Genomic DNA, 57,671 nt, shown 5'->3' on the forward strand with positions numbered 1-57,671 from the left:
ATAAGAGACAGGGGTGGGCGTTGGCAGCGAAGGTGTACCGTCTTGATCTCTGGCGTTGATTCGAACTTTAAATTGCCCTAACTTTAGATTCCCGGCATTGGTTCTTCGCAAGTTGATGACATAGTTGCCATTATCTTCTGCCCCCCAACTGCCGCCAGGAGCCTGAATGCGATAGAAGGCGATCGTGCGTCCTACCACCCGGTTGAGCTTCGATGCAACTAACTGAGCCACCTGCCGATATCCATCGGGACCAGTGACAATAACCTTGCTTGCGGGCAATTGGGTGCGTTTTGCTGTAATCCCGTCATACACGAGGCGGAAGCGCTTGGTCGCACCTCCCCATGCTGTGATATTGCTTATGAATAAATTGGGTGTTGGGTTTTCACCGACCTGCATTCCTTTGATAATCTGAGCGATCGCCCCCTTATTGTTCTGAGCGCTTTTGCTCACCGGAGCAGGTGAACGTTTAACCAATTGCCCAACTGATTGACGCACGTTAGAACCCTCAATTTGACTAATTGAAATTACTGTTTGCAGGACAGAATTATTTCTAGAGGAGGTAACCATGAACCTTGCGAAAAACTGCCAACACCGCCAACTTATTCTGCGGCACTCAACGCCATGAACCGATACGACGAGACTCGATACAATCACCTGAAACAGGTTTTGTCTTTGCCTCAAGCCGCCTGAGCAATTGTCTGGCGCATCGTTATGGTGTTGCTCCTGAACCAAACTCCGTAGTTTCCGCAAACAAAGTGTTTGATTTAGTCACATCATCACAGCCTTGGCCAGTCAAACCTCGCTGAAAAATAGTACAGCCTGTATGATTGGCGGCACGAACCTCAAAACAGGCTGAAGTTGTTTTAGAGTTGCTGTCAGGGCAGCACCAATTTCAGGCCAAAACTGGCTTAATTGTTACCCTATTGGGCGATCGCAAAAGAGATAGCTGTTTATTTAAGGTTTAGACTACGCAAGTTCACTTAACTCAACACATCTGCTGTGTCATACCGTAACTAACGTGTACGAGTTTTTGCTAGCGGTTGAGCTGTATATTTATTTACTCTTTATCGAAATGTTGCTTCGCTTCCGTTTCTTTGAAGTGCAAGTAAAGAAAAAAGAAGCAATTCCGAGAAATTGCTGCTATGCTGCACCCGTCTCAACAAACGGTAGGATTAGTTCTATGGTGCGATCGCACTGAATATAACTGACTCAATTTCCAATTGTGTTGAGCTGCCACCATGTCACCCTCTTCTAAATCACTCGCGCCAACATTGGCTCAAGGCATGTTGCGTCGCGTACACCACATTGCCCTTAACGTACATAACCTGGACGCATCGCGTCATTTCTACGGCATCATTCTGGGATTACGGGAGTTGACGAGTGACGAAGTTCCCACAACGCTGAAGGATCTGTTCGACAGTGGTAAAGTAGCCAACTTTATCACCCCAGACGGCACGATCCTCGATCTGTTTTGGCGACCCGATCTGCTGCCACCCGATCGCAACCCAACCCCCGCTTGTACAGGGGCAGGTCATCTTGCCTTCGATATCGAGCCAGCCTTGTTTGATCAGGCGGTTGATGTGCTCCAGCAGCAGCACATCACAATTGACCACGGCCCTGTCACGCGACCCACCGGACGGGGTGTCTATTTCTACGATCCGGATGGCTTTCTCGTCGAAATCCGCTGCGATCCAGCAGAACCATAACGTCTGCTCATCTTCAGCAATTATTTTAAGCATGGGGCAGTCAATCAGCAGTTTGATCCGTGAGTTGAACCTGACGAACCACGACAACCGCGCACCATTCAAACGGGGTTAAAGCTTACCGTTTGTAGAAACATGAATATGTGTCAGTTTTGCCAAGTGGCTTTGGCAAATAGCTTTGCCAAATAGCCATTGTTCAGGTTTATATGCTGTTACTTACTGATTCACTATTGCAGGCTGCACTTAACACAAATTCAATCGGCAAATTGTGGCTCAATGGCCTGCAAAAACTGGCTTTCATGACTCATTTGAGTGCCGTAAACTCAGGAGAATCATTGAAAAGTAAACTTTGGTTTCGTTCAGTTGATCCATATTGCAGAATCGCTATAGTGGGAATTGAAGCTACCAAGCTTCCCTGGCAGATTTAACAGCCAAGTTCACGTTCACTTAATGAGGTAAAAGAGCTGTTCCACGAAAATCTGTCTCGTCTAACCCTAACAGCACTCAAGCAACGGCTGACACTTCCTCACCTATCAAACAGGGAGCTATGTGGTTGAATTTATTCTTAGTTTTCTAAGGATTTAATCAGCACAACTCTGTATAAAATGACTGAATGGAGGAGAGTCACTCAGCAAGTTAGTTTGGGTGTTGTTGTCGTTTTAAAGCATGGGAGGCCGGTAGAAAACGGGTATGGCAATCATTGCACTCAAGGCTTGGTATCTTCAAGAATATGAACCGCTACGAGATCTGGAAAAACGTCCTCATGACCTGCGCCTCAGTAAAAACAGTCTATTGAAATCAGCTCTTCGGGCTGATTTTTTAGAAGATAGTGAGGATGTCAAAAAGTCGGCTTGGTTCCAACGCTACATTGAGGGTGAAGGGGTCGAGTTTTACATAGAAGGAAGCGGTGGCTACGCCATTTCAAACATCGACCTGATTAGCCACGAAATTTACTTCACCAAACGGGATGTCATGGCGCATTTAGATCCAACGATCTTTTTGTGCTACCAAACCGACTATCCCGAATCCAGCGAACTGCTACGGGGAGAAATCCAAACCTTTCTCGACAAATTTAATGGCCGATCGCGCATTGAACTCACCCTGGAAGAATCCCATCGGCTAACGGACGCACCGATCCGCCTCAACAGTACGCTGATGCGGAAAATTCGTAGAAGCTTACTGTTTATTGCAGACGGCACTCCCCTGCTGCAACTAGAAGGAACCCCACCCCAACTCGTTCCCAGTCCCAAAGTCTGTGTGGAGCTTGGCTATGCGTTACAGTGCAAACGCACAGAGCAAATTCTGCTGGCGCAAATGGAACGCTCTGACTTACCCGGACAGTTTCCATTTGATGTCCACAGCCGCAGTCGGCTCTTGTTTAGCAATAAGACCGAGCTAAGGAAAGCCCTGGCGCAATCGCTCGAGGCTCAATTGCAGCCTTTTAACCTGCACCGCAAACCTGCAAGCTAAAACATCAAACCCCAATGCTGCGTGACTTTAAGTCAATTTAGCCATAGGGGCAACGTTATGGAATTGAAACGAGGTGTGCTTAACTAATCAGAGCCGACTTTTCTCGAAAATGCATAGTTTTGCTGCATCGATGGGCAGAGTTAGAGTATCTAGATCTGCTCACCCGATGAGTGCGACGTTGTAATGTGACATCGCTATCGGCTAAAGATTTAGAGGATGGTTTAAAAGTGATAACTGTAACTCGAACCGCCCCCAGATACCCCAATTCTGGCTTCGACGTGAGCGCTCAGCCGAACGACAACCTTGGAACAGAACGGGATCGGGAGTCCTCCAATCCTTGAGGAACTTAGGGGTGAATGCAGTACATTTGCTACTTTTAAAGCATCCTCTTAGACGGTGGGCACCATCCAGACCCGATGATGCCAGATCAACAAGGATGAACCAATATGAGTCAAGCTATGGTTGAAGATTCTGCAAACCCCAAACGCAGCCGCTACGCCCGGACTCCTAGCGAATATGCCGTACACATCATGATCGAGGGTGGGCATCGTGAAGAGGTGCGCTTTCCTACGATTCAAGAGTTCCAAAAATGGTACAGCGGCGAGTTAGTGCCAAAATCAGCCTCCGATGACTTTATTAGTGTTCCAATCAAAAATATTCAGGGCGAGTATATGGTGGTTCGGCCTTCGCGAGTCATTGCCCTGCGGGTGGAACCAATCTTCGCCAGCAGCGTCGAGCGCTTTTAGCTTTTAGGATTGATGCAGTTATGGTAAAGGCGATCGCCGCATTTGCTTTCAGTTTAGGCGCGGTTGCTAGCGTTGCGGTTTTATCCCTGCCAACGTCTGATGCTACGGCTCATCAGCATCAGACCGTTCCTGCTGCCTATACGCCAGAAACGCAACCTCCAAGGCCGTTGCTGGCCTCGAACCACCTGCCGTTGCAGCCAGTTAGTTGGGCAGATCTTGAAGCCAGCACTCCATTTGCGTCGTTGCTGGGGATAGAAGATCAGTTTTGGGACAGAAACGCCCCGACTGCCGCCGCATCCCACGATCGTCAAATGTTGCTCACCGCGATCGATCACTCTTTGCGCTATCTGCGTACCTCTGCTGCTGCTAGTGCTTATCGGCAATATCCCGTTCCGGGCGTGACGCTTAACCGAGTTCGCCGCAGCCTGGAACGGTTTCGTCAGCTTGTCCTCACGGCGCAATCCCCAACGGAATTGCGCTCGGCAGTCATACAAGAATTTGATGTGTACCAATCGGTGGGGCGAGATGGACAGGGTACGGTCGCATTCACTGGTTATTTCGAGCCGACCTATGCAGCCAGTCGTACCCCCACCCCAGAGTACCGCTACCCGCTTTATCGCGTTCCGGCCAATTTGAACCGCTGGCCCCGTCCCCATCCCACTCGTGCCCAGTTGGAAGGTATTGATGGACTTCAAGGTTCACAAAACCAGTTGCGCGGTTTAGAACTTGTGTGGTTGCGCGATCGCTTTGAAGCCTTTTTAGTCCAGGTGCAGGGTTCGGCTCGGCTGCAACTCACGGATGGCAGCACCATGACCGTTGGGGTGGCAGGGCATACCGACTATCCCTATGTTGGGGTTGGTCGAGAATTAGTCAACGCCGGAAAATTTCGCCTAGAAGACCTGAGTTTGCCTGTCCTGATTCAATACTTTCAAGACAACCCAGCCGATCTGAATGCCTATCTGCCACGGAACAACCGCTTTGTGTTCTTTCGAGAAACAGCAGGTGCCCCGGCTACTGGCAGTTTGGGGCTACCTGTGACGGCTGAACGCTCGATCGCAACTGACAAATCGTTGATGCCGCCCGGTGCCCTTGCCCTGATTCAAACTCAAATTCCCTATGCCAATGCTCAGGGGCAACTAGAATCGCGGCTGGTGAGCCGATATGTTTTGGATCAAGATACGGGCGGTGCCATTCGTGGAGCCGGAAGGGTAGATCTGTTCATGGGCACCGGAGCGCTAGCGGGCGATCGCGCTGGCCTAATTAATGCCACAGGACAGCTATACTATTTGCTGCTCCGGAACTAACGATAGCGCCAGGGTTAACCCGCTATCGCTAATCTGCTAATATGGCTTCCTGTTCTGATGCTTCTAATGCGATCGCGCTGGCAAGCTTGATCCCGACCAGCAAAAACAAGGATTCTAGCAAGGTGATATGCTTGACGAACCGTTGCATTGGCTAAAATGCCTATAAAGCACTATAAATATTTATTTGACGACCGTTGTTTCTCTCAACTACGGGATGGATTGTCACCTCAGCCACCTTGCAATGCCTCTCTTTAGTGTCCCACCGCCGGGATGGCGCACCAGAGCAGATGTGACATCAAGTAGTTTTACCTGGGGCAGCCTCAGCGAAATTTATGGACGCACCCCTTGAGATCACGCTGCAAATGGTTTTGACCATCCTTGCAGGCATTAGTGCACAAGTGCTGGCAGACTATCTTAGAGTCCCCAGCATTGTCTTTTTGCTACTGTTCGGCATTGTGTTGGGGGCTGACGGCATTGGAGTGCTGCATCCTTACATGCTGGGGCCTGGGCTGGAAGTGATCGTGTCGCTGTCGGTAGCGCTGATCCTGTTTGAAGGGGGGCTGAATTTAGAATTACGGGATTTGGGCAGGGTTTCCGGCAGTTTGCGAAACCTGGTCACTTTTGGGACGCTGATTACGCTGATTGGTGGCGGCATGGCGGCTCACTGGCTGGGAGAGTTTCCGTGGGCGATCGCCTTTCTCTATGCTTCCCTGGTCGTCGTCACAGGCCCAACGGTCATCAGTCCTCTGCTGAAACAGGTAAAGGTCGATCGGGAAGTCGCGGCCTTACTGGAAGGCGAAGGGGTTCTGATCGATCCCGTGGGCGCAATTCTAGCGGTGGTGGTGCTCGACATCATTTTGAACGGCGATGCTGACCCGCTGTTGGTCGTCAGCGGTCTGTTGCTGCGGCTAGGAATTGGGGGTGCCATTGGGGCGATCGGTGGTTGGCTGCTGGGATTTATCCTCAAAAAAGCAGATTTTCTGTCAGAAGATCTGAAGAATTTGGTGGTCTTAGCGGGATTATGGGGACTGTTTGGGCTGGCACAGCTCATCCGTAGCGAGGCGGGGCTGATGTCGGCTGTGGTGGCTGGTATTGTGTTGCGCGGCTCGTCAATTCCAGAAGAGCGGTTGCTGCGCCGATTCAAGGGGCAGTTAACCATCCTGGCGGTTTCTGTGCTGTTTATCATGCTCTCAGCCGATTTGTCGATCGCCAGTATCTTTGCCCTGGGGCTTGGCTCCGTCCTAACGGTTGCTGTTCTCATGTTTGTGGTTCGTCCTATCAACATTTGGCTCTGCACCTGGAACAGCGGCATGAACTGGCGACAGAAGCTATTCCTCTGCTGGGTGGCTCCCAAAGGAATTGTGTCTGCCTCCGTTGCTTCTCTGTTTGCCATTTTGTTGACGGAACGAGGCATTAATGGTGGCGATTCTATTAAAGCACTCGTCTTTCTGACGATCATCTCTACGGTTGTGCTGCAAGGTTTAACGGCTCGCTGGGTGGCTCAGTTGTTAAGAGTAAATTCCACGCTGGTGACGGGCGCGGTAATTGTGGGGTGTAATCCCCTGAGCCGTTTGCTAGCCAAGCTATTCCAGGAACGGGGCGAATCAGTTGTTTTGATTGATACTGACGCTGAAGCCTGTAGCGAAGCCGAACGGCAAGGGTTCAAAGTCTTTGCCAGCAGTGCCTTGGACGATAAAGTGCTGGAACAGGCTGGACTGGGAACAGCAGGCACCTTTCTAGCCATGACCAACAACGGTGAAGTGAACCTGGTGATGGCGCAGCGGGCGATCGAAGAGTTTCAACCGCCCAGGGTATTAGCGGTGTTTCCCAACGAGGCTCAGGCTGGAACAGCCAATAATAGCAGCAAAATTCAGTCTGCTTTTATGCCGGAAATGTCGATCAAAACCTGGAACCGCTATATCAGCGACGGTGCTGTAAAACTCGGCGAGACGACGCTGCGAGACGACGGCATTTTGTTTCAACAAGCGCACCTGAGAGCCTTGATTCGCTCGGGTGAACTGATTCCGGTTTTGATGGAACGCGACGATCGCTTCCAGGTCGCTATTGCGTCAGAAGAGTGGCAACCGGGCGATCGCATCATTTATTTGTTGCACGATCCAAGACCCAAGCTTCTCAGACAGTTGGCTGGTGGAACGAACCAATCACGTCTGTCGATCGAGCGGCTCCAGGAAGTAGAAGAGATCCCAATGCCGTCTCAAATGGTGGAACCCCCTCTACCAGAATTGCAGTCTAGCTAAATCGATCTGGATACCTTCTCTGTGACCCGCGAGGATGTTTGAGAAGAGCTAACTCTGTCTTAAAGTTCCTCAGTTCCGGGAGATTTAGGAGGCGAATGCAGATTATTGAACCGTCTCAGGCATTCTTTAAAAAGCGGTTTGCACCGGATGAAGGGTTTCTGGAGCGTCACATTCGGCAGACCGATGAATGACGTAGACTCAGACGGATTGCCCGTAGCGTGCCTGCCCCAGGGTATGCCACGCTCCTGCAACTGTCGGGTGACAAATTAGACGGTTGAAACATTCTGTAAAATTGGACGCTGTAACCAATTAATCGATCGCCGCGATCGCCGATGCTTGCGAACCAAACTTCGTTCAAACTGCTGCAAACGGCTCCGATCGTGTTAGCTCTGCCCACCCTCAGCGTATTTATCTCCATTGATTGAGGACAGCATAGAAGGCAGTCAGTAAAATCGTTTCATCCTGCTGGAATCCAGTTGTAACCGTTAATTTTGTTACTCAATATCCATCAAGCTTGACCGATACTAAAGTATCCGTTAACCATAGCTGTTAATCGATGAACGGTTGAGCTAAAGGAGTAGAGATTCAGGCTGTTCAGCATGGCTACTCATAGCATGGCTTTACTTTCTCACTGTTGTTGAAAAACCAGTTTTCTACCCGTTCGTTGAGTAGTTCAACGCCATCAGTTGTGAATCACTTGTGAATCCAGTTCCGCAGAACTCAAGAGGGCAATACCGCTGTTCTCAAGAGCGATGCCTTGAGGTGATGCAAGTTAACTGAAGGGCCTTACACACGAGTAGGAGTATCTATGGACTACACCTTTGAAATGGTTGGTATATCATCCGTTTTATCCTTCTTTAACCATCAGCATGAAAGCTGGCAACAACGGCAGCAGCGCGGAGCAGAATATTTAGGCTCCTATCAATGTACTTTAGATTCATTTATTGCTTCGGTTGAAATGGTGCCTCCTAAGCGGGGATGGCATCTCGATCGCGTTGTGGATGCGGTAATTGGTTTCTGGTTGAACAATGCTGAACAAGTATCACACTGGAAACAACGGCTAGAAGATGCCGGTTCCGAGCACTTGTTAGTGGCGCGCGTGGCTGATTTGAGCGCCCTACGGGTAGAGTTTGAGTGGTTAATGGAGAGCGATCGCTAAATTTGGCAACGAGACGTAAACTGTCCCATTCCCCGGGGGCTTTAGTTGTCAACTCAGCCGAGAGCCTTCTATCATCGTGATATTCTAGTCTTACCCAAATTTGAAAGGGTTGATAAGATGGTTTACACCTGTATCAACCTTGAAAAGTTGCAGGGTTCTCCGTATTCCTGGGTACTATAGCCTAGTCGGTAGCGCATCTGCCCCGCCTGCCACAGAAGTCTATGCGCCAATCTTGGCGTACAGAGTTAGGCGGTGGCGGCAGTGTACCAATTCCTACCATAAGCACCTTCATGCAGACCGCCGCTTTTAGTGAGCTTTTCCCGTTATTTAATGCCGCCAGCCCAGAAACAATCGAGTGGCTGCTATCCATTGCCGTCGAGCATGAGTATCCGGCAGATCGGGCCGTTTTAATGGAAGATGCTTGGGGCAATGCTGTTTACTTTGTTGAGTCTGGTTGGGTTAAGGTTCGCCGCCACGTTGGTGAAGACGTGGTCACGCTTGCCATTTTGGGGCAGGGTGATTTCTTTGGCGAAATGGCGATTTTGGATGAATCCCCTCGCTCCACCGACGTAATTGCCCTCTCTCCTGTGAAACTGCTGAGCATTTCAGCGCAACGCTTTATTCAAACCCTGTTCAAAGACTCGCAACTCCACCATCGCATGTTACAACTCATGGTGAGACGGTTGCGCCAGACCAACTTTCGCTTTCAGTTACGGCAGCAGCCTCCGGCCATTAAACTGGCGAATACGCTGATCTCGTTGGGGGAGAACTATGGCCGCCCCTCAGAACTGGGTACCGAAATCTTTAATATCCCGCTGAAGGATCTGGCTGATGTATCCGACATTACGCTGGATGAAGCGACCAAGATTATGGAAAAGCTGCATAGCAAAGGGTGGATCAAGATTGACCCCTATAAGCAGGCCATTCATCTAATTAACCTGAGGCAGCTAACGCATTTGGCCGGGCGGATCTAGCTGGCTGCTGCCTTCGTTAACTATCCGCTTGAACGGAACGAGCCGTATTGAGTTCAACTGGTTTGTCCATTGGCATGAATCGAGCCAGCCCAATGGCTTGTGTGGTTTGAGAGATAATAGCAACTGGAGTGGTCGATCCTGACATTGACAATTGGGTTGTTGAGCGATTGATGTTCTGGTCGGCACCCGCTGTTGAAGAGAATGGTTTGTGCTGATTGTTGCTCGAACCGCCCCCTTTTCTGGCTTGCCGTAGAGGGGGAAGGCAGCACATTTGATACGTTTAAAGCAACCTCTAAGATTTCATCCCACACAGGACACAAGCTGTAATCTGTAATGACTGAAGCTACCAAAACTCGCCCCTCTTCCACCACCGAAACGAACCTGGAGATTCACTACCGGGTGGCGATGCCGCAACCGGAATCTCATTTGTTTGAAGTCACGTTACAAGTTGCGGGCTGGCAGGCAGACGTTTTAGACCTGAAGATGCCCGTTTGGACACCGGGTTCCTATTTGATCCGGGAATACGCCAGACACCTACAAGACTTTTCAGCCACAGCGAACCAATCCCTTAATTGGAAGAAGTGCAGCAAACATCATTGGCAGGTTGAAACAGCCGGACAGTCGGAGTTAACAATTCGTTACCGGATATTTGCTAATGAGTTAACGGTGCGAACCAATCATTTAGATGCAACGCACGGTTACTTCAATGGGGCAGCGTTGTTTTTCTATTTGCCTGGGTTTGAACACCTGCCCGTTCGAGTGACGATCGCGCCACCCCAACCCGACTGGCAAATTTCAACGGCCTTACCTGCTGTCCCCGATCAGGCACACACTTTTACTGCTGCTGATTTCGATACGCTGGTGGATAGCCCGTTTGAGGTGGGTATTCATCAGCGTTACGACTTTGAGGTGCTGGGGAAGCCTCATCAATTTGGCATTTGGGGTCGGGGCAATGCGGTTCCTGAGCAAATCATTAACGACACCTGCCGCATTATTGAAGCGGAAGCGCAGATGTTTGGCGGGTTACCCTACGATCGCTATCTGTTTCTGCTACACCTGAGTTCTCAGGGCTTTGGTGGGTTGGAGCACAAAAATTCCTGCACATTGAACTACTCTCGTTTGGGGTTTCGATCGCAGGAAAAGTATCACCGCTTTATGCAGTTAGTTGCCCATGAGTTCTTTCACCTGTGGAATGTCAAGCGCATTCGACCCAAGGCGCTGGAAGTGTTTGACTATGAACAGGAGAACTACACGCCGTCGCTCTGGTTTAGTGAAGGAACCACCAGTTATTACGACATCCTGTTTCCCCTACGGGCTGGCATTTACGATGTCCAGACGGTTCTCAGGGCAATGGGGAAAGAAATTTCTCGCTTCTTAACGACACCGGGACGGCGAATTCAACCGTTGAGCGAGTCGAGCTTTGATGCCTGGATTAAGCTATATCGCCGAGATGCCAACAGCGACAACTCTCAGATGTCGTATTACCTGAAAGGTGAAATGGTTTCTCTACTGCTCGATTTGCTGATTCGCGCACGTCACCATAACGCGCGATCGCTCGACGATGTCATGCGCCAGATGTGGGAGCAATTTGGCCACAATGAAGTTGGCTTTACGCCAGAGCAGTTACAGCAGGTGATTGAAACCGTTGCCGAGACAGACTTAACCGACTTTTTCCATCGCTACTTAGATACCGTTGAAGACCTGCCGTTCAATCAGTATTTGGAACCCTTTGGGTTACAGTTGCAGGCTCATCAGAGGGAAGACCTTCCTCCGTTTATTGGTATCAATGTCAAGAGGGAACAGGGACGAGAGCTAATTAAGTTTGTTGAATATGCTTCCCCAGCACAGCACGCTGGAATTGACGCAGGGGATGAACTGTTGGCTATTGATGGCTTACGGGTTACGGCAGAGCAGTTGAGCGATCGCCTCAAGGACTTTCAGGTAGGTGAGACCGTTCAACTGACGGTTTTTCATCAGGATGAGCTAAAGACCTGCTCTGTAATGCTGGCGGAACCTCAATCTACCTCCTACCACCTGATCAGCGTAGCGAATCCGTCAGCGGTGCAGCAGCAAAACTTTGAAGGATGGCTAGGTGTACCGCTGGCAGCGCTAGAGTCTCGCTAGCTCCAGGGTTCAACCAAACCAACTGGACGGAGCCATGTTTGAATCCGGTGGAGTGTGGCGATCGCTCCACTGAGATTCTGCATTCATCAACTCTTGAATACCCTGATGAATGAGTGAGTCAATTTGTTGTCGCTGTTCAGCAGCATGGCAAAGGGTTCCAACATTCACGGAAAGGAGTTCTGCTTCATCCAGCACAGTGTATATTCCGGGAATTCGACACAAGACATACGACAGCAACTTTTGACGCAAATTGGGAACTGAGAACGAGGCTGGATGGGAGGAATAACTGTGTAAAATCTCCTCTATCTCGGCGTTAACTACAGGTAAGGTTAAATTGACGATGGTTTTGGGCATCTTTCAACTCCAAACTACTTTTTGTCCAGTTCGGTTAAAGAAGAGACACAACGCTTTACCGCCTATCACGCCTAACACCTCATGTGAAGCAGACTCAGCACTGCTGTGCAACTCAGAATGTCACGTCAACTTCAATCAAATTATGTGCCGCCGCAAGAATTCTTGATAAAAAATTATTCAAAATTTATCAATTGTTTTCGTTATTTTACAATTTTAGTTGAATGGGTTTAGCTGTCGAAGTGAGCCATAGCTGTAGAGGATGTTTGAAGCGTATCAGACGTGCTGATTTGCCCGAAATCACCCAATTCTGGCTTCGACGTGAGCGCTCAGCCGAACGGGGACTTTGAAACAGCATCGGCCTCGAAAGTCTTCCAATGCTGGGGGCTTAGCCTACGGCAATCCAGAAAAGGGGGCGGTTCGAGCAGGCAATTAACCCTTCTAAACCATCGTCTGAGAGGGTGTTTGAAACGTATCTTTTACGTCTCGGTAGGGGCGAAGCATACTCTGCGAGAAGCAAGCTTGTATCTACGAATCAGGATGGCTGGAACAACCGAGACATTGTCTACCGAATGCTTCGCCCCTACACCTATCGGGCAACTAATCAAACTTTTAAAGTATCGTCTGAAGGTTTGTACTAAGAGTTGCTGTTCAAACGATGACAAAATTCTGAGAACTCAGTGTATTAACAGAGGTATTCTGCAATACAGCCAGCGTTTGCCAGACGGCTCCGCTGCCGTTGCCGTCAGAATCAATTTTAAGTTCAACTGCTGTTCCGGTCTGCACCAGTTGCACAAACTGCTTGTATCGAGAAAAAGGACTTACCCCACCAAACTCTGGTTTGGCAAAAATGGCTCGTAGGTCAATTAGATCATCATTGGGCTTGAAGTTAACGATTCTGTCTACGCCTTCAGTGACTTGCTTGAAGACAAACATATCTTTACCCTCACCCCCATTGAGTTTGTCACTACCGGAACCACCAATCAGAATGTCATCTCCTTTCCCACCAATGAGGGTATCGTCTCCAGCCTGACCTAGCAGTTTATCTCTGCCTGAGCCGCTATTGAGATAATCGTTGCCTTTTCCACCATAAATAATGTCTCTACCAAACCCAAACCGGAGGCGACCTCCATACAGTCGATCGTTTCCATCCAGACCGCGAAGTAAGTTTTGTTGATAAGTTCCCCTAAGCAAATCAGTGCCAGTTGTGCCAGTTGCTCGATAAATAGCTTGTGAACCTTTGAAAACAACTGGTTTGGTCGCTGTTCCCATCAAGCCTTCTTCTGCACTAACAACCAACGAAAACTGGGTGCTGGCCGATAAGCCTCCTGCATCGGTTGCTGTCACCTTCAGATTCAATGTGCCAACATTGCTGGTGGCGGGAATTCCGCTAAAGGTTCCTGTTGTCGCATTAAAACTCAGCCAGGCAGGAAGTGAACTACCATCCGCCAGGTTGGCGGTTAACGTCAGCGTCTCTCCTGCATCTGGATCGGTAAAGGTAGTCGTAGCTAATGTAGACGTAAACGCCGTGTTAACTGTGGCAACCTGGTCGGCAACTGTAGCCGCAGAGGGTGCTTCGTTGACGTTAATAGTGGTGATGGTAAAAGATTGGCTAAAACTTTGAGATGGTTTTCCATTATCAGTTGCTGTAACGGTTAGCACTAAGCTAGGGATAGCTTCAAAGTCCAGACTTTGCCCACTTTTTAACTGTAACTGACTTGCAACTATTTCAAATCGATCGTCACTTACACTGAATGTGTGGTTGTTGCCTATATCTGGATCGGTGACTCCAACTGTACCGATCGCCGCTCCAGGGGCATTTTCCGCCACCGTATTACTGGATAACGTAATGGCAGTGGGGGTTTCATTGAGGTTGTTGACGGCGATCGCCAACTCTTGTTCGGTAAAGAGTCCCTCGGCATCAGTTACACGAACCCGGATGCTGTAAGAAGACTGAGCTTCAAAGTCAGGAGAAGCGATGATCTGAAGTGCGTTGTTGGCGATCGCAAAGGCTCCATTATCGCTATCGCCTGTGCCAGTAACCAAACTGTAGATAAAGGTATCTCCTTGATCTGGGTCAGCGGCATTGAAGAAACCGACTACACTACCAGCAGCAACATTCTCGTCAATGCTAGCTTGGCTCAAGGCGATCGCACTTGGTGCTTCGTTCACATCGGTGAGGTTGAGTGTGAAGAGAACAGAGTTATCTGGGTTGGTTCCTACTGCAGGATCATCTACAGCGATCGTGACGCTGTAAATAGATTTAGTTTCAAAATCGAGTATTGTCCCTGCTTTTAGGTAGAGTTCACTACCAATAATTTCAAAGAATGCGGTATCGGTGCCTGTCAAGCTCAGGGTGTTGGTTCCCAACGCATCATCTGTGACAGCGATATCAGCGACTTTAATTGCACTACCCGTATCACTATTTTCGGCTAGTGTTGTTGTTGTATTAGTAAGACCAACCGTTGGCGCTTCATTTACATCTGTGAGCGTGAGAGTGAAAGTATTGCTGGCATCTGGACTGCCTCCCACAGATGTATCGTCAACATTTACAGTGACGCTGTAGCTAGATTTAGTTTCAAAATCGAGTACTGTTCCTGCTTTCAGGTAGAGTGCGGTGCCGATGATTTCAAAGAATGCGGCATCAGTACCTGTCAAGCTCAGGGTGTTGGTTCCCAGCGCATCATCTGTGACAGCGATATCAGCGACTTTAATTGCACTACCCGTATCACTATTTTCGGCTAGTGTTGTTGTTGTATTAGTAAGACCAACCGTTGGCGCTTCATTTACATCTGTGAGCGTGAGGGTGAAAGTGTTGCTGGCATCTGGACTGCCTCCCACAGATGTATCGTCAACATTTACAGTGACGCTGTAGCTAGATTTAGTTTCAAAATCGAGTACTGTTCCTGCTTTCAGGTAGAGTTCAGTGCCAATGATTTCAAAGAATGCGGCATCGGTACCTGTCAAACTCAGGGTGTTGGTTCCCAACGCATCATCTGTGACAGCGATATCAGCGACTCTATTTGCACTGCTCGTATTACTATTTTCGGCTAGTGTAGGGATGGTGTTGGCGAAGTTAAGGGCAGTGGGTGCTTCATTGATGTCGGTCAGCGTGAGGGTGAAGGTGTTGCTGGCATCTGGACTGCCTCCCACAGATGTATCGTCAACATTTACAGTGACGCTGTAGCTAGTTTTAGTTTCAAAATCGAGTACTGTATCTGCTTTCAGGTAGAGTGCAGTGCCGATGATTTCAAAGAATGCGGCATCAGTACCTGTCAAGCTCAGGGTGTTGGTTCCCAGCGCATCATCTGTGACAGCGATATCAGCGACTCTATTTGCACTGCTCGTATTACTATTTTCGGCTAGTGTAGGGATGGTGTTGGCGAAGTTAAGGGCAGTGGGTGCTTCATTGATGTCGGTCAGCGTGAGGGTGAAGGTGTTGCTGACATCTGGACTGCCTCCCACAGATGTATCGTCAACATTTACAGTGACGCTGTAGCTACTCTTCGTTTCAAAATCGAGTACTGTATCTGCTTTCAGGTAGAGTGCAGTGCCGATGATTTCAAAGAATGCGGCATCAGTACCTGTCAAGCTCAGGGTGTTGGTTCCCAACGCATCATCTGTGACAGCGATATCAGCGACTCTATTTGCACTACTCGTATTACTATTTTCGGCTAGTGTAGGGATGGTGTTGGCGAAGTTAAGGGCAGTAGGTGCTTCATTGATGTCGTTGATTGTAATGATGAACTCTTTTTCATAAAACAATCCGCCCTGGTCAGTTGTGCGAATACGAATGCTGTAGGAATTTTGAGCTTCAAAGTTAGGCGAGAAGCTAGTCCGCAATTGATTGCCAACGATGTTGAAGGATGCATTGTTCGTAGAGCCAGAACCCGCTACCAGACTGTAGGTTAATGTGTCATATGGCAGATCTGAGTCGAGGGTCGTGAATGCGCCAATTACAGTATTGATCGATACATTTTCATTGACATTCGTAGCGCTTAGCACTAAATCGGTAGGAGCGTCGTTCAAAACAAACGAGCGGACAAAGATATCGAAATCACCACCTGAATTCTGATTGCTAGTCCAGGCAACGGCAAAATCGCCATTGGCTCGCATGGACACCGATGGTTCAAACTGATTTCCGGTAGTGGTTTGGTTAACCCGAATTTCTGCCCCATCAGCCGTGACACTGGTGGCTGTGCTAGTAAAACGACGGACATAAACTCCATTCGTGCCGTTGTTTTCCAGAGCACTGTCTTGCCATGCCACAACAAAGCTGCCATCCGTAGGATGCATGGCGATCGAAGCAGCACTTTGATTACCCACTGCTGAAGAAGAAACTAGAAATTCGGCGGTAATGGGAACTCCAGCACTGTTGAATTTCCGCCCAATCAGGTCTATTGTGCCGCCCGCACTACTTTCCCAAACAACGACAAAATTTCCAGAGTTGTCGATCGCCACCTTTGGCAGATTCTGAGCGCTAGTGGTCGTTGTATTTACCTGAGTCGGGACTGAGCCGATCGCCGTACCAGAACTGTCATATAGGCGAACAAACACCTCATCGTTACCAGAAATTTGTTGCATCCAGGCAATGGCAAACATACCACTGGCATTAACAGCCAAAGCTGGTTGACTGTCGAAATTGTTGTTCGCGGCATTGACTAACGTTTCTCCAGTGAGTACCCCACCAGAACTATTAAATCGCTGGAAATAGATGTCGTTCGTGTCTGCACCAGGGCCATCGCCTCGCCAGACCACCACATAATTACCGAGACTATCTACCCCAACTACAGGATCGCGTTGGCTACCCGCAGTAGTGGTGTTAATGAGGGTTTCTCCTCCGGTTGTCCCTCCAACGTTGTTAAAACGTTGACCATACACTCCATAGGAGTTGTTATCACCAGGTTGGAAAAAACTGTCCCAAACAACAATAAATTCGCCTGTTCCCAAAATGGATACAGAGGAATGTTGCTGGTCATCATCTTGATAAGTATTAACTTGGAACTGAGCGCCTAACTTGTTGCCTGCAAAGCTAAAACGTTGCCCATAGACCCCAAAGTATAGCTCTTCTTCTATTACTTCATCTTGGCTATCCCAAACCACTACAAAATTTCCGCTGGAGTCAATGGCAAGGGATGGACTCCATTGCGTATACTCCTCAACAGTATTGACTAAAATTTCGTTGGTGATCGCGAAGATGGATGGCATGGGATAGCACTATTGGTAGAGATCAGTAATATTAGGGTTCCCATCTCTGTCAAAATTGCTACCTTTGGCAACGAAAACTTAGTATCTTCCCAGTCGCTTGGGCTGAGCGAGTATTACAACTGCACAGTTAGGTATTTAAGCGTAGTTACTTTTTAGGATCAGCTTTGAGGGTTGTTAAAAATGGCAAAATATCGGTCAGGCCACCAGAACGGTGCTACTGGTTCAATATTCCATAATACAGACGAGCAATCCGTAATGTATCAATTGCATCGGCCAGTAACAATTTATATTTTTTCTCTTGTTTGAAGTTTTAGTTAAATTTATCTAGCTTCTATAGTTTGCTAGTTAAATTGTTACTACATGAGAGGTTATTTGAAATGAAAATAGTTCGGGAAGCCCCAGCTTATAGATCTTGAGTGGCTAATGCAGACCGTTTGCTACATTTCAAACTCTCTAACCAGTTGCAGTTAACTCTACCCATTGTCACTACTGATCACCACAAGGGGTGCAACGTTGTCGAGCTATTGGACAGCGTTTTAACCTGGTTGACCGACAAATCTCTACCTCGATGCTGGCATCGATTGGTTTATTGTTAGCGCAAGCCAACAAAAGCTGTATGGGTATTGGGTTGTACAGTGTTTAACCCACTTTACAAAAGATTTATCAGTCAATCAGGCGCTTTAACAGACGCTAGATACTTTCAGTTTTTGCAAAGAAGTATCGATCGCGTCACAAGAATCTAACACCCTTCTTAAGTGGAAAGAATTCATGAATAAGACTTGGACTCGTCGGCAAGCTCTCTGGTTGATGGCTGGAGCAACGGGTAGTGTGGGTTTACACGCTTGTGTTCCTTCCGGTACAACCTCTCTGGATTCAACCTCACGCTCGTCCAATTTAGTACCTGCTACATTTGGGATTAATCCCTGGATCGGTCAGGCTCCATTGCATATCGCCAAGGCAAAGGGGTTTTTCCAAGAAGCAGGACTCGATTTAAGCATCAGAGCCTTTGCTACTAACCTGGAGAGCGTCCCTGCTTTTTTGGTTGGACGGCTGGAAGGATGTACCGCAATGCCCTCTTCAGAAGTGGTGACGATGGCCTCCCAGGGCGGAAACTTTCGAATTGTGGGAGTGATGGATCTCTCATCGGGAGGGGACGCAATTCTGGCGCGAAATAGTATCAGTGATATTCAATCGTTCAAGGGGAAGCAAGTTGCTGTACAAAAAGGGGGATTGGGTCACTTCTTTCTACTTCAGGTTCTAGAAGAGGTGGGCTTGGGTGAATCTGATATCAGCATTCTTGATTCCGATCCTGAAGTGGCCGCTCGCGCCTATGAAGCCGGAAATGTTGAAATTGCCTACACGTATTCGCCCTTTTTAGAAAAGGCAAATGCCTCTCAGTCGGACGGTCGCATCATTTATGATACGTCCCAAAAGCCGACAGCAATTATTGATCTAAACCTGGTTACTACTGAGTTTGCCGAAACCTATCCTGAGGCCGTACAAGCATTTAGCAAGGGTATCTTTAAGGCACAAGAGTTTCTTAAAACCAATCCAGATGAAGCGTATGCGATCGTTGCTGAGCCGTTAGGACTTCAGCCCAACGAAGTGGGAGAGCAACTAAAGGGCGTGCTGCTACCCGATTTAGAAACCCACTCAGAGATGCTGAACAATCCCCAAAGTGACCTTTACTTGCTTGATGCGCTATCGGCAATGGCGGAGTTCCAGAAAACTCAAGGTCAAATTGATACGGTTCCTGACTTAGCCAGCTTTATTGATCCTCAATTTCTGGATATCACATGATCCTCAATTTCTAGATATCACAGGCTGATTAGTGGAATGTAGGCGTTGTTGAATCACGGTATGACGGTCGCCCTCAACGTTCTGGGTATCGTCCATACCTTCAAAGATTCCGTTTGGCTTAAGTACCCATGTTGCAGCCAGGAAGTAGAGAATCCGGGGGCGAAGAGAGACATCAACTCTCGACCATTCAACCTTCGGTTCAGCAACGTCATTCGTTCGCCCGGTGTGATACAAGAAGGGTATGCAACCAGGCAACTGTTTGATAGCCCTATCGATGAGTGGACGATCGGTGAATTATTTGGCTCATTTATATTTAGCAAACAATAACTCAGGTTTGCTGATTGGCAGTATTTTAGGTGATTTTGTCAAAGGATCGATTTCCACCCTGTACACGCCCGAAATTCGAGCCGGGATCGACCTGCATCGCAAAGTGGACAGCTATACCGATAGCCATCAAGTGGTTCATGCTAGCAAGCGCATCGTTGCTCCTTCAAGGCGACGATTTGCCGGAATTATGGTCGATTTGTTTTACGATCACTTTCTTGCTAAAAACTGGCACCACTATTCCACCGTTTCGCTCTACGACTTTTCGCACCATGTGTACACTGTTTTAGCTGAACATCAGGCGATTCTTCCCGATGCTTTAAAGCAGATTCTTCCCCACATGATCGAGCAAAATTGGTTGATGTCGTATCGAGAGATCAACCATGTTAATAGAGCCTTGAACGGCATCTCGCGTCGGTTCAAACGCCAAAATAATTTGTTTAATTCGGCAGAAGAGTTGGAATGGAATTATGCATCGTTTGAGCAAGACTTTCAGCTCTTTTTTCCTGATCTGATTCACTTCGTTGAACACTACAAGCGATCGCTGATATTGGCATAAAAAGAGCAATAAGCCGCAAAGAGCAACCGAGGAGCGATCGCTGCTTCCATCACAGGTTAGGAAGAATGTTCGATTTCTTGAGTGGGTTGAAGCTATAGTCTGGCAAGGGGCGGTAGTCATTCGCGTTGATGTGCTTGATCCGCTCGGCAAACACCTCGTGAAACTGTTCTAGATAGGAACAGAGCCACGGATAGTATTCTGTCCATCGCTCTTGGTCGGTTGGGTCAACGTCTGGTAGAACCCGGTAGATCGAACAATCGTTGGCATCCGTTTGATTGTCCCATTCCAGTTCAATTCCCATCTCGGCTTCGATCGCCTCCCGTTCCTCCTCCAGCAAATGAAAATGAGGTTTGGCATCTTCACCCGACAACAATAGTTCTACCGTGAGGCAGTGGTCTTCGGAATCAGCCCTGGCATACAGCCGGAAGCCCGCTCGCCCAATGGCAAACCCCATATAGCTCTTGGTCGATGGATCGCCGGGTTTCACAATACTGCCCCGTCGGTCTAGCTGTTTGCACAGCCCGCTCCAAAACTCTAGATTATGCCGTTGGGTGGTGGTCAACTCTTCATCGCTGGCAATAGCGACCGTGCGTGTCCAGCCGTTGGGTTGAGAGACGACATTAAATTTAGGAGCCAGAGCCGATTTCCCAATCCGCCATAGCTCAATTTCTAGCCCAAAGAAGTGAAACTGCTCCTGGGAAATTTGGTTGAGCCAGTCTAATGCGGCTCGGTGTTCGGGTGTAAAGCTGCTGGCAATCCAAATGACGGTGACGGTTTGCAGTCCGGCGGCACATGTGAGGAGCTGCCCCAGATGATGATGGTTCGTTGGTTCTAGCTGATTCTCAATTAGCACCCAGCGATCGGTTGCCGTATCTCGGCATAGAATATCGGCCCGGAACGAGCCAACGGTTTGCTCCTGAGACACCACCTCTAGTTCCATACCAGTGGCATCCCCTAACAGCTTGATGTTGTCTTCCTGCGCCAGCCAGGGGGTAAATTCGGCATTTTCTTCACGCCAGTACGTTCGTAAATCAACTTTTTCCAATCGTCCCAGGGTTAGCTTTTTGGATGGCTCGGATGGCATCGGGTCGGCGGCTCCAGTGTCTCTCTAGATTCTATGCTGCCAGAAAAGGAGCCAATCGACTCTGGATTTTATGCGGTTGGGCAGAAAGCCGTGTTTTTGCCAGGTTACTTGGCTAAGGGGGGTGGAAAAAACGCGATCGCCCACCGTAACAGATTTTGCAACCGTCTCTAATGATTACACGGAGATGGTTAATCTGAGAGAATCGTGGTTTACATTTCTATTCTCGGTGTTTTAGATTATGGTTCGCTATAGTTCCCACCCTAAGAAAAATCAACAATCCCGGCGGTTTTGGTCGCTTGCATTGATGAGTGCCGTACTGCTAAGCGCATCTAGATCAGCAGCATTGGAGCCACAACCCTCCACATCGCTTATGGCTCAACGGAACCCATCCCAGCAGGTTGTTAAAACTCGTCTCCCTCAAGCGGTGCGGCGACAGGTGCGGCGCGATCTGGCCAACCGTCTCAATGTGCCACGGCGCGACCTGAGGGTGACTGGCTTTAGCCAGGAAACCTGGCCCGATAGCTGTTTGGGGTTGGCTGCTCCTAATGAACGGTGTGCAATGGCGCTCGTGGAAGGCTGGCGGGTTGAAGTTAGTAATGGCCAACAAAGCTGGTTTTACCGCACCGATCAGACCGCTCAAGTGATCAAGCCAGAAACAATGGACAATGCCGACTTACCGCCAGATGTGATCGATCGCCTGCTGCAAACGGTGGCACAGGAAGCCGATGTACCCGCTTCAAGCTTGAGAATTACCGAAACACAACCGCGGATTTGGGATGGCTGTATGGGCATTTACGTCCCCGATCAGGCTTGCACTCGAATTGCCATTTCTGGCTGGCAGGTGATTGTGGCTGGTGATAACCAAAGCTGGGTTTATCACATCAGCGAAGACGGTTCGCGCATCGTGCAAAATGCTACTGCCAGCGGCAGCAGTGACGACCTGGTTCCCTCATTCATCCCAACCGATGGACAGCCATCTGAGCCTGTTGATCAAACAATAGTTTTCCGTTCTACTGTCTCTGGTGGACTGGCTGGCAACGTGTTTGAGATTGTTTTAATGAATGACGGTACGCTTTATCGTCAAGACCGACGGTTCAATGACTCTCAATCCGGGAGTCCAGTGGTGGAAAAACGCCTGTCTGCACAAGAAGTGCAGCAGTTTCAACAGCTACTACAGGATCAACGATTTCCTAATTTAGACGGGTTGCGATACATCACTGATGCTGCCTTGGCGGATTATCCAACGACCTCTCTGTACGCGATGGGCAGTACGGTGCAGTACATTGACCTCGAAGCAGACAATTTACCCCCGGCGTTGCAAGCGGTTCTTCAGGCATGGGGAGCGTTGTAGGTGCCATGCTCTCGCTGGCGGTATTGATGCTAAATCTGTTTTGAGATGATGCGATCGCTATAACTCAATACACCCACATCACCAGATGGTTAAGGGATAGGGGCGATCGCTCCTATCCCTTAACCGTGGTTTGAAACGTACCCAATGAGCTATCCTCGCCCCCTGAATCTCCCAGAATCGGGAAAGTCAGGGGGCAATTTGAGTGGCATCGCACTGTTAAAACATCCTCTTACAGCCATTTTTATTTGCATTCACCACACTCCAAGCCCTACACCCTACACCCATCTTGGCGAGACTGTGGCTAACTCGATTGAGAACTGCTGTAAGCTATTAGCCCTGTTTACCCATGATTGAGAATTGAGTGATAGCGTAAAAAGCTGAGAATACTACTGACGCTGAGCATTGAGAGAATACTGCCTGCACTCAAGACGCTCAAGATACTGCCTGCACTGGCAATGCTGAGAATACTGGCTGTGCTGCCAATACTCAAAATGCTCCCAGCGCTGCCAATGCTGAGAATACTGGCTGTGCTGCCAATACTCAAAATGCTGCGATAACTGACTTTACTGAGAATGCCCTGCTGGGGAATCAGCCAACGTTCAATGGTCATTGGGTTAATGGCTAAACGCGATCGATTAAGTAACTGTCATTGTCTTCCCGGTATTGTAGCCTTCCCATTAAGGCATCGGGTTAAACGTTCCACACAACGCCTCATACAACACCTCATACAACACCAGTGTTAATGAAGGCAAGCGATTGGATTAGAATTCAAACATCTCAACTGTAAGCTCTGCCTCGCACTCGCATGGTGGAGAAAGAATCGTTGGGAGGGCAGGTATAGCCTTAATTTTCTACTGTAGTGTTGTTAGGTTACTATCATGGCATGGTCTGAGTTCACCGTTTTCTTGATTGCGGTCGCGGTTATTACAATTACTCCTGGCCCCGATACCCTCTATGTTTTGGGGCGTAGCTTGGGGCAAGGTCGATCGGCTGGTGTATTGTCAGCCGTGGGGATTTTTGTTGGCAATTTAGGACACACGCTGGCAGCCGCGATCGGCCTGTCTGCCATTTTGATGACTTCAGCCACGGCTTACATGGCAATTAAATATCTGGGTGCAGTGTACCTGATTTACATTGGTGTACGAACCATCATCAGCCGCACTCATTCCCCAATGCTGGCTTCTCTGCCGCGATCGAGTCGAGTTAAGGTATTTTATCAAGCCATTTTTACTAATTTATTAAACCCTAAAGCGGCTCTATTCTTTCTGGCGTTTGTGCCGCAGTTTGTTTCACCCGACCAGGGAAATGTGCCGCTTCAGTTTTTAGGACTGGGCACAATCATTGCGGCATCTTCTTCCCTTTGGCTGATGCTGGTTGCTGTGTTGGTCAGTTCTATTGGCGATCGGTTGCGTCATCACGCCAGCTTTTCCTCTTTTTTAAGTTGGCTAACGGGAAGCCTATTCATATTGCTTGGCTTACGGCTTGCCGTTCCAGAGCGCAGCTAAAAAGCGGTTTGAACCATAGCCAATGGGCTGTATTTGCCCCCGTTTCCAATATGGGCAACGGGCTTCAAGCCTTTGCTGTTGCAAATTCCTGACCCAATCCATGACGGCGAAGTCTCGCTGGTCATGAGCAACGGGCTTCAAGCCTTTGCTGTTGCAAATTCCCGTCGAAACGATTGCCTAAATCCTTCAAGATCTACCTTAAAGCATAATCCTTGAGCCACCGTTTCCCTTACAACAAAGTGAGGTTAACCAGATACAGATGTAAATGATTTCAGAGAAGCCGGATCAAGAGCGAGGTGAGGAAGATGTCTTTATTTTTCCAGCCTCGTTTGCTCAACAGCGTTTGTGGTTTGTTGAACAACTGCTGCCTGGAGACTCTCTCTATGTTATTCCACTGGTTTTCCGGCTCACAGGTTCGCTACAGCGATCGCCCCTGCATCAAAGTATGCAAGCGATCGTTGGCCGTCACGAAAGCCTCCGTACTACGTTTGATCTGGTGGATGGGCAGTTGGTGCAGGCGATCGCACCAGAGCTACCCGTATCCCTCCAGTTCACCGATTTACGGACATCGCCCGCTCATAGCCGCGAAGATGCTGCTCTGGAGCAAATTTGGCAGGAGATTCAGCAACCGTTTCACTTAAATCAAGGCCCGCTGTTTCGAGTCCGCCTCTGGCAATTGCAGGACACGGAACATTGGTTACTGATGGCACTGCATCACATCATTTTTGATGAGTGGTCAAGCGGGGTTTTGATCCGCGAGTTAGGCGAACTGTATGCGGCATTAGTGGAAGATAAACCGGCTGCGTTACCAGAATTACCGATTCAATATGCCGATTTTGCCCACTGGCAGTGGCAGGGGTTGCAGGGTGAGGTACTAAATACCCAGTTACGTTACTGGAAACAGCAGTTAAAGGATCTTGCGGTTCTCCAGTTGCCCGGTGCAGCGCCTCGTCCGTTAGTGCAAGGGCATCAGGGTGCCAGTCAATTACTGGAATTGCCGCAGCGGTTGTTAGATGCGTTAGAGGCGTTAAGCCAGCAGACGGGGGTAACGCTGTTTATGACGCTGCTGGCAGCCTTTCAAACGTTATTGCATCGCTACACCGGGCAGACCGATATTGCGATCGGCTCTCCCATTGCCAATCGTCATCGCAGCGAACTGGAGGGGTTAATCGGATTTCTGGTCAACAGCCTGGTGTTGCGAACCAATTTGGAGGGTGATCCCACCTTTCATGAGTTGTTGAACCGGGTGCGGGACGTAACCTTAGCGGCCTATGCTCATCAAGATCTGCCATTTGAGAAACTGGTGGTGGAGCTACAGCCGGTTCGTAGCCTGGGTCAAAATCCGCTTTTTCAAGTGGTTTTTGCGCTACAAAACACACCCATGCAACAACTGGTATTACCCGGCTTAGTTCTCAGCCCGGTAGAGTTGGAAACCAAGACTTCACGCTTTGACCTGGAGCTATATCTCTGGAAGTGCGCGGATAATTTTAGGAACCTGTGGGGCAAGGGCTGGCAGAACTCGGACGGGTTGCGCGGTGTCGTCGTTTATAACACCGATTTATTTGACGAAACGATTATTACATCCCTGCGGCATCAGTTTGAGACGTTGTTGGAAGGAATTGTAGCAACGCCAGAAACGCCTGTTTCGGCACTGCCATTACTAACCGTTGCAGAACAGCGAGAGGTATTACAGCAGTGGCAGGGTCAGCAATCTAACTATCCGTCACAGGTTTGTATTCATCAACTGTTTGAAGCACAGGTCAGGCAAAGACCGGGGGCGATCGCCCTCAAGTTTGGCGCTCAATCATTTACCTACGAGGCGTTAAATCAAGGCAGCAATCAACTGGCACGGTATTTGCAACGGTTGGGAATTGGTGCTGAAATGCCCGTTGGCATCTGCCTGGAACGAGGAGTCGAACCGATCGCCGCCATGCTAGCTGTTCTTAAAACAGGTGGCGCTTACGTGCCGATTGATCCCAACTCCCCCCCAGAACGGCTGCACTTCATGCTGGAGGATGCGGGCATTACGGTGGTTTTAACACAGGCAGGCTGGCTCGATGCCCTGCAAGGTTGCAAAACAACGGTGGTTTGCCTGGAACAAGAATGGAACGCGATCGCCCAGGAATCAACCGAGAACCTGGCTGCTGCTGGCACTGCTGCTCAGCTTGCCTATGTGATTTATACCTCCGGCTCAACCGGAACGCCCAAAGGAGTGATGGTGCCGCACCGAGCCGTCAATCGACTGGTGTGCGAAACGAACTATGTCTCCATCGAACCGGGCGATCGCATCGCGCAGGTGGCAAACCTGGCGTTTGATGCGGCAACCTTTGAAGTTTGGGGTGCATTGCTGAATGGTGCTCAACTCATTGGCATTGAGCGGGAAACAACGCTATCACCCGCTGCTTTTGTCAGCGAGTTGCGACAGCAGCAGATCAGCATCCTGTTTCTCACAACGGCGTTGTTTAACCAGACCGTGAGCCAGGTTCCTGATGCCTTTCGATCGCTCAACTATGTGCTGTTTGGGGGCGAAACGGTGAATGTCGATCGGGTGCTATCCGTTATGCAACACGGCAAGCCCCACCATCTGCTGCATGTATATGGCCCTACCGAAAACACCACATTTTCCACCTGGTATGAAGTACAGACTCTTCCAGAGAACGCCACGACGGTTCCCATTGGTCAGGCCATTGCCAATACTCAGGTTTATCTGTTGGATGCCTATCTGCGTCCAGTTCCAGCAGGCGTGAGTGGCGAAATTTATTTGGGTGGAGATGGGCTGGCACACGGCTATTTAAACCAACCTGAGTTGACAGCAGAGCGATTTGTCTCTAATCCATTTCACCCTTCTGCCTCACGCCTTTACAAGACAGGCGATCGCGCCCTTTACCGTTCGGATGGCAACCTTGAGTTTTTGGGACGCACAGACCATCAAATTAAGCTGCGCGGGTTTCGGGTGGAGTTGGGCGACATTGAAACGGCGATCGCTCAACATCCAGCGATTCAAGCGGCAGCAGTGGTGGTGCGGGAGGTGGATACCAACTGGGGGACGGTACCAGGGGAGCAGCAGTTGATTGCCTATATTGTCCCCACCGCCTCAGTGGTGCCAACCGAGCGAGAATTGCGATCGTTCCTCAAACTCAAACTGCCAATCTACATGCTGCCTGCTGCCTTTGTTGGGTTGGATGCGCTTCCGCTCACGGCCAACGGCAAAGTGGATCAAAAGGCACTGCCGCCGCCCACCGTGGCCGTTGTGCCAGAAAGCCGTCCCACCGTTGCCCCGACCACTCTGGAATCATCTTTGGTAGACCTTTGGAGCAAATTGTTGGGGCGAACAGTAGGCATTCACGATAATTTCTTTGAACTGGGTGGACATTCCCTGTTGGCGACGCAGCTCGTTTCACGCATCCGCGATCGGTTTCAGGTGGAATTACCGCTACGCAGCGTGTTTGAAACGCCAACGATCGCAGAACTGGCGCAACAGATTGAACCGCTAACTGGCGCAACCCAGACCGACTCCAACCGCTTGATGCATCGCTGGCAGGCATCATCGCAACGACGTGAGGAAATAGAATTATGACAAACAGGTCGATCGCTGAGTTCGTTGTCCACCTCAAACGGCTGGATGTCCAGGTGTTTGTTGAGGGTGAAGAGGCTTCTTTGGACGAAATCCGATTGCGCTGTACCGCGCCAGAAGGAACGCTAACAGCAGAATTGCGACAGGAGTTAGTCGAGCGTAAAGCCGAACTGGTTTCGTACTTGCAATCTCAGTCGATTCAACCCGCTTCGACCTTGCAACCCACTGCACAGGAAACGGTGTTTCCCCTATCCTTTGCTCAGCAGCGGCTGTGGTTTTTGTATCAACTCACGCCAGATAACCCTTTCTACAATGTGCCGGCTGCGATTCGGTTGACCGGAAAACTCGACCAAACGGCATTACGGCGATCGTTTGATGAAATTCTGCGCCGTCATGCGGCTCTTCGTACCCAATTTACAACCCTTGATGGGCAGCCCGTTCAAGTGGTTAAACCTGAGGTCGCTCTGGAGTGGTCGGTGGTGCATCTGCCAGCGATTGCGGCCAGCGATGCTGTGTCATTGGATCGCTTCGCAACTCGCGATCGCATTTGCCACCAGTTAGCTACAGCTGAAGCCCAACGTCCGTTTAACCTGACGACCGATCCGCTGCTGCGAGTCACGCTGCTGCAATTTGACTCAACCGCAGCGATTTTGCTGTTAACGATGCATCATATTGTGGCCGATGGTTGGTCACTTGGCGTGTTGATCCGCGAATTGGCGGTTTTCTACGCTGCGTTTGTTGAAGGGCGATCGCCCGGATTACCACCCTTACCGATTCAATACACCGATTTTGCCAGTTGGCAGCGCCACTGGTTGCAGGGAGAGGTGTTAGAAAAGCAACTGGCTTACTGGCAACGACAACTACAAGCGTTGCCTGTGCTGCAACTGCCCAGCGATCGGCCTCGCCCTGCCGTTCAAACCTATCGGGGCGCAACCTGCCTGCTGCACCTTCCCCCAACACTAACCCAGGCGTTAGAAACCCTCAGCCAGCAAGCAGGAAACTCGCTGTTTATGACGCTGCTGGCAGCCTTTCAAACCCTACTTTATCGTTACACCGGGCAGGAAGACATCGCCGTCGGTTCTCCGATTGCTAACCGTCATCGGAGTGAGCTGGAAGGGCTAATCGGCTTTTTTGTGAACAGTCTGGTGATGCGATCGAACCTATCGGGTAATCCTACCTTTCGCGAGTTGCTGGAGCGGGTTCGGCATGTTGCCCTGGAAGCCTATGAGCATCAAGATTTACCGTTCGAGAAGTTAGTAGAAGCATTAGATCCAGATCGCGATCTCAGCCGCAATCCGCTGTTTCAGGTTGCCCTGGCGCTACAAAATGCTCCTATGCCGTCGTTAGAACTACCCGAATTGATGCTGGAACCGATGCCATTGGAGTCCGGCAGTACCCGGTTTGATCTGGAGGTTCACCTGTGGGAACCCACTCATGGACTGCGAAGCCTCTGGCAATCTCAGGAAGGCTTAAGCGGCTTCATTTCCTACAGTACCGATTTGTTCGATCGCGACAGAATTAACCGCCTGGTTCTACATTTCCAGACCTTACTGGAGGGCATTGTTGCCAATCCTGATGCTCGCCTGTCAGAGCTGCCCCTGCTCACACCCGCAGAGCAGCAGCAGCTTGTGGTTGAGTGGAACCAGACCCATACAGAAAACAGAACCGAGCGGTGTTTCCATCACATCGTTGAAGCACAGGTGCAACTGGCTCCAGAGGCGATCGCCATTGTGTCGGAACAGGGAGCGCTCACGTATGAAGAACTCAACCAGCGAGCCGATGAGCTGGCGCAAGTTTTGAGGCAAATGGGAGTCCAACCCGACTCGCTGGTTGGGTTGTGTGTCGATCGCTCTGCCGACATGATGGTTGGGATTTTAGGCATTCTCAAAGCCGGAGGAGCCTATGTGCCCCTCGACCCCAGCTATCCGAGCGATCGGCTTCACTTTATGTTGAGCGATACGCAGGTTTCAATTCTGCTAACGCAGTCCTGGTTAGTTGAAGCTCTACCAGCATCGCCAGCGACGCTACTTTGCCTGGATCAACCATTACCGCCGCAATTGAAATCGCATGAGTTAGCGCCCACTGCCCAAACTAAAAGCAATACGGTCACTCCCGAGCATCTTGCCTATGTCATTTACACCTCTGGTTCCACAGGCACACCTAAAGGCGTTTTGCTAACTCATCGCGGTTTGTGCAATGTCGTTGAGGCACAGCAGCGTCTCTTTCAGCCGTCTTGCCACAGTCGAATTCTTCAATTCAGTTCTCTCAGTTTTGATGCCTCGGTCTTTGAGATGGCGCTGGCGTTCGGCTCTGGGGGCACGTTGTATATTCCACCCCGCTCGGCTCAGCTACCGGGAACGGCACTGGTGCAATTTCTCAATGATCACGCCATTACCCATGCTTTGCTCACCCCGGCAGTGCTGGCTGTCCTTCCGTCTGCGGAACTACCTGCCCTGCGGGTACTGGTGACGGGTGGAGAAGCCTGCTCCAGTCAAGTGGTCGATCGCTGGGCAGCAAATCGTCACTTCTTTAACGCCTATGGCCCCACAGAAGCTACCATTTGGGCAACCGTTGCTGAACTCCATCCCGGCGATCCTCCACTCACGATCGGTCGTCCCATCCAAAATACTCAGGTGTATATTCTGGATGCCAGCCTAAATCCTGTTCCGGTTGGTATTCCAGGCGAGTTGTACATTGGTGGTGCAGGATTAGCCCGTGGCTATCTCAATCAACCTGAGTTAACAGCAGAGCGGTTTATTGCACATCCCTTTTTAGAAGATAGGGCAGAATTACCAACGCCCATTGTTCCGGTTCTGGCTCCCTTGCTCTACAAGACAGGCGATCGCGCCCATTACCGCAACGATGGCACCATTGAGTTTCTTGGTCGAGTCGATCACCAGATTAAAATTCGGGGATTTCGCGTAGAGTTAGGCGAAATTGAAGCAACGCTACAACGCCATCCAGCCATTGAAGCAGCGGTTGTAATGGCCTCTGAACAGCCATTGAGCGAGATGTGCCTGATCGCTTACTTTAGTCTCGATTCTCCTGCAAAGATGTTACGCGATCGCCAACCGTTTCAGCAAACGGTGCTGCAACCGCTTCAAACCCAACAACTTCAACACTGGCAAACTCTTTATAACCAAACATATCAAGCTCCACCCCCCAATCCTCAATTCAACATTACAGGCTGGAACAGCAGCTACACGGGGGAACCCATCCCGTTAGAGCAAATGCAAGACTGGGTGAGCGATCGCGTCCAGCAAATTCTCGCGCTTCAGCCTAAACGAGTGCTGGAAATTGGCTGCGGCACTGGATTGTTACTCTTTCAAATTGCGCCCCATTGTCAAACCTATGTGGGAACAGACTTCTCAACGATTCCTTTAGAATCGATTCAGACTCAATTAGAGACGCTCGATCTGCCTCACGTTACACTGCTGCACCGCATGGCAACTGATTTTGAGGGCATTGATGCCAGCTCGTTTGATGTGGTGATTTTGAATTCGATCGTGCAATATTTTCCCAGCCAGGATTATTTAATGCAGGTGTTGGAGAAAGCCGTGCAGGCTGTCGCGCCGGGGGGCGTTCTGTTCCTTGGCGATGTGCGAAGTCTGCCGTTGCTGACCGCTTTTCATACCTGGGTGCAATTGGGTCAGGCGGATGGCAGTATGGAACGCACCCAGCTTCAGCACCTGGTGGAGCGTTCCCAGTTCGAAGAACCCGAACTGGCGATCGCTCCAGCCTTCTTTGATGCCCTGCGCGATCGCTTCCCCCAACTGCAACAGATACAAATTCGTCTCTCACGGGGACATGGTCAAAACGAAATGACGCAGTTTCGCTACAACGTTTTGCTGCATATCAAAGATAAACGGACAGAAGCGAACCATGCTGTATCACACTCATCTTATTCAATTCCGCAACATCATTGGAAACGCCAGCCAATTACAGTCGAGGAGATTCAAACCTATCTCATTGAGGCTAAACCAGAGATAGTCCTGATTACGAATGTGACCAACCGACGAGTCAATGCTGCGATCAAAACGGCAAACTGGTTGTACAGCAAAGATGCGCCCAAAACGGTTGGACGACTGCGAGAGCGGTTGCAGAACGACACAGAACTCGCGATCGACCCACAGAATTGGTGGGATTTGGAGACGACTTTGCCCTACAGCGTAGACATTACCTGGTCAACCCCAACCGAGACAGGGGACTATGATGTGCTGTTGATTCGGCAGGGAGTTGATGTAACCGTTGATTGGTCGGTTCATCAACCCTGTTCAGCCCAAAATCATTACACTAATGATCCGTTACAGTCTCAATTTGCTCGTCACCTCATTCCTGAACTGCGCCACTGCTTGAAACAAACCTTACCAGACTATATGGTGCCATCCGCCTTTGTGCCCCTGGCAACGCTTCCTTTAACGGCCAATGGTAAAGTCGATCGCCACGCTCTTCCAGCTCTAGGTGAAGATTTCAGCCGCTCTTCCGGCACACCGATCGCACCTGCCACGCAAACCGAATCTACTCTCATTGATATTTGGCAAGACCTCCTGCGGCTCAAGCCAGTGAACGTTCATGATAACTTTTTTGAGCTAGGTGGGCATTCCCTGTTAGCCACGCAAATGGCATCCCGAATACGCGATGCCCTTGGTCTGGAACTACCGTTGCAACGTGTGTTTGCCGCACCCACGATCGCCCAACTGGCTCCCATTCTGGAAACCCTGCGCGCTGCCCCTTCAACCCCAAATCTCCCTCCACTGGTTCGGTTAGAGCGATCGGCTCACCGTCGCCCACGATCGACGCTGGCTAACGTTAACGATCAAGCCAACGTTAATCCTCAAGCTGATCCATCCACTTCCAAGCCAGCGGCTATAGACTCGCGATCGCCCCTGGTTCCGTTAACGCTGGGTAAAAGCAAGCAACCTTTCTTCTGTGTGCATCCTATGTTTGGAGTCGTGTTTCCCTACCTGGAACTGGCGCACCATTTAGATTGCGATCGCAGTTTCTATGGACTTCAACCCCTGGGATTGGACGGCAAACATGCGCCCTTAACCCAGATAGAAGCGATCGCCGCCTACTATATTCGAGCCATTCAAACCATCCAGCCCCACGGCCCCTACTTCTTGGGAGGATGGTCGTTTGGTGGGTTAGTGGCCTTCGAGATGGCACAGCAACTAACCCAGGTAGGGCAGTCCGTTGGTTTTCTGGCCATTCTTGATACCCCCGCACCCTGCAACACACCGTCTTTGGGACAAAGCCTCAAGTTTCTTCTGGGAACCGCTCTCTGGTCTACGCTACCGTTTTTGTTGGACTATGGAGCGATCGCGTCGAATCGAGTTCGTTCCTTAACCTGGCTGTCTCGCTGGCAGTGGTCTACCATTGTGCGGCGGCTTCCCGAAGAGACGCGCTTACAGCTATTAGATGAATCTGCGATCGCCCCTCTGCTACGCATTGTCTATGCCAACAGTCAGGCGGCCTATCGATATATGCCGCACCCTTATCCCAATCGCATCACATTGTTTAAGGCCGCTGAAAAAGCTGCTGCCATTGGACATGACTCAACCTTGGGCTGGAGTACGTTGGCTGATGACATTGAGCTACATCAGGTGTCGGGCAATCATCTCTCTTTGCTAAAACAACCTCATGTCCAAACTCTGGCGCAACAGCTTCGCCCCTACCTGTTGTAAATGAAGTCAAGAGTTGCATTCAGCTTTAACTACAAACAACGTTGGGCATAGATTGGCTATGCCCAACGTTTTGGAGATGGGGGCAATCTGCTTCAGTTTCACCTGTTCCAGGCTGGCCTACTTCATCAGACGTTCACGGTCATAATGAGAGGTGAGGTGCTGCGTCGCGATCGCTTCCTATCCATAGGTCGGCTTTTGAGGCCAACCTGGAGGAGAATCTTCAAAGTCTTCTTGCCGTCCGTAGGGAGTCATATCGAGAAGGCTGTAGGCATCAGTGAGCGATTCAACGCCACGAGCATATGCCGAGTAGATGTGGAAAACATCGTCGCCAATGCGGAAGAAAACGCTGAGTCCGTGGCTCTCACCCTGCATCATGTTGGGGCCGTTGCGTTTCTCTAACTCAGCTTTGTCTCGATAGTTGTACTCAATGGGCGCAATGGTTTCGTCTAACGTGACATGAAAGTCGTAATTGAAATCGCTGCCAAAGGAGGAATACCAGGGAACAGTCCATCCTTTGAGTGTTTTGTAGGCTTCAAGCTTGGGCAATGGGGCACGGGAAACCAGTACAAAGGTAGTGTCGCGATCGCTCAGCATTGATAGGTCGCCTAGAGCATCAACATAGCCTGTACACCCCATACAGCCCTTCTCCCATTCTGGATCAAACATGAAGTGGTAGACGATCAGTTGAGTCCGTCCCGCAAACAGGTCAATGAGTTTAGCCGAACCATTTGACCCGTCAAAGGTATAGTCCTTTTCAAGTTTGATCATGGGTAGCCTGCGTCGTTCGGCGTTGAGGCGATCGCGGTGCCTGGTGTATTCTTTCTCATGTTCAAGCAGTGTTTTACGAGCAGTGAGCCACTCCTTTGAGTCAACAATTTCTGGATGTGCCATTTCGTTCTTAATCATTGTGCATCTCCTTTAATTAGTTGCCTGTGCTGGGTTAATTAATTGCCTGTGCTGGGTTCCATGTAGATCAGTTCCCAAATGTGACCATCCAAATCTTGAAACCCATGTGCATACATGAACCCGTGGTCTTGGGGTTCGCTGTACGTTGTGCCACCTGCTGCGATCGCCTTACGAACCAGTTCATCCACTTCTTCTCGGCTTTCAGTTGATAAACACGTCAGCACTTCGGTACTTTTTGTGGCATCACAGATGGCGTTTGGTGTGAATGTTTTGAACTTCTCATGGGTCAAGAGCATCACGAAGATGGTCTCGGAGACAATCATGCAGGTGGCCGTTTCATCCGTGAATTGGGGGTTGAACTGAAAGCCGAGTTGCGTAAAGAACTCAATCGATTGCTGAAGATTGTTAACGGGAAGATTGACAAAGATTTGAGTACTCATGGATTCTCCTGGTGTGATGTGTTGCCGATGTATCAGTAGCAAAGTTGAGGAGGTTAAAGGGTGATTGAAAAGGCTCAGACCACCTGTTCGCAGTTGACCATCCACGGTATCCCGAACTGATCGATCAACATGCCAAAGCGAACAGACCAGAAGGTTGGTTCTATCGGCATTTTTACCGTGCCGTTTTCTGCTAAGGCATGAAAAATCCGTTCTGCTTCGGCTGGTTCAGCAACGCTAATCTGCACATAGAAGCCCTGGGGAGTCTCAAAATATCCAGGTGGACTGTCCGACCCCATCAGAAGGTGATTCTCTGAGGAAGCGGCTCCGCCAACGCTCAGCTCAAGACAGGCGTGCATCATTTTGTCCTGCCACTCTGGGGGAATGTGTTCTGCTGAAGGTGCCTCTTTGTGCGTCATCATCATGGTGATCTTGCCGCCAAGACACTGCTCATAGAACTTGAATGCTGCTTCACAATTGCCATTGAACATGAGGTAAGAATTAATTTGCATGATGCCCTCCTGTTGTTCATTCCGCAGATTGCATTACGGATTCAGGGTTAAAGACCGCTTGAGATGTTGCTGGATCGAAGGGCACAGAGATGTGCTCATGTAAAATCTGCCAATCGTCCTGATTCTTCTGGCAAACAGCGGTAGCGCGCATCCACATTTGCATTGCAGGATGGTCTTGCTCTCCCTTAAAGCGAAACAGCCAGTGAGCCGTCGCCAGGTTCTCATTTACGGTTATCGTGAGATCGCGGGTTTCCATCTCGAAAGCGTCTGGAAAGTGAGGCAAAGCATCTTTCCACACTTGCCGAACCGCGTCTTTGCCCCTGGTTTGGAACGGAGGTTTGACATCAAAGAGAATGACCTCATTGGCATAGCGAGACATGATTTGATCCACGTCTTTGGTACAAATGGCTCGCTGTTGAGCGCGAATCAGTTGACGAATGTGAGCGTCGTTATTAGAAACATGAGAAACGGATAGTGGGAACTGGTCTACGACTTGCTGCACATCCTCAGGGAAATCTTCGAATTCTTGCACTTGCCGGATTTCGATCGTTTCATTGGCTGAAGCCGGACAACGGGATGCCCATTCAATCGCTTCCTGCTTCGAGTTCACCTGAATCATCCAGTAGCCACCCAGCACCTCTTTCACATCGGGAAAAATCCCTTCGGTTACGTTTGGCTTTCCCTCATTGAATGTCACTCGCGCACCCATTGAGGGAGGGTGAAGCCCATCCAATGTAATGAGTACGCCCGCTTGTTGAAGTGATTCGTTGTATTGCATCATGGCTTCAACGGCTTTGGCATCCGGCATTGCGCCTGGGTCTGCGTTCTCGTAGCCTTTGGGAATCATGAGTAACATAAATCGCATTGCAGTCTCTCCTTGGGGTTAAGGTTGTGAGGTAACGGATCTGAACTGTTGGACGGGAACAATTGGCACAATGAGCTGAGCTAAAACGAGCACCCCTAACGCTCGGGTAAACTCGCCACTTCAATCACAGGACGAATTTCAACTGTCCCGGCTCGTGCCCCTGGAATTTGGGCGGCGATCGCGATCGCTTCATCGAGATCCTGAGCATCAATTAGAAAAAAGCCACCCAGTTGTTCGCGCGTTTCGGCAAACGGGCCATCAGTCACCAGCGATTTGCCCTCACGCACCCGAACACTGGTTGCTGTTGCAACGGGGTGCAGTGGCGCGGTGGCGAGATATTGCCCTTTTGCGTTGAGTTCTTGTGCGAGTTGGGCAGATTCTACATAGCAATGCTCTCGCTCGGTTTCGCTCAGGGCATTTTCGTCCATGTAAATCAGCAGCATGTATTTCATCTGGTTGCCTCTATTCTTGGTCTTTGCCAATGAGTCGAATGACGCTGACTCAAATCGACACCTCGCCAATTTTTTTAACCATTCGTTACGATCGAGCCTGGACTGCTTGGCAGGTGAGCCGAACGGCAATGGCTCAAATCGACATCTCTAAAAAACCCGATCATTTAGTACAATTGTTCTTTATTGCCCCTATCCTCTTGGGTTCTTTGTAAGTGAGTCGAACGGCAATGGCTCAAATCGACATCTCGCCAAACATTTTTTATGTCAGGTATGGTAAACACACAACCGGATGTTGCTCAGGCGATCGCCTCTGTATATCGGGCTGATTGGGGGCGCATTGTCGCCATCCTGATTCGGCTGATGGGAGATTTCGACATCGCTGAAGAAGCCGCACAGGAGGCGTTTGCGGCGGCTGTGAATCAGTGGCAAACCAATGGTATTCCTGCTCTGCCCCGCGCCTGGATTATTCGAACCGCCCGCTATAAAGCGATCGATCGGCTGCGACGGCGAACGCGACTCACCGAGAAACTGGAATGGTATGCCGCGTCAGGGTTGATTCCGTCGAGTGAGGAGCCGACTTACGACAGTGATGAAATTCCAGATGACCGACTGCGCCTAATCTTTACCTGCTGCCACCCGGCATTGGCGATCGAGGCACAGGTCGCTCTGACGCTGCGAATGTTGGGCGGACTGGAAACCGACGAAATTGCCCGCGCCTTTCTCGTACCGACCGCAACCATGGCACAACGGCTCGTGCGTGCCAAGCGCAAGATTCGGGATGCCGGAATTCCCTACAAAGTGCCAGATGTAACCGCCCTCGCTTCTCGAATAGATGCGGTGCTGACGGTGATCTATCTCATTTTCAATGAAGGCTATGCGGCGACCAAAGGCGAGACAATGGTGAGAGCAAACCTTTGCACCGAAGCCATTCGGCTGGGGCAATTGGTGAGGCAGTTGATGGCTCCCACCCCTCCTTCTGAAGCCACGGCACTGGTGGCGCTGATGCTGCTGCACGACTCACGGCGCGATGCCCGTCTGGATGAGGCAGGCGATCTAATTCTCTTGGAAGACCAGGATCGTAGTCGTTGGAACCACCAACAGATTGCGGAGGCGTTGCCGTTGGTAGAAGAAGCCTTGCGCGGTGGAACAGGTACATTTGCGCTGCAAGCGGCGATCGCGGCACTCCATTGTCAGGCAGCACGTGCTGAAGAAACAGATTGGGCACAAATCGTGCAGCTCTATGATGTGCTGGAACGCTTGCAACCGTCGCCGATTGTGTCGCTCAATCGAGCAGTGGCGATCGCAATGGCAGACCGTCCTCAAGCAGCACTGGGACTCATTGATGGACTGGCTACTGAACTCGACAATTATCATTTGTTTCATGCCAGTCGTGCGGATCTACTGCGGCGGGTTGGAGCATTCAAGGAAGCAACCCAGAGCTATAGGCGGGCATTGGAATTGGTGACCAATGAGAGTGAACGTCGCTTTTTGGAGCGTAAATTGCGCGACGTTCAGCCCTAAGGGGATGATTCAAACATGCAGGTTGTCACTCGAAAGGCGCTAACTCTGCGTTTTGGGAGACTTTGAAACAGAATCGGCTCGGAAGTCCTCAAGGTTAGGGGATTTAGGGGCGAATGCAGCACCGTTGATACGTTTAAAGCAACCTTTAACGGATGCGATTTCAATGTATTTCAACTGATGGAGATTCAAATATTGGCTTGATCGCTATCAGTAAAGGCCATCCACGTTGCAAAAGCAGCGTGAGGTCTGTCAGTAGAGCGATTCCATCAGCAAGGGGTTCGGTCAAGCTAAAGAAACTGGAGCAAAATGGGTCGTTCCAGGTTTAGCCGGGTTTTAGTAGATGAAGGAATTTAATTACTCGCTCGATTTTAAGGCGATCGACTTTCGCCAGCATCCAGAGCTATACCGGATTGGCCGAGGCGAACAGGGTGTTTTAATGGTTGAACCGTACAAGAGCGAAATTTTACCCTACTGGAAGTTCAAAACCCCAGACATTGCCCGTCAATCTGCTGACAAAATCTACAGTCTATTTCTTCAGTACACAGCAGAAGGCGACTTTGTTGGAATGGACATGGCACGAAAGTTTTTGCAGATGGGTTACACCCGATCGCGTCGTTATGCCAATCATAAGTCGGGGCGGAAATATGCAGCAGGTTCTAAAACGGTTCTGCCCCGTGAAGAAGATCCGATCAAAGCTCAATCGGCCAAGATTTTCTACGAGAAGTGGCAATTGGCTAAGTCTAATCCAGAGTATGTGCGGTTAAGCGATCGCCATCGCAACCAGTACGAAGGCTCTGAAACCACTGCTGCCAAATGTTCAGGTTCGTAATGGAGAGTAACAGTGGGATAGGCGACTGACTCGTTTCAAGTCCATTGAAGTCATTCGCCACTATCAGTACTGGACAGTATTGATAGTGGCGGCAGTCTGACTGCAAGGTTCACTGGCAGCGGAGTCAGGGGAAGGCACTCTACAACAGAGACGGTCTGCCCATGCGGATGGCGGGTCATGATAGTGGCATTCACCGATCGCAAGCAGAAGCATTGCAGCAACAGGAATGATCTGGATCGGCAAGGTGCCAGCAGACCGACCCAGTTATGTGAGGGAACAAAGTCCTGAGCTGGCGTTCACACTCCAACGAAATTGAGTCCCAGCGCCAGCAGGCTGACTAATCCAATTAAGCCGAGCGATCGACGGAAGTAGTTCACTCCAGTAAAAAGTTCCTCCCATGCCCAAGCGAACAGTGTGCCAAACCCGACTAAACCTAGCGTTGTTTGAATGGTGCCACTTGGAAGTACGAATTGCAGGAAGGTTGCTGTTACCCCAACCATAACCAGCAGATTGGGCATTTGGGCAATAACAATGTTGCCTTCACTATCTCGAAAGGTGCGATCGAACAGTGTCGTTTGCTTTATCTCTTTTTCTACGTCACGGTCTAATTGCGATGCCATTGCCTTACCCAAACTACAACTAACGTTAATATTAATGCCACTTCACACAACAGCACATATACCCAATGTTGTTAAACCAGGGTTGTACGCTGCACCGAGCCATCGCACAACCCTGCCTGATAGATCTAGGAACAGCTATTTAATAAAGAGAGATGGCGGCAAACAAGCCGCGTTACAAAATTTGCTGCAAAATGGTTGGGTCCTGAATCTCTTTGTCTCGCGCTAACAATAACACCTTTGAGATAACTTCAGCCGTTTTGGGATCGGGATCAACGAACGGCAAAAACAGCCTGCCGCGATGCTGAGAATGAACGGGCACAATGCAGAGTGCGCCACCCGGTTGCCGATGCACGATCGCGCTGCCCAAATGCACCGAGTAGCTGCCCAATTGTCCTTCAATTAAGGCGTGGTTACCTTGCAGTTGCACGTTAGGCAACTTCAGCAGGCGACAGGTTTCACGTACCAATGCCGATCGCATCTCAACCGTTGAAGCCGTGGCCTCCGGATCGACTCCTCCCTGATGCGCCACACTGACCACCAGATCCAGATCGCGCATGACTTCGCTAAAGAGGCGAGGTGGCACTTCATTCAGCGGTATCGATTTCCACTGATCGCGCGGGTGGAATTGCACTCCAGCAATGGTTAGCCCTTCTAGCTCAAGGGGAGTATAAAACCCGTCTAAAAAATGAACCTCTGCAATCAGACCTTCGGCATGAAACGTGCGACGAACGCCTTCTTCGGGAGCCGCGATCCAGCCCCGCTGACCCCACAGTGCCAACGCCTGTTTGGGATTAACCTGATGCCCTTCGTAGCGGCGGGAAACGGTTGCTGAGTGTTCAGCTCCAGTTACTACGTACAGTTCACGGAAGATTTGCTTGAAGGGTTGAACCCGATCGCCCATAAAACAATCCTGCTGCCACAGATGCCATTCCTGCGTCATCAACAGATCGTGGGGATGGGCAATTCGCAGTTCATCTGAGGCGATCGGCGTGATCACCTGACTGTGGTTTTGCAAAGCCGTGCCATTTTCCACCAGATAGCCGCTTTCGGTATCGCTCATCAGCACTAACTGACTCAACATCGGAAACAGGACGGGATGTTTTGCCAGTTGCACTAATTCGGCAGGGGTGAAGCGATCGCCCCGACACATCGCCTGTTCTAGCGAAATCCGAATCCGGGAGGCTTGCTGGGTAATGTCCTGCTTCCGCACCGTCAGGGCTTTGATTTCAGGTTGCTTCTTCAGCTTGGCGGGAATGGCTTTCAGCGGTTTCCCTTGTTTGGTGACGGTGACTTCTGGCTCTCCCTCTGCCGTGATGGCCAGACTAACGCTCACCTGATCGATGGTGACGGTTTGCGCCTGTTCAGTTAAATCGGCGATCGCTTCTGCTTCCATTGCCCATTGAAGACGCTGCGGATCGATAAAGCCAGCGGTGCGTGCCAGGTTTTCCATGCCAATCGAAACGGCTAATTTCTCGCTGGCCTGTCGCTGGGAGCCAAACTTTTTACTGGTGCGAAGAAATTCTTGCAGCGCTTGATATCGTGCCAGAATTTCCGGGTCGCGCTTCTTGCCTTTGGGAAGGGGCAGCAGTCCCAGGGCGCGAACGGCATCTTGATAGCGTTTTTGGGTGATGCGATCGCGCAAACTTTCTGCGTCCAGATTACCCAACATGGCATCGGCAAACAGTTTGGCGCGTTGATGTCCGGCTCCGCTAGACGCATATTGCGCCGCTTCGTAGAGTTGATTCCAGCGATCGGCTTGCAGCAGTTTGTAGAGGCGATGAAACCAGTCCACATCAACGGCACCATCTACCAGGCTTTCAGCAGAAAGGGGCGTTCGTTCGCTGATTTGTGCCACCCAGGTTTCGCGCACGTCTCGCTCGACACTCCAGCCATTATCTTTGGTGTGGGCATGAAACCACCAGACCGCTTCGGCAAACCCCGTCCACCCAAGCGCCTGCTCAATGTAGCTGACCCATTGCGGCGCATAAAAGGCAAACTGGATCAGGTTTTCGGGTTTAATCTGAGCCGATTGGACACGCTGAGAAAATTCGGCGGGGGTGTCTTCGGCGGCAGGAAAACTGATTCGCATCAGATGGCTGAAAACAGCGGCTTTGCTGAGATTGTTGTAGGTGTAGTGGCGCACCAACTTGTTGCGATCGAACGCCTGAATCAATTGAATCACCGTGGACATGCCGACAATTGATTTGAGCGCCCGGGCAGCATTGGTAGCGGCTGTGGGCAGGTCGCCCCGTTGCAGTTCGATCGCCAGAATGCGTTGACGGGCACGATCGGTCAGTTCCAGCAAAGCGGGATACGCAGCGTAAGATTCCGGCGGGTTGCGGCGCGTCAGTTGCGACAGGTCAGGAAAAGCGGTTCTGAGGTTGGCCTTCGCTTCTGCGGCATTGCCTGACGGTTGGGTGGTTCCCTCTGGACGCGCTTCCGCACCCAACAGGTAAAACATCACATCCGCCTCGGTTGCGCCCCCCAGTTGATAGGCGTTGTAGACATCCCAAAGCGTGGTTGCTGCTCGGTGGTTTGGCAAATGGCGATCGACCCAGCGCACCAACTGCCACCAGCGAATGCGCTGATCGGAATTGGCAGCCGCTAGATAAAATCGTGCGTGACCGATCCAATAGCTGATGAAATCGCTCACCTGCCTGTTTGCGCCCCAATGACTGAGGCTGCTCCATTGCGGATCGGTCTTCAATTCAGCCGTTGGAATTGTGTGGAGCAGTGTGGCGATCGCATCCAAAAAATAATCAAAGACTTGATCGGGCGGATGCAGATAAAGCAACCAGCGAATGATGTTGTCAATTTGATGCGGATAGCGTAGCGACGATGGCGTTTGTCCGGTGTGGGCTTGCAGGTCGGTTAAAACGCGATCGACCAGACTGGAGGAGTTGGTAGCAACCTGTTCTGTATCAAATGGGTCGGGACGGAAATTAAAGCGAGGCACAAGCGCCCGTATCAATTCCAGACCATCTACATCGCGCAGAGCAGCGTCGCGATCGCGCCACCAGTTGAGCCACACATCACTCAGCGGCAGGTGTTCTAGATTTTCCGCTGGCGATCGTTTTGGATCAACGTGAGGAAACTTCCACTTCAGATTGCCCAGCAATTCCTCCTCTTCGCCGTTCCAGATAATTTTGACCGGGGTTTGGCGATGCTGATGAATCAATTCATCCAGCGCCAGCAAACAATTCACAGCAGGAGTCGTTACGATCTGGGTTGCCGTTATGACTTGCGGCGGGGCGATCGGCGTTAACGCTGCAACCTGAACTAACCCCAATGCATCCGTTAATGTGGCTTCGGTTTCAGACTGCAAAATGCCTGTGAGCAGTTGAGTTTCGGTGGTGGTGAGTTTCGATCGGGTCTGATAGTCAGTTGCCAGTTGGTGAGCGCGATCGATCTGGCGATTTTGCTGCACCAGTTCTCGCACCAGTTCCAGCCCTGCCTGACGTTGGGGCGCTTTTTTCGCCACCAGTAAACGTTCTGCTGAGGCGATCGCGGCCTCATCGGGTTGGCTCAGCAGCAAGCCTAAAATTCCGCGCCGCAAATCGCTGGCAGTGCGAGTCAGCAGTTGTTCGAGCTGGATACTTTCTGCTGGGGCAATTTCGCAGTGCTGCAACAGCCGGATCACCCGTTCTCGCACCCAACTGCTGGCATCCGACAATAACTGAAACAGAGTGGCGCGAATCTCGGCATCCCACGGCTTGATCTCGCTCAGCAACGTTGCAGCCGAACTGCGTCCATAGGAATCGAGCAGCGATAGATAGGGAATTAATCGCTTGGGCGATCGCTGACCCAAATTTGACAACAGCGCTGAAGCAACCAGCGTCTGGCTCGGTTCGAGCTTAACCCATTCCCAGACCAGCGATCGAGTTTGCGGTTTGGCGGGAAAGTGCGGTAACACCTGCTCCAATCGCTCAAACAGGTCAGAATCGAGCAGTGCGGAGTCGCCTGTCCGCGCCAGTGCTTGCACCGCAGCCGTGACGACAGCCAAATCGCGATCGCCGAGTGCAGACAGCAGCATGAATCGAGCCGGGGTGATCTCTAGCTGAGCCAGGAAGTGAACGGCAACAAATTGATGCGTCGCGTTTGCATGGTCGAGTAAGGGCACCACCAGATTGATCGCGGCGATCGCATCGACAAATCCGGCTGCCCACAATGCCAGATAAACGAGTTGAGGGTCTTCACTGGTAAGTGCCGCCGCTTGAGCATCGGGATGTTCTAGCAGTTCCAGGACTTGACTGATCAACGATCTGGCGGTTTTTTCATCCAGTGATTCCAGCCCAAACCCAAACCAGACATCCACTGCCCGAATTGTGGCGCTAAAGCGGGTCAGTTTTTGCTCCAGAATCAGGCGGAGCATTCGCTGAAAGGCGATGGGATGGGCTTCGTCAATCGTCTCTAAAATGGTTTGCCGCAAGCCTTCCTGCCGTTGTGCTGCCAGTAATAAACGCTCGACAAATTCCCAGCCATCAGGACGATTGGCCACCAGCAAGGCGCGGGTAATGTGCCGTCCCATTGCGCCAATTTCGTGATTGCCGCTGGCTGAAGCCGTCAAGACCTCGAACAGCGTTTGTCCTAACTCATCGTTTTGATTGATGGCAGCGGCAAACAAAATGCCCAACACATCGGCGGCATAGTAGCTCAGGTAAGGAGTCCAGGCCGCAAACCACTCTAAGTCCTGATCGTAGCCTTCTGTCACGCCGATCAACTTTTGCAGCCACTGGTGTCGCCTGGTGGCACTTAACTCAGGACAGGTAGGAGCGCGAAACGATCGCCGACTGTATCCAGATTGATAGGGCAATTGCGTCAAAAGCTGCCATGCGGCTTCTACCGTGGCGGCAAATTTGGGAAAGAGAACGCTGAAAATCTGGAGGCGATCGTCGAGTGCAAGCTGGTCTAACTGCTGAAGCGAGTCTTCTTGCACCTGATACGATGCAGAACTATCTAAGCGTTGCCCAGCCGCATCGCGACCTAAAATTCCATAGCCAAAGGTTCGCAACCTTTCAGGCAGATGGCTCAATTGTTCAATTCGCTGCGATTGCCAATCTGCTGAGTAGAGCTTTTGTAACTGAGCCTGTGCAACTTCGCGACTTAGCATATTTATCCACCCACCAGAGGAACCAACCGCAAAAACAGCAGTTGTGAATCGGGCTGCAACGTCACAATGTCATCTAAATGTTCTTGTTGCTGTTCGTCCAGAAATACAAAATACAGACCATCGGTAAATGCTTGCAGTGCGGCGGCGATCGCCTCATCAACATCAACCTCTTGCTGCAAATCATTACCTCCCAGGTCTACTTTTCCCTGCTCAACGCCTAAATTGATCTGGGCAGGTGTAAGAACCTGAAGCAAACGGTGCTGCCGCTGGCGATCTGCAAAGTTGGCAACTTCGCTACGAACAATTTGCGTGAGCAGGTTTCGTAGGGTAACTGCGGTTTCAATGTCCAGCAAGAGTTGCCAGTTGGTGAAGATGGGTTGAGTTTTACCCATCACTTTCCCCGAAACGGTGAGAGTGGAAGCCATACTGCTGTGTGCTAACTTGTACAAAGGTACTACAAGATAGCTCTGTGGCATCCCCTAAAGCACAAAGTTTGCAAAACCTTTAAACTCTACCTGCTAAACGGGGGTGCGGTTCGTATCACTCGAACCGCACCCCTGTTCTGGCTGGCCGCAGACGCTAAGCTCTCAACCTCTGAAAGAACTTTTACCTTGGCAAGTTGGTTAATCCCTCCCCTGTAGTCATTGCATGATTGTGGCGTTCCTGAATCAAACTCATATCAATATTTTGCAGATTAACCAGCGGAATGGGGGATGGAGCCAGCATCACCTGCGCCGCCTTCTCAGTCAATGTAGTCCCGAAGCATATCCGGGGGTTCTGGGTTATCTGATGTGATCGGGCGATCGCCATCCACGGGGAGCGTTTTGCGAATTTGAGCTTTATCCGTTTCAATGGGTCGTCTGCCGTCGTCGTAGACCACTTCTTTTACATTTAGATGATTTGGAGTAATGGGGCGATCGCCGTCAATTCCCAGGGTTTCGTTAAACTCCAATGAACTGGCTGCAATTGGACGACTGCCATCTACTTCGAGCGTATCGCGTACGTCAACGCTATCAGCGACGACCGGACGCTTGCCATCAATTGGCAAAATCTCTTGTACCTGAAGATCGCTCTCATCAATAGGACGCTTGCCATCTACCTCAAGCATCTTGGCTTCTTGCTGATCTTCCCCTGAAGGAGTCAGAGCGCTATTATCCGAATGCTCCTGCTGCGTACTCACAGTTCAAACTCCTGATCTTATATAGCAACTGCTTCTACTTTTGACGATTTGGTGTTGCCAAACAACTGCCTAATGGTCGGTTCTGAAGCAATACTTTTGTCTCGTCACCCGTTTAAAGCCCTGCTGTATATACACCGTTTGAGCTAACTTCCCTCCCCAAAAGAAAGACTCGAACTGTTGTTTTCCAGTACATGTAACAAATCTGGAGGATGCTGTCTCGGCTCGGAGTCTGACTCCATCCGTCGCCCACCTACTTCCAGGTCACGGGTGTACTTCTCCAGGGAATAGTCCATCATCACCCCGATCTCTCAACATTCCCCTCTAACCGGGTTGTTAGACTGCAAGGGCTGTTAAAGTTCTATTGCCCACGTCCTGGCTTGCAGTCCGCAAAGCCTAATACCTCTGGATCGGGGAAACTTGCGATCGCCATCTTAATCACTGCCTCGATTGGATAACTAGCAGCCTGTCGTTGTTCGACTTCAACGCGGTGTTTGGCTACTATTCTTCACCTTTAAGTAACCCCCACGCAAATGTATCAAACACACCGCTTCGAGTCTTTGTATGTTGTCTTAAACATCCTTCCAGCTTAAATCCATTCTTCTCTAAAATTCTTGCTGATGCTATGTTGAAATCTAGTGTATGAGCAGTAAGACGGGTTACTTCAAGATGATCGAATGCATACCTAACAAAAACACGTAGCGCATCACTTGCTAAACTCTGACCTTGATAGGCTCTGGCTAACCAATATCCGATTTCTGCTTTATGTGTTTTCCCTATTCTGAAATCATCTGCCCCAACTGAACCGATCAAATAACCTTCGGAATTGCGAAGCGCAAACGAAATTTCCTTTCCATTCTCGCTTAACAGTTCAAGGCGATGTTGTATCCACCAGTCAGCCGTAGCTTCTGTGTAGGGATAAGGAAGAACAGGAATTGCATCCGAAACACTCTTGTCGTTGAGATGTTCTAAATAAGCAGACTTGTCCTTGGGATGGACACTGGTTAGGTAGAAACCGTCACGAACATCAAGTTCCATCATTATCCTCGAAACATCGCCCTGCGGAAAACTCTACGGCAGCTCGCTCTTTGACACCAATAGATAGCTTTTCTGTACTGTCCCTACCGGGGAGTAAAGCAGCCTAACAATATCATTAGAGTGATTTTCTCAACCTCATACCTTTGTCAGACGCAAACAGAGTACAAAAATTACGCTATTTGAGCAATTTGGATATTAGGTTGATAGGACTACTTGCTCAGCCAATTGGATAAACTACACAGTAATTGTGCTACTTCTTTAAGAGGATGTTTGAAAAGTATCTTTTACGTCTCGGTAGGGGCGAAGCATTCGAATCAAGATAGCTGGAACAACCGAGAAATTGTCTGCCGAATGCTTCGCCCCTACACCTATCGGGTAACTAATCAGATTTTTAAAACATCCTCTAACATGGTTTTTAACCTCAATGTACTCATACCTTGATTAAATTAATTGATGTTGAATGAATCTCGCTCAAAGAAGTTGCCAGACTAGGTGCGAGGTATCATCCGCATCAAGCATTCTTCCTAGCGTACCGTCGCTTCTATCGATTGGATGTGCCGAACCAGGGATGATGCTACCGGCAGCCTAACGACTCACGTGTATCGACTCCAGTAATCGAATTGGTGCCGCTGGCCGATTCGCAAAGGCGTACTACCTGATCGCGATCGAGCAGTGCAAAGCTAAAATCAGCTCCCGTCACGGTTGCATTTTTAAAGCTGGACTTGAGCATCATGGCTGAGGTGAAAATCGCGTCGCTTAAGTCGGTGTTGGAAAAGTCGCTGAGGTAAGCGATGCCGTCGCTAAAATCTGCCCCATGAAAATTGGCATTGGTCAATACAGAACCATTAAAAACCGCACCTCGGAGGTCAGTTTGGCTAAAATTGGCATTGACGAGTCTGGCATTGCTGAATTCGGCCTGGGTTAAGCTTTGTCCAGAAAAGTCTTTTGTGTCAGCCGAAACATCATCGTAGGCTCGAATCGCCGCAGAACTGGCTGCTTGAGCCGACAACGGCGAACCCGTAACCAGCACAAGCAGACAGATAAGAACTCCAAATAACCGCTGAAATATACGCATAGTCAATCCGGGACTTCAAACACTGCTTCTAATTAGTTTTTAACATTTTTTAATGTTAATTCCGCAAATCACTGGCAAACGATGCCGCTGCATCTAGGTTTACAGGTCAGCGTCAATGTGCTGGGTCTGTCTACCAGGGCTGAACTGACGGGGTAGCGATCGATTTCAAGTGGGCGATCGCACCATTACGTTGGCAACTAAAACATCCCCCAATAGGACAAGTTGTAATTGTGCTACAGGCTCGATTTACAGCCAAAGAACAGCCGTCTCAAATTTGTTTGGCTAAAAAGCTGCGTCTTAAATTTCGCTTCATCTAACCTTTAACGCAGCTTGAAGCTGTATCCGTAAATTTACTACTGTCGTTCGTAGAGATCCATTCAATTAAGTCGCTTGCTGGCGTGGCCTCATGACGTAGAAACCACCCAGACCGATCTGGTCATTGTGCCTGTCCGAAAGGGACTGCTGCTTATTCTGTGCTGACGGTTTAGTATAGCTTCCCCTCCTGGGAGTGCAACGGCATAAGACATCAACCGTGTGACATATCGCTTTCCTGACTGGCACCTGGCAGCACGGAAACGTATCTGCCCGCCGTCAGGTTGGTTTTAGATTCAACGTTGCCGAGCGGCACTGATCCAGGAAGCGCTGTATAAACGGCCTTGCCCAGCAATGGCGCTCTATTCACGGTGCGATCGTACCGCTGTGCCGTTTTGCCAAGGGGGAGGACGTTCGATCGGCAGAACAAGCAGTCGTTTGACCAGGGTACTCACCATTTCATCCGATTCACCGAATTAGGTACTCATGACAACTCCAATTCGACTCACACCCGCTGGCCGTTACAGCACTGGCATCTTTAACCAGGGTGCTGCCGAAATCTCTGCCTATGATGCTGAATCACAACGGTTATTTGTAGTTAATGCGAATGCTGCAACAGTGGATGTTCTGGATTTAAGCGATCCAACAAACCCAACTCAATTGTTTCAACTCGACGCTACCGTATATGGAGCATCGGCCAACAGTGTCGCGGTGAAAAATGGCGTAGTCGCAGTGGCGATCGAAAGCGAGATCACCCAGGAGCCGGGTGTTGTAGTATTCCTTGACATCAACGGCACCTTACTGAATACGGTAACGGTTGGCGCACTTCCCGACATGCTGACCTTTACCCCGGACGGGCGCAAGGTGCTGGTTGCCAATGAAGGCGAACCCAACGACGACTATACAGTTGACCCAGAAGGCTCAGTCAGCATCATTGATATTTCAGGTGGGGTCGAAAATGCCACGGTCACGACGGCGGGTTTCACGGCCTTCAATGATCAAGCAGACGCATTACGGGCATCTGGTGTACGAATCTTTGGGCCAGGGGCAACGGTTGCCCAAGACTTAGAACCAGAGTACATTGCTGTCTCAGCGGACTCAACCACGGCCTGGGTAGCGCTGCAAGAGGCCAACGCGCTAGCGGTGCTGGATGTTGAAGCAGGAGACGTTACTGATATTTTGCCTCTCGGTTTCAAGAATCACAACGCAGCACCCCAGCTAGAAACTTTTTTCTTTGATTCAGATCTTCCCAGTTTGGGCACGGTAGAGGGTCGGGGAGAGATTCCCCTCAGCGGCTTTTCTGGCCTTTATTTTGAAGGAGTTAACTCCGAGAACGGCAATCTACAATTCATTACGCACCCCGATCGCGGCCCCGTGGGGGAAACGGATGAAAACGGCAACCTTATTTTTTTGTTGCCTGATTTTCAGCCGGAGCTGGTGCGGTTTGAGCTAGATCAAACAACTGGTAGCCTCACCCTGACTGAGCGTATTCCACTGACCCGGCAGGATGGCACACCGCTGACCGGGTTGCCCAACCTGGAGGGCTTTGATCCAGAGGTTCCAGCTGATCAAGACGGTAACGTGCTTGCCTATGATCCGCTGGGGGCAGACCTGGAAGGCATTGTACGGGCACCAGATGGCACCTACTGGTTGGTGGATGAGTATCGTCCTGCGATTTATCATGTTGAGGCTAACGGCACGCTAATTAACCGCTACGTTCCTGAAGGGCTACCGCCCGAGGTGGGCACTGGCGTATTCCCAGAGGTGTACAGTCAGCGACGCGCCAATCGTGGGTTTGAAGCGATCGCCTTCCAGGATGGCAAGGTCTATGCCTTTGTGCAAAGTCCATTGAACAATCCAGAATCGGGAGCAACCGCTACCATTCGCATTCTGGAATTTGATCCAGCCACAGAAACCACCGTTGGAGAATACCTCTACATTCAAGATGACATCGGCGGCGGCAGTGACAAAATTGGCGATGCGGCTGCCATTGGTGGCGGCAAGTTTTTAGTCATTGAGCGAGACTCCAGCTTTGGCGAAGAGTCGGTTAAGAACGTTTATCGCATTGATTTAACCAATGCCACCAACCTGCTAGAGCTGGCAGATGGTACCCTGGCCGAGGGCGAAACCGTTGATAGCCTTACCCCAGAGCAACTGACCGAGAAGGGAATTAATCCCGTTAGCAAAGCGTTATATGCTGACCTGGCCGCACTGGGCTATGGCTTCACCGATAAGCCTGAAGGCTTGGCCGTGATTAATCCCACTACCATTGCGGTATTGAACGACAATGACTTTGGCGAGAACCCCGATATTCCCATTGGCTTGGGATTAATTACGCTGCAAAATGGCCTGGATGCCAGCGATCGCGACAACGCGATCAACATTGCTAACTATCCCATCTTTGGCATGTACCAGCCGGATGCGATCGCCACCTTTGAGGCCAACGGTCAAACGTACATCATTACAGCCAATGAAGGTGATAGCCGCGACTATGACGGCTACAGCGAAGAGTCGCGCCTTGCCGATTTGGTTCTTGACCCGATCGCATTTCCCAATGCGGCGGAACTGCAACAGGATTCGGTATTGGGGCGGTTGGTTGTTACAACTGCCAACGGGGATATTGATGGCGATGGTGACTTTGACGAACTGTATGCCTTTGGCGGTCGCTCTTTCTCGATTTGGGATACCCAGGGAACTTTGGTGTACGACAGCGGCAATGAGCTAGAACGCATTACGGCTGAACTCCTGCCCGACTACTTCAATTCCAACAACACTGTTAACAATTCCTTTGACAGCCGCAGCGATGATAAGGGGCCAGAACCGGAAGGAGTCACCATTGGAACGGTGGGCGATCGCACCTACGCCTTTATTGGCCTGGAACGGATTGGCGGTGTGATGACCTACGATGTAACCGATCCGGCTCGTCCCAGTTTTGTAGACTACACAAACAGTCGTGATTTCAGCATTGAATTTGACGTGGATGCTGAGGGCGAAATTGCTCCCACTCCAGAGCAGTTAGCGGCTGTGGGCGATCTGGCTCCAGAAGGACTGCTCTTTATTGCAGCCGAAGATAGCCCCACCGGAGAGCCGCTGCTGGTGACGGCCAATGAAGTGAGCGGGACGACAACGGTGTTTAACGTTGCCAGCCAGCCCCCGGCTGATTCTACGTTTACGCTCCAGCTTTTACATGCTGCCGATCAGGAAGCAGGCGTTTTGGCTCTGGCAGATGCGCCTAATTTTTCGGCTGTATTAAATGCCCTCAAAAATGAAGATGCCGATGGCGACGGCACCCCCGATTACCCCAACACGCTGATTCTGTCGTCGGGAGATGCTTACATTCCAGGGCCGTTTTTCTTTGCCAGCGAAACGACGTTTGGCGCTCAGGGGCGAGCAGATATCCTGATTCAAAATGCGCTGGGGTTCCAGGCGATCGCGTTTGGCAATCATGAGTTTGATTTAGGTACAGGTGTCGTTGCGGATCTGCTGCAAGCGAGTGAGGATGGCACCTATCCCGGAGCGCAGTTTCCTTACCTCAGCGCCAACCTGGACTTTAGCACCGATAGCGCTTTGGCCGGGCTGGTGACGGAAGACGGGCAAGAGGCGATCGATATTCCCAACCGCATTGCAGCCAGTACCGTAATTACGGTGAATGGAGAACAAATTGGCGTGGTGGGCGCTACTACCCCAACGTTACGCAGCATTTCTTCTCCGGGTGGAGTTACGGTGCTACCCGAAGCCTTTGATGGCAGTAATCCAGAAGATGTGGCAGCGTTGGCGGCAGAGATTCAAACCTCGGTGGATGCGCTGCTGACTACCAATCCCGAAATCAACAAAGTGATTTTGCTGGCACACATGCAGCAGATCGCGATCGAACTTCAGTTAGCCGAACTGCTAACGGGGGTTGATATTGTGGTAGCGGGTGGGTCGAATACGCTGCTGGCAGATGAAACCGATCGGCTCCGGGCAGGCGATGCCGTTGAAGGAGACTACCCAACTCTGCTAACAGCAGCGGATGGTAATCCGGTGGCGGTGGTCAACACAGACGGCAACTATCAGTATGTGGGTCGCCTGGTGGCCGAGTTCAACTCAGACGGCATCCTGATTCCAGAAAGCATTGATCCGACCGTGAGCGGTGCCTATGCTACGGATGATGAAGGGGTTGCCGCTGTAAATGGCACGCCCGATCCAGAAATTGTTGAAATCGTGGGTGCGTTAGAAGAGGTGATTGTCGCACAAGACGGCAACCTCTTTGGCAATACACAGGTGTTTCTCAATGGCGATCGCGGTGCTGTTCGCACCCAGGAAACTAACCTGGGGAACCTGTCGGCAGATGCGAATCTGGCGATCGCCCAAGAGATTGATGCAGCAACCGTGATCTCGATCAAAAACGGCGGCGGCATTCGCGACAACATTGGTGTGTTTACCTTCCCGCCAGGGTCTACCAATCCAGAGGATGTTATTACCGCGCCTCCGGCGGCTAATCCAGTAGCGGGTAAGCAAGAAGGCGATATCTCACAGCTCGACATCAGCAACGCTCTGCGGTTTAACAACGGTTTGGCGCTTGTTACCTTAACCGCACAGGAATTGCTGGATGTGATTGAATACGGCGTATCGGCCAGCGCAGCGGGAGCTACGCCTGGTCAATTTCCGCAGGTGGGAGGACTCTCCTTTAGCTTTGATCCGGCTCAGCCAGCGGGCGATCGCGTTCAATCCATTGCCATCATTGATGAGCAAAACAGCATCATTGATGTGGTGGTTGAAAATGGCGAACTTGTTGGTGATCCTGAGCGCACCTTCCGCACCGTAACGCTGGGTTTCCTGGCTGATGGGGGCGATGGCTACACCTTCCCCGATCGCGATCGGGTTGATTTGGTGGCCGCATCCGATGATCCGAGTGCCCGCACCGGAGCCGCTACCTTTGCCGCAGATGGCTCGGAGCAAGACGCGCTGGCGGAATATCTCATTGCTAACTTTGGGGAGACTCCCTTTAGCCAGGAAGACGCTCCACCCGAAGCCGACACTCGAATTCAGAATCTAGCATTCCGCGAGGATACGGTTCTCAGCGGCGGTTCTGGGGGCAATAACGGAGGGGAAACACCACCGATCGCGGTGGTCGCCATTTACGATATTCAGGGAGATGACCTGACCTCACCGCTGCTGGATCAGGAAGTGACGACGACTGGATTGGTCACGGCGATCGATTCTAATGGCTTCTATCTGCAAGACGTGGCTGGTGATGGCAATGACATTACATCTGACGGCGTTTTTGTCTTCACGGGTGCCGCTCCCACGGTGACGGTGGGTGACGAGATTGAGATTACAGGTACCGTCTCGGAGTTCCAGCCAGGTGGCGCAACCAGCAACAACCTCTCCATTACTCAACTGGGTGGAGCGCTAACGATTAATGTATTGTCGAGCGGCAATTTACTGCCGGATGCCGTTCTCTTAGGAGCCGCCGGACGCACTCCGCCCACGCAGGTGATTAGCCCGGATGGTATTGCTTTCTATGAGAGTTTGGAAGGGATGCGGGTAACGGTTAGTGATGCGATCGCCGTTGGCCCAACGACTCAGTTTGGTGAAATCTTTACCCTGGCGGATGCGGGTGCAGGTGCCACCGGATTGAGCGATCGCGGCACAATCAACATCAGCCCGGACGACTTCAACCCAGAGCGTATCCAGATTCAATTGGATGCCGATTTGCTGCCGGGATTCTCTGCCGCCGTTAATGTTGGCGATCGATTAGGGGATGTGACTGGCGTTGTCAGTTACAGCTTCGGCAATTACGAAGTGCTGGCAACCGAGGCGTTTACTCCGGTGTCTGGTGGCCTAGAACCCGAAGACAGTTCCTTATTACCCACTGATAATCAGATCACGGTGGCAACCTATAACGTACTCAACCTTGATCCGAAGGTTGAAGACCTCAGCCTGGTAAATAACAATAATTCCAATGAGGTGGATGATGATCTGGGTAGTGGTCAATTTGACGCGATCGCCCTTCACATTGCAAATAACCTGAACCTGCCTGATATCATTGCCCTTCAGGAGGTGCAGGATAACAACGGGGCTGAAATCACGGATGTCACTGCTGCCGATGAGACGCTGCAACTGTTGGTTGACGAAATTGCAGAGATTAGCGATGCCAATTATGCCTTCATCGACAACCCGTTCATTGGTAACGAAACCAGCGGTGGGCAACCCGGTGGCAATATCCGCACAGCCTTCCTCTATAACCCAGCACGGGTTGAATTAGTAGAGGGTTCGGTGCAAACCCTTACAGACCCGGTGGATCAACAGACCAATCCAGACAGCCCCTTCTTTGAAAGCCGTCTGCCTCTGGTGGCTACGTTCCGGTTCAACGGTGAAGAGATCACGCTGGTTAACAACCATTTTTCATCGAAAGGGGGCAGTAGTCCGCTGTTCGGACAGATTCAGCCTGCTGTTGAGCGCCAAAACGATCCGCTGGTCAATGGCGGTGTCGATCAGCGTCTGGCTCAAGCCGAAGCGGTCAAAGGCTTTGTGGATGGCATTCTGGCCGGTAATGCCAATGCCAATGTGGTGGTGTTGGGAGATCTCAACGAATTTGAGTTTATCTCGCCGCTGGAAACGCTGAGTCAGAGCTTAGTTAACCTGACCGAAACGTTGCCAGAGAACGAGCGCTATTCCTACATTTTTGAAGGAAACTCCCAATCGCTCGACCACATTCTGGTCAGCGATGCGTTAGCGTCCACCGCTGAATTTGATGCCGTTCACGTCAATTCTGAGTTTGCTGCACCAGCCAGCGACCATGACCCATTACTGGCTCGGCTCACCTTATCCACTGCCAACGGTGGCGACCCGGACACGGTCAATGTGATTGTGGGTGATGATACAGACAACATCATTGAAGGAACGGCTGGCAATGACCTGATTGCTGGAGAACTAGGCAATGATGTAATCAACGGTGGGGATGGAGATGATGTGATTCGCGGCGATCGCAACGTTCTACCACCAGACGGTAGCGATGGGGGAGATGATATCCTCCTGGGTGGCGCTGGCAACGATATCATTGGCGGCAAAGGCGGTAACGATCAACTCTTTGGCGAAGCGGGTGACGACGAGCTATGGGGAGATGCGGGTGACGATTTGCTGCGCGGTGGCCTCGGCAACGATGGCCTGATTGGAGACAGCTATAGTGCAGACTTTCCTGCCATTGGCGGTAGCGATACGTTTGTCCTGGCTCCCGGTGAGGGCACCGATACCATCTTCGACTTTGAAATCAGTCGAGATTTAATTGGTCTGGCAGATGGGCTGTCCTTCAACCAGCTCATTGTGACGCAATCGGGCAATAATGCTGTGATTGGCTTTAACGATGAGACGCTGGCGATCGTCAACGGTGTGGCCGCCAGTTCGCTATCCGAATCGCGGTTCACCCTGGTGTAATAGATGCTTCAGGAGATGCTGTTGCATCCCTTGAACAGACAGTGAGATTGATTGGCGGTAGGGGGTTGTTGCAGTGCAACGCCCCCTACTCGTTTTGGGTCGCCACTGGCTCTTTGGCGATCGCCACCTGTTGCAGAATGGTCATAGGACTATGTGCCTTCAACCGCTGTAGCTGTTCCTGATTTCGCACCAACAGCGCTCCAGCAAACCCCAGAGAGTTCACCGCAATAGCGTCAAAGGCTTCCTGCGATCGCGGCACCAGAAACATCCATTCTCGCGTTGCCAGCCAGTTGTAGGGCGCAGACTGTTTTGGATCGGTTGAATCAAACGATAACCCCACCGCTTGCAGCAGGGCTTGATAGCACTCTAATGTGGCTTTTGCTGCGGCCTGGGGTGAGGCGAGCCAGTTGGGATTGAGGCGGGCGATCGCATGGACAAACGGCAACTCTGGCACCGTACCAATGGAATCCTGGAACGTGGCTGTGGCGAATAAGGGTTCAATTGGAATTCTGCCGCCTGCGGGTGCCAGGGGCAATGGCACCAGTTGCAAGTGTTTGTGGCGCTGGCTGGCTCCTGCTAATTTGCCACCGTTGTAAAACGCCAGACCGTCAATTTCGTTCATACACACCCACAACGCTTCGAAATCGGCTAAGGTCAACCAGTTAGCTTGCTCTTCAAAGGCGCGGGTAATAATTAGCAGGTGATGATCGACTACATTAAATTTATTTAATAAACATAGATGAGTGGGCGAGAGATGCGCCACAAACAAGTTGGGGTCGTAGGGAAGAAAGGGGTTCACTCTCTGACCCGATTGGACGGATGCTTGCTTCTGCTTTTGTTCCGCTTCATCTTTTCGTAGCAAATTCACCAGAATCCGCACCAGAAAGCGAACTTGATTCTGTTCAACAAACTCGTACCCTGTTGCAATAGACTGAAGGGCACCACAGGCTAAAGCGTGTTGGGTTTGCTGGGTCACTCGTGGCCAGAGGGCACCCGGTTTTAGCAGATTCTCGCGTGGGGGGGTTAAATCGTGTTCCGTCATACTTGCCCTACCAAAACAGCCGTGAGAAAAGCGATCGCCTGTCTCATTTGTTCTTTAGTGTCCCATTAATCCCCGGAGATCGGTTGCCAACCGGGTGATGGTTCAGGTGCCATCCACCAATGAGATGATGCAACGGGGTGAAGTAAGCGAACCCCTATCTGACATACCGTAAACTAATTCTGTATCGCTACGACGGTGGTTGATTTATGCAGTCGCACGTTGATTACGAAACGCTCTCTGATGCTGCCGACCAGCGGCAATTGGCTGCTATTCTCAGCCAATGTTTCATATTCGATGACAGTGAAACATACTTTAACCGCATCGGAATCCCCAATTTTCGTTTAATTCGGCAAGCAGGACAGGTGGCAGGAGGGCTGGCTGCCATTCCAATGGGGCAATGGTGGAACGGACAGAGCGTGCCCATGACGGGGATAGCAGCCGTTGGCGTTGCGCCAGAGCAGCGCGGTTCTGGTGCGGCGATCGCCCTGCTTCACCATCTGCTGCAAGAACTGCATACCAACCAGGTACCCATTTCGGTGCTGTATCCGGCTACCCAGCGGTTGTATCGTAAGGCTGGCTATGAACAGGGTGGAGCCTACTGCGGCTGGCAAGTGTCTACCGACAGCATCCAAATGAGAGAGCGATCGCTGCCAGTTCGGGCAGTAGAGGTAAGTGACTACACTGTGTTTGAGCGGCTCTATCAACAGCAAGCCAGGGCAAACAATGGCAACCTCGATCGCCATCCTGCCATCTGGCACGGATTGCTGCAAACGGATGATAAGAAACCGCTGTATGCCTACGAATTTGGCAAAGCAGGCGATCCAGAAGGATACATTGTGTTCAAACAGCGTCATGCAGACAACGGCCCTATTTTAGAGATCAAAGACTGGGTTGCGCTGACACCCGCTGCCGGACGCAGTTTGTGGACATTCCTGGCCGATCACCGTTCTCAAGTTAAAACCGTGCGATGGTGCGGTGGGCACTTGGATGCCTTAGCCCTGATGTTGCCAGAACAAACTATCAAAGCCCGGTCTATCGATCGCTGGATGGTGCGAATTGTCAACGTTGTTCAGGCGTTAGAAAAGCGAGGCTATCCGCCTTACCTGGAAATGGAGCTACCGTTAGCAATTCAGGACGAGTTACTGCCTGAAAACAATGGCCTGGTTGTACTCTCGATC

The 57,671-nt window shown here is 50.6% G+C and carries 38 protein-coding genes and 1 pseudogene (1 of these 39 running past the window's edge); 19 read left to right on the forward strand and 20 right to left on the reverse strand.

Features of this window, described 5'->3' with window-relative positions; genetic code table 11:
- Positions 1–495 (reverse strand): annotated as a pseudogene (locus IQ268_RS05285) (hypothetical protein); the annotation flags it as partial.
- A 743-nt stretch (positions 496–1,238) separates the two neighbouring features.
- On the opposite strand from IQ268_RS05285, the gene IQ268_RS05290 reads away from it, so the two are divergent.
- The 7 genes from IQ268_RS05290 to IQ268_RS05320 all read left to right on the forward strand — a co-directional run bounded on the left by IQ268_RS05290 (position 1,239) and on the right by IQ268_RS05320 (position 9,614).
- Positions 1,239–1,706 (forward strand): VOC family protein, encoded by a 468-nt coding sequence (locus tag IQ268_RS05290; RefSeq protein WP_193876301.1) that lies wholly within the window; start codon positions 1,239–1,241, stop codon positions 1,704–1,706.
- Between the two features lie 687 nt (positions 1,707–2,393).
- Complete coding sequence (locus IQ268_RS05295) at positions 2,394–3,173, forward strand: hypothetical protein (RefSeq protein ID WP_193876303.1); 780 nt, start codon at positions 2,394–2,396, stop codon at positions 3,171–3,173.
- Between the two features lie 446 nt (positions 3,174–3,619).
- On the forward strand, positions 3,620–3,919 hold the full coding sequence (locus IQ268_RS05300; RefSeq protein WP_305082365.1) for a hypothetical protein: 300 nt from the start codon (positions 3,620–3,622) through the stop codon (positions 3,917–3,919).
- A 20-nt stretch (positions 3,920–3,939) separates the two neighbouring features.
- Positions 3,940–5,223 (forward strand): murein transglycosylase A, encoded by a 1,284-nt coding sequence (locus IQ268_RS05305; protein ID WP_193876305.1) that lies wholly within the window; start codon positions 3,940–3,942, stop codon positions 5,221–5,223.
- A gap of 332 nt (positions 5,224–5,555) precedes the next feature.
- Positions 5,556–7,481: a sodium:proton antiporter gene (locus tag IQ268_RS05310; RefSeq protein ID WP_193876307.1), complete on the forward strand. Its 1,926-nt coding sequence runs from the start codon at positions 5,556–5,558 to the stop codon at positions 7,479–7,481.
- A gap of 808 nt (positions 7,482–8,289) precedes the next feature.
- Positions 8,290–8,640 (forward strand): hypothetical protein, encoded by a 351-nt coding sequence (locus IQ268_RS05315; RefSeq protein ID WP_193876309.1) that lies wholly within the window; start codon positions 8,290–8,292, stop codon positions 8,638–8,640.
- A gap of 290 nt (positions 8,641–8,930) precedes the next feature.
- Positions 8,931–9,614, forward strand: a complete 684-nt coding sequence (locus IQ268_RS05320; RefSeq protein ID WP_193876582.1) for a Crp/Fnr family transcriptional regulator — start codon at positions 8,931–8,933, stop codon at positions 9,612–9,614.
- Positions 9,615–9,630: 16 nt separating this feature from the next.
- Here the strand turns inward: IQ268_RS05320 and IQ268_RS32745 are convergent, their stop codons facing one another.
- Positions 9,631–9,759 (reverse strand): hypothetical protein, encoded by a 129-nt coding sequence (locus IQ268_RS32745; protein ID WP_255527144.1) that lies wholly within the window; start codon positions 9,757–9,759, stop codon positions 9,631–9,633.
- Positions 9,760–9,947: 188 nt separating this feature from the next.
- Between IQ268_RS32745 and IQ268_RS05325 the strand changes: the two genes are divergently transcribed.
- On the forward strand, positions 9,948–11,738 hold the full coding sequence (locus IQ268_RS05325) for a M61 family metallopeptidase (protein ID WP_193876311.1): 1,791 nt from the start codon (positions 9,948–9,950) through the stop codon (positions 11,736–11,738).
- 9 nt (positions 11,739–11,747) lie between these two features.
- On the opposite strand, the gene IQ268_RS05330 is transcribed toward IQ268_RS05325, so the two are convergent.
- Both IQ268_RS05330 and IQ268_RS05335 read right to left on the reverse strand, forming a co-directional pair.
- A complete protein-coding gene (locus tag IQ268_RS05330) occupies positions 11,748–12,092 on the reverse strand; it encodes a hypothetical protein (protein WP_193876313.1) in 345 nt (114 codons plus the stop codon).
- Positions 12,093–12,740: 648 nt separating this feature from the next.
- Complete coding sequence (locus IQ268_RS05335; RefSeq protein ID WP_193876315.1) at positions 12,741–17,297, reverse strand: cadherin domain-containing protein; 4,557 nt, start codon at positions 17,295–17,297, stop codon at positions 12,741–12,743.
- Between the two features lie 768 nt (positions 17,298–18,065).
- Between IQ268_RS05335 and IQ268_RS05340 the strand changes: the two genes are divergently transcribed.
- Positions 18,066–19,097, forward strand: coding sequence for an ABC transporter substrate-binding protein (locus tag IQ268_RS05340; protein ID WP_193876317.1), 1,032 nt, complete (start codon positions 18,066–18,068; stop codon positions 19,095–19,097).
- Positions 19,098–19,371: 274 nt separating this feature from the next.
- Positions 19,372–19,980, forward strand: a complete 609-nt coding sequence (locus tag IQ268_RS05345; RefSeq protein WP_228035116.1) for an ACP phosphodiesterase — start codon at positions 19,372–19,374, stop codon at positions 19,978–19,980.
- A 49-nt stretch (positions 19,981–20,029) separates the two neighbouring features.
- Here the strand turns inward: IQ268_RS05345 and IQ268_RS05350 are convergent, their stop codons facing one another.
- The gene (locus IQ268_RS05350) at positions 20,030–21,064 is read right to left on the reverse strand and encodes a DUF4268 domain-containing protein (protein ID WP_193876319.1); all 1,035 of its coding nucleotides are present in this window, start codon (positions 21,062–21,064) and stop codon (positions 20,030–20,032) included.
- Positions 21,065–21,434: 370 nt separating this feature from the next.
- Here IQ268_RS05350 and IQ268_RS05360 point away from each other — a divergent pair, with 370 nt between their 5' ends.
- Entirely contained in the window at positions 21,435–22,415 is a 981-nt protein-coding gene (locus IQ268_RS05360; RefSeq protein WP_193876322.1) for a hypothetical protein, read from the forward strand.
- A 340-nt stretch (positions 22,416–22,755) separates the two neighbouring features.
- On the opposite strand, the gene IQ268_RS05365 is transcribed toward IQ268_RS05360, so the two are convergent.
- Entirely contained in the window at positions 22,756–23,025 is a 270-nt protein-coding gene (locus IQ268_RS05365; protein WP_193876324.1) for a hypothetical protein, read from the reverse strand.
- A 268-nt stretch (positions 23,026–23,293) separates the two neighbouring features.
- On the opposite strand from IQ268_RS05365, the gene IQ268_RS05370 reads away from it, so the two are divergent.
- From IQ268_RS05370 to IQ268_RS05380, 3 genes are all read left to right on the forward strand, one after another.
- Positions 23,294–23,920, forward strand: a complete 627-nt coding sequence (locus IQ268_RS05370) for a LysE family translocator (protein ID WP_193876326.1) — start codon at positions 23,294–23,296, stop codon at positions 23,918–23,920.
- Between the two features lie 265 nt (positions 23,921–24,185).
- Positions 24,186–27,497, forward strand: coding sequence for a non-ribosomal peptide synthetase (locus IQ268_RS05375; RefSeq protein ID WP_193876328.1), 3,312 nt, complete (start codon positions 24,186–24,188; stop codon positions 27,495–27,497).
- Complete coding sequence (locus IQ268_RS05380) at positions 27,494–33,178, forward strand: non-ribosomal peptide synthetase (protein WP_193876330.1); 5,685 nt, start codon at positions 27,494–27,496, stop codon at positions 33,176–33,178. Before IQ268_RS05375 ends, IQ268_RS05380 begins: the two co-directional genes overlap by 4 nt.
- Positions 33,179–33,355: 177 nt before the next feature.
- On the opposite strand, the gene IQ268_RS05385 is transcribed toward IQ268_RS05380, so the two are convergent.
- From IQ268_RS05385 to IQ268_RS05405, 5 genes are all read right to left on the reverse strand, one after another.
- A complete protein-coding gene (locus IQ268_RS05385) occupies positions 33,356–34,084 on the reverse strand; it encodes a DUF899 domain-containing protein (RefSeq protein ID WP_193876332.1) in 729 nt (242 codons plus the stop codon).
- 38 nt (positions 34,085–34,122) lie between these two features.
- A complete protein-coding gene (locus IQ268_RS05390) occupies positions 34,123–34,524 on the reverse strand; it encodes a VOC family protein (RefSeq protein ID WP_193876334.1) in 402 nt (133 codons plus the stop codon).
- A 74-nt stretch (positions 34,525–34,598) separates the two neighbouring features.
- Complete coding sequence (locus IQ268_RS05395) at positions 34,599–35,033, reverse strand: VOC family protein (RefSeq protein ID WP_193876336.1); 435 nt, start codon at positions 35,031–35,033, stop codon at positions 34,599–34,601.
- A gap of 16 nt (positions 35,034–35,049) precedes the next feature.
- Positions 35,050–35,898, reverse strand: coding sequence for a YciI family protein (locus IQ268_RS05400; protein WP_193876338.1), 849 nt, complete (start codon positions 35,896–35,898; stop codon positions 35,050–35,052).
- Between the two features lie 95 nt (positions 35,899–35,993).
- Positions 35,994–36,350 carry a YciI family protein gene (locus IQ268_RS05405; RefSeq protein WP_193876340.1) on the reverse strand — a complete coding sequence of 119 codons (357 nt, stop codon included), beginning with the start codon at positions 36,348–36,350 and terminating at the stop codon, positions 35,994–35,996.
- A gap of 38 nt (positions 36,351–36,388) precedes the next feature.
- Between IQ268_RS05405 and IQ268_RS05410 the strand changes: the two genes are divergently transcribed.
- The 3 genes from IQ268_RS05410 (at position 36,389) to IQ268_RS05420 (ending at position 38,700) form a co-directional block, all read left to right on the forward strand.
- Entirely contained in the window at positions 36,389–36,562 is a 174-nt protein-coding gene (locus tag IQ268_RS05410; protein WP_193876342.1) for a hypothetical protein, read from the forward strand.
- A gap of 58 nt (positions 36,563–36,620) precedes the next feature.
- The gene (locus tag IQ268_RS05415; protein WP_228035117.1) at positions 36,621–37,871 is read left to right on the forward strand and encodes an RNA polymerase sigma factor; all 1,251 of its coding nucleotides are present in this window, start codon (positions 36,621–36,623) and stop codon (positions 37,869–37,871) included.
- A 340-nt stretch (positions 37,872–38,211) separates the two neighbouring features.
- Positions 38,212–38,700 (forward strand): DUF4385 domain-containing protein, encoded by a 489-nt coding sequence (locus IQ268_RS05420; protein ID WP_193876346.1) that lies wholly within the window; start codon positions 38,212–38,214, stop codon positions 38,698–38,700.
- A gap of 296 nt (positions 38,701–38,996) precedes the next feature.
- On the opposite strand, the gene IQ268_RS05425 is transcribed toward IQ268_RS05420, so the two are convergent.
- The 8 genes from IQ268_RS05425 to IQ268_RS05460 all read right to left on the reverse strand — a co-directional run bounded on the left by IQ268_RS05425 (position 38,997) and on the right by IQ268_RS05460 (position 47,720).
- On the reverse strand, positions 38,997–39,320 hold the full coding sequence (locus tag IQ268_RS05425) for a hypothetical protein (protein WP_193876348.1): 324 nt from the start codon (positions 39,318–39,320) through the stop codon (positions 38,997–38,999).
- A 172-nt stretch (positions 39,321–39,492) separates the two neighbouring features.
- Positions 39,493–44,430 carry a DUF5724 domain-containing protein gene (locus IQ268_RS05430; RefSeq protein ID WP_193876350.1) on the reverse strand — a complete coding sequence of 1,646 codons (4,938 nt, stop codon included), beginning with the start codon at positions 44,428–44,430 and terminating at the stop codon, positions 39,493–39,495.
- A gap of 2 nt (positions 44,431–44,432) precedes the next feature.
- Positions 44,433–44,855 carry a hypothetical protein gene (locus tag IQ268_RS05435; RefSeq protein ID WP_193876352.1) on the reverse strand — a complete coding sequence of 141 codons (423 nt, stop codon included), beginning with the start codon at positions 44,853–44,855 and terminating at the stop codon, positions 44,433–44,435.
- Positions 44,856–45,036: 181 nt separating this feature from the next.
- Complete coding sequence (locus tag IQ268_RS05440; RefSeq protein WP_193876354.1) at positions 45,037–45,180, reverse strand: hypothetical protein; 144 nt, start codon at positions 45,178–45,180, stop codon at positions 45,037–45,039.
- Positions 45,173–45,610, reverse strand: a complete 438-nt coding sequence (locus tag IQ268_RS05445) for a hypothetical protein (protein ID WP_228035118.1) — start codon at positions 45,608–45,610, stop codon at positions 45,173–45,175. The genes IQ268_RS05440 and IQ268_RS05445 overlap by 8 nt, the downstream gene beginning before the upstream one ends.
- A 143-nt stretch (positions 45,611–45,753) precedes the next feature.
- Entirely contained in the window at positions 45,754–45,906 is a 153-nt protein-coding gene (locus IQ268_RS05450; protein ID WP_193876355.1) for a hypothetical protein, read from the reverse strand.
- Positions 45,907–46,108: 202 nt separating this feature from the next.
- Positions 46,109–46,648, reverse strand: a complete 540-nt coding sequence (locus IQ268_RS05455; RefSeq protein WP_228035119.1) for a GNAT family N-acetyltransferase — start codon at positions 46,646–46,648, stop codon at positions 46,109–46,111.
- A 571-nt stretch (positions 46,649–47,219) separates the two neighbouring features.
- The gene (locus IQ268_RS05460) at positions 47,220–47,720 is read right to left on the reverse strand and encodes a pentapeptide repeat-containing protein (RefSeq protein WP_193876357.1); all 501 of its coding nucleotides are present in this window, start codon (positions 47,718–47,720) and stop codon (positions 47,220–47,222) included.
- 798 nt (positions 47,721–48,518) lie between these two features.
- Between IQ268_RS05460 and IQ268_RS05470 the strand changes: the two genes are divergently transcribed.
- Positions 48,519–55,451, forward strand: a complete 6,933-nt coding sequence (locus IQ268_RS05470; protein WP_228035120.1) for a choice-of-anchor I family protein — start codon at positions 48,519–48,521, stop codon at positions 55,449–55,451.
- Positions 55,452–55,536: 85 nt separating this feature from the next.
- Here the strand turns inward: IQ268_RS05470 and IQ268_RS05480 are convergent, their stop codons facing one another.
- Positions 55,537–56,493, reverse strand: coding sequence for a phosphorylase (locus IQ268_RS05480; protein WP_193876360.1), 957 nt, complete (start codon positions 56,491–56,493; stop codon positions 55,537–55,539).
- Positions 56,494–56,699: 206 nt separating this feature from the next.
- On the opposite strand from IQ268_RS05480, the gene eis reads away from it, so the two are divergent.
- Positions 56,700–57,671 carry the 5' portion of an enhanced intracellular survival protein Eis gene (eis, locus tag IQ268_RS05485; protein WP_193876362.1) on the forward strand. 201 nt of this gene lie beyond the right edge of the window, so 972 of the gene's 1,173 nt are visible here — the first part of the coding sequence; its start codon is at positions 56,700–56,702; the stop codon falls past the right edge of the window.

It is taken from the genome of Oculatella sp. LEGE 06141 (assembly GCF_015207605.1).
In the GTDB taxonomy this organism is placed as follows: domain Bacteria; phylum Cyanobacteriota; class Cyanobacteriia; order Elainellales; family Elainellaceae; genus Oculatella.

Excerpts from the sequence above, each read along its gene's own strand:
- IQ268_RS05410 (WP_193876342.1), top strand. The coding sequence starts at position 36,389 with ATGACGCTGACTCAAATCGACACCTCGCCAATTTTTTTAACCATTCGT.
- IQ268_RS05365 (WP_193876324.1), bottom strand. The coding sequence starts at position 23,025 with ATGACCATTGAACGTTGGCTGATTCCCCAGCAGGGCATTCTCAGTAAA.
- IQ268_RS05470 (WP_228035120.1), top strand. The coding sequence starts at position 48,519 with ATGACAACTCCAATTCGACTCACACCCGCTGGCCGTTACAGCACTGGC.
- IQ268_RS05345 (WP_228035116.1), top strand. The coding sequence starts at position 19,372 with ATGAGTGGACGATCGGTGAATTATTTGGCTCATTTATATTTAGCAAAC.
- IQ268_RS05450 (WP_193876355.1), bottom strand. The coding sequence starts at position 45,906 with ATGATGGACTATTCCCTGGAGAAGTACACCCGTGACCTGGAAGTAGGT.
- IQ268_RS05405 (WP_193876340.1), bottom strand. The coding sequence starts at position 36,350 with ATGAAATACATGCTGCTGATTTACATGGACGAAAATGCCCTGAGCGAA.
- IQ268_RS05290 (WP_193876301.1), top strand. The coding sequence starts at position 1,239 with ATGTCACCCTCTTCTAAATCACTCGCGCCAACATTGGCTCAAGGCATG.
- IQ268_RS05385 (WP_193876332.1), bottom strand. The coding sequence starts at position 34,084 with ATGATTAAGAACGAAATGGCACATCCAGAAATTGTTGACTCAAAGGAG.
- IQ268_RS05375 (WP_193876328.1), top strand. The coding sequence starts at position 24,186 with ATGATTTCAGAGAAGCCGGATCAAGAGCGAGGTGAGGAAGATGTCTTT.
- IQ268_RS05420 (WP_193876346.1), top strand. The coding sequence starts at position 38,212 with ATGAAGGAATTTAATTACTCGCTCGATTTTAAGGCGATCGACTTTCGC.
- IQ268_RS05415 (WP_228035117.1), top strand. The coding sequence starts at position 36,621 with ATGGTAAACACACAACCGGATGTTGCTCAGGCGATCGCCTCTGTATAT.
- IQ268_RS05455 (WP_228035119.1), bottom strand. The coding sequence starts at position 46,648 with ATGATGGAACTTGATGTTCGTGACGGTTTCTACCTAACCAGTGTCCAT.
- IQ268_RS05295 (WP_193876303.1), top strand. The coding sequence starts at position 2,394 with ATGGCAATCATTGCACTCAAGGCTTGGTATCTTCAAGAATATGAACCG.
- IQ268_RS05325 (WP_193876311.1), top strand. The coding sequence starts at position 9,948 with ATGACTGAAGCTACCAAAACTCGCCCCTCTTCCACCACCGAAACGAAC.
- IQ268_RS05480 (WP_193876360.1), bottom strand. The coding sequence starts at position 56,493 with ATGACGGAACACGATTTAACCCCCCCACGCGAGAATCTGCTAAAACCG.
- IQ268_RS05430 (WP_193876350.1), bottom strand. The coding sequence starts at position 44,430 with ATGCTAAGTCGCGAAGTTGCACAGGCTCAGTTACAAAAGCTCTACTCA.
- IQ268_RS05370 (WP_193876326.1), top strand. The coding sequence starts at position 23,294 with ATGGCATGGTCTGAGTTCACCGTTTTCTTGATTGCGGTCGCGGTTATT.
- IQ268_RS05350 (WP_193876319.1), bottom strand. The coding sequence starts at position 21,064 with ATGCCATCCGAGCCATCCAAAAAGCTAACCCTGGGACGATTGGAAAAA.
- IQ268_RS05335 (WP_193876315.1), bottom strand. The coding sequence starts at position 17,297 with ATGCCATCCATCTTCGCGATCACCAACGAAATTTTAGTCAATACTGTT.
- IQ268_RS05330 (WP_193876313.1), bottom strand. The coding sequence starts at position 12,092 with ATGCCCAAAACCATCGTCAATTTAACCTTACCTGTAGTTAACGCCGAG.
- IQ268_RS05300 (WP_305082365.1), top strand. The coding sequence starts at position 3,620 with ATGAGTCAAGCTATGGTTGAAGATTCTGCAAACCCCAAACGCAGCCGC.
- IQ268_RS05395 (WP_193876336.1), bottom strand. The coding sequence starts at position 35,033 with ATGCAAATTAATTCTTACCTCATGTTCAATGGCAATTGTGAAGCAGCA.
- IQ268_RS05400 (WP_193876338.1), bottom strand. The coding sequence starts at position 35,898 with ATGCGATTTATGTTACTCATGATTCCCAAAGGCTACGAGAACGCAGAC.
- IQ268_RS05460 (WP_193876357.1), bottom strand. The coding sequence starts at position 47,720 with ATGCGTATATTTCAGCGGTTATTTGGAGTTCTTATCTGTCTGCTTGTG.
- IQ268_RS05310 (WP_193876307.1), top strand. The coding sequence starts at position 5,556 with ATGGACGCACCCCTTGAGATCACGCTGCAAATGGTTTTGACCATCCTT.
- IQ268_RS05360 (WP_193876322.1), top strand. The coding sequence starts at position 21,435 with ATGGCTCAACGGAACCCATCCCAGCAGGTTGTTAAAACTCGTCTCCCT.
- IQ268_RS05320 (WP_193876582.1), top strand. The coding sequence starts at position 8,931 with ATGCAGACCGCCGCTTTTAGTGAGCTTTTCCCGTTATTTAATGCCGCC.
- IQ268_RS32745 (WP_255527144.1), bottom strand. The coding sequence starts at position 9,759 with ATGTCAGGATCGACCACTCCAGTTGCTATTATCTCTCAAACCACACAA.
- IQ268_RS05305 (WP_193876305.1), top strand. The coding sequence starts at position 3,940 with ATGGTAAAGGCGATCGCCGCATTTGCTTTCAGTTTAGGCGCGGTTGCT.
- IQ268_RS05380 (WP_193876330.1), top strand. The coding sequence starts at position 27,494 with ATGACAAACAGGTCGATCGCTGAGTTCGTTGTCCACCTCAAACGGCTG.
- IQ268_RS05340 (WP_193876317.1), top strand. The coding sequence starts at position 18,066 with ATGAATAAGACTTGGACTCGTCGGCAAGCTCTCTGGTTGATGGCTGGA.
- IQ268_RS05315 (WP_193876309.1), top strand. The coding sequence starts at position 8,290 with ATGGACTACACCTTTGAAATGGTTGGTATATCATCCGTTTTATCCTTC.
- IQ268_RS05435 (WP_193876352.1), bottom strand. The coding sequence starts at position 44,855 with ATGGCTTCCACTCTCACCGTTTCGGGGAAAGTGATGGGTAAAACTCAA.
- IQ268_RS05390 (WP_193876334.1), bottom strand. The coding sequence starts at position 34,524 with ATGAGTACTCAAATCTTTGTCAATCTTCCCGTTAACAATCTTCAGCAA.
- IQ268_RS05425 (WP_193876348.1), bottom strand. The coding sequence starts at position 39,320 with ATGGCATCGCAATTAGACCGTGACGTAGAAAAAGAGATAAAGCAAACG.